Below are 55,677 nucleotides of genomic sequence, written 5' to 3'. Positions count from 1 at the left end.
TGGCGTTCCGATGGAACCAGGCGGACATGATGGTGTCGCAATATCCATGGCTATATGAACGGACCGGGCCGCTGAGCTGGCGTCCGGTGCCGGGTACGGACTTTGGCGGTGCGTCTGACGCCAGGGCGGCGACCGACTAGCGGGTCCGCGGCGGCGGCTTATGTCCGCCGCCGACCGGGCCGCCAAGCCGGATCAGGCCGGCGGGCGGGTCCCGGGGACCGCGCCCGGACGGCGCCGAAACAAGAAGACGAGGGAAAGAGGAGACTTCGCATGAAGAGGCAATTGGTCACGACCGCCGTTGCGGCGTTGCTGGCCCTCGCGGCCACCGGCGCCCAGGCGGAAATCAAGATCGCCACCGCCGGTCCGATGACCGGCCAGTACGCGTCGTTCGGCGAGCAGATGCAGAAGGGCGCGCAGGCGGCGGTCCGCGACATCAACGCGGCCGGCGGCGTGCTCGGCCAGCAACTCGCGCTGACCATCGGCGACGACCGCTGCGACCCGAAGGAAGCGGTGGCGGTCGCCAACAAGTTCGTGAACGAGGGGATCCAGTTCGTGGCCGGGCACTTCTGCTCGGGCTCGTCGATCCCGGCTTCGGCGGTCTACAACGAGGAAGGCATCCTGATGATGTCGCCGGCCTCGACCAACCCGAAGTTCACCGAGCAGGGCTTCTCCAACGTGTTCCGCACCTGCGGCCGCGACGACCAGCAGGGCGACTATGCCGGCGCCTGGCTCGGCAAGCACTACAAGGGCAAGAAGGTCGCCTTCGCCCACGACAAGCAGGCCTATTCCAAGGGCCTGGCCGACCTGACCCTGGCGGCGTTCGAGAAGGCCGGCGGCAAGGCCGTCCTGTACGAGACCGTCAACCCGGGCGAGCGTGACTACTCGGCCTTCGTGACCAAGCTGAAGGCCGCTAACATCGACGCCCTGTACTACGGCGGCTACCACACCGAGCTCGGCCTGATCGCCCGGCAGATGCGCGAGCAGGGCCTGAACGCCCAGATCCTGTCCGGCGACGCCCTGAACACGCTGGAGTTCTGGTCGATCACCGGCGATGCCGGCGAGGGCCTGCTGTTCACCTTCGCGCCGGACCCGCGCGCCAAGCCGGAAGCCAAGAAGATCGTCGACCGGTTCAAGGCCGAGGGCTACGACCCGGAGGGCTACACCCTCTACACCTACGCCGCGATCCAGATCTGGGCCGAGGCGGTGAAGAAGGCCGGCTCGCTTGACGCCAAGAAGGTCGAGGCGGCGCTGCACAGCGGCGAGTTCTCGTCGGTGATCGGCCCGCTGTCGTTCGACAAGAACGGCGACCGGACGACGGCCGACTACACCTGGTACGAGTGGACCAAGGGCAACTACATGGAAGTCGGCAACGTCGCGCCGAAGTCCTGACACCCGGACGGATGGGATGCGGGGAGGCCCGGCGCAAGCCGGGCCTCTTTCGTTGGGCGGTGCCGGCTTGCTTCGGCCGCCGGGTCGGCTAGCGTGCCGGGAACCGACAGGAGATCGCAGGATGACCGACGGCATGGGCGTGGAGCGCGGCGGCAAGGCGGTGTTCGGGGCCGCCGTCGGCATCCTGATGCTGGAGGCGCGGTTCCCGCGGGTGCCGGGCGACATGGGCAACGCGCTGACCTGGCCGTTCCCGGTGCACTACCGGGTGGTGCGCGGCGCCTCGCCGGACAGGGTTGTGCGCGGCGGCGCGGTCGGGCTGCTTGAGCCATTCGTGGAGGCCGCGAAGGACCTTGTCGCGACCGGGGCCGACGGCATCACCACCAACTGCGGGTTCCTGTCGCTGTTCCAGCGCGAGATCGCCGACGCTGTCGGGGTGCCGGTGGCGACCTCGTCCTTGATGCAGATCCCGATGGTCCAGGCGCTGCTGCCGGCTGGCCGACGGGTCGGGGTGCTGACGGTCTCGAAGGAGACCCTGACGCCGGCGCATCTGGAGGCGGTCGGGGTGCCGCTCGACACCCCGGTGGCCGGCACCGAGGGCGGGCGCGAGTTCACCCGGGCGATCCTCGGCAACGAGCCCGAGCTCGACGTCGGGAAGTCGCTGCTCGACCTGCTGGATGCCGGCCGGGCGCTGCTCGACGGCCATCCGGAGGTCGGGGCGATCGTGCTGGAATGCACCAACATGGTGCCCTACGCGGCCGAGCTGCGCCGCGCGCTGGGCGTGCCGGTGTTCAGCATCCAGTCCTTCGTGACCTGGTTCCAGTCCGGCCTGATGCCGCGCGTCTACGACACCCGGCTGATGGACCCTCGGCCGTAGGCGGGCGTTGCCCGTCGCTCCGTGGGTTCCGGCTCCGTTCCGCCTGCGGCGGTCCGGTCCGGAATGACGTCGGGAAAGGGGCGGCGGTGGGCGTTCGGGTGGTTGCCGCGGCTGCTGCCCTTTTACGACGTCATTCCGGACGGGCGCGCCGCTTCCGGCGCGGGCGAGCCGGAACCCACCCGCCGCGAGGTCATTCGGCGGATTCCGCCGGCCGGTCGAACTGCGGGTAGTGCTCCGCGATGTAGCGGTCGGAAAACTTCTGCGTGCTGCGGTCCTCGGCGATGGCGGCCGGGCTGCGCTGCTCCGGCGGTCCGTAGCCGCCGGCGCCGGGGGTCTCGATGACGGCGATCGTGTCCGGCGAGAGCCTGAGGCCGGTGGCCTTCGGCGGCAGCGGCGTGCGGGTGCCGTCGTCGCGCAGCAGCGCGAACCGCCCATGCTCGCCCGGCTGTCCGCCGAAGATGCCCCAGGGCCGGTTGCGGAAGCGCTCGCCGACGCCGTTGAACTCGCAGACATGGCCGACCGGGCGGATGCTCCGGCGGATCCCCATGCCGCCCCGGAACCTGCCGGCGCCGCCGGAGTCCTCGACCAGGGCGTATTCCTCGACCCGCAGCGGATATTCCTGCTCGATCGCCTCGACCGGCAGGTTCGAGGTGTTGGTGATGTGCACCTGCACCCCGTCCTTGCCGTCCTTCGTGGCGCGCCCGCCCATGCCGCCGCCCAGGGTCTCCAGATAGACGTAGGGCCCGCCGGTCCTGGGGTCGATGCCGGCGAACACGGCACTGGTGTTGGCGCCGTTGGCCGCCCCGATCGTCCGGTCCGGCAGCGCCTCGGCGAGGGCGCCCAGCACGATGTCGACGACGCGCTGGCAGGTGTTGGCGCGCAGCGCCACCGCACCCGGCGAGACGCAGTTGACGAAGGATCCCGAGGGGGCGTGGATGTCGATCGCGTCGAAGATGCCCTGGTTGTTCGGAACCTCCGGGTCCAGCAGCGCCTTCAGCGAGTAGCACACCGCCGACTGGGTGGCGTTGAAGGTCAGGTTGATGTTGCCGGGCACCTGGGGGTCGGTGCCCTCGAAGTCGAACGCGATCCGGTCGCCCTGCTTGACGATGGTCAGGTTTATCCGGATGTCGCGGACGCCGGTGCCATCGTCGTCCATGACGTCGCTGAAGCCGTAGCGGCCGTCCGGCAGCCCGGAGATCGCCTTGCGCATGCGCTGGTTGGTGCGCACGACGATCTCGTCGAAGACCCGGAGCAGGGTGTCGGTTCCGATGCGCTCGACGATCTCCTCGACGCGCCGGCGTCCCAGCCGGGCGGCGGCGATCTGCGCGTTCAGGTCGCCCTTGCGCTCGTCGGACAGCCGCATGTTCAGCAGCAGAATCCGCATGATGTCGTCCTGCAGCTCGCCGCCGGCGTAGAGCCGCACGATCGGGATGCGCAGCCCCTCCTTGTAGATCTCGTCGAGGCCGCCGGACATCGACCCGGCCGAGGCACCGCCGACGTCGGCGTGGTGGACGATGTTGGCGACGAAGGCGATCAGCCGGTCGCCGTCGAACACCGGGGTGGCGAGGTTGATGTCGGGAAGGTGGGTGCCGCCGGCGACATGCGGGTCGTTGCCGATGAAGATGTCGCCCGGGGCGATGCTGTCGCCGTATTGCGCGAGGATGTGCTTCATCAGCCCGGCCATCGAGGCGAGATGGATGGGGAGCGCCTGTTCGGCCTGGACGATCAGCCGCCCCTCGGCGTCGGCGATCGCGGTGGAGTGGTCGTGGCGCTCCTTGATATTGGTCGAGAAGGCGCTGCGCATCAGGGTCAGGAAGCACTCGTCGGCGACCGACTTCAGGCCGTTCCACCTGATCTCGAGTTCGATGGGGTCGAGCGTGCGGTCGTCAGCCATGGTCCGACTCCAGGAGCAGGTTGAGGGCGTCGTCCACCGTGACCCGCGTCCCCGGCGGCACGACGGTGGTGGCGTCGAGCTGGGTGACGATGGCGGGCCCGGCCAGGGTCGTGCCGGCGGCGAGCGCGGACCGCTCGTAGACGGCGGTCCTGACCGGGGCCTCGGCGTCGAACCAGACGTCGTGGTGGGAGGCCGGGCCGGGACGTCCGCCGCCGACGGCGGGCGCGCCGTCGGCCCGGGTCAGGTCGGCGACCGCCTTCAGGCGCACGTTCATGATCTCGATGCGGGCGTCCCGGTCGACATGGCCGTAGCTGCGCAGGTGCTCCTCGAAGAAGCGCTCCTTCAGGTCCTCGATTTCCGGCAGGACCGGCGCGCCCGCGGCCTCGCCGATGGTGACCGGCAGCTCGTAGTTCTGGCCGATGTACCGCATGTCGAGGGTGACGATCTTGCGCGGATTGCCGGCGTCCGCCGCCTCGTCCGCGATCCAGCGGTCGGCCAGCCGCGAGATCTCCGCCAGCGCGTCGCGGATCTCTCCCAGCGGGCCGTCCAGGGCGGCCCGGCGGGTGATCACGAAATCTTCCTGGAGTTCCGCCTCGATCAGCCCCTCGGCACACAGGATCCCCGGTGCGGTCGGCACGATGATCCGTCGGATGCCGAGGGAGGCGGCGACCTCGACGGCGTGCAGGCCGCCGGCGCCGCCGAAGGGCATCAGCGTGAAGTCGCGGGGATCGTGTCCCTTCTCGGTGGAGACGGCGCGGATCGCCCGGGTCATGTTGGAATTGACGATCCCGACGATCCCGAGGGCCGCCCGGATCGTGGAGATCCCCAGGCGCTCGGCGATCCGCGCGACGGCGGCCTCGGCCCGGCCGCGGTCGAGGGTCAGCCCGCCGCCGGCGAGCGAGGTCGGCAGGCGGCCGAGCACGACGTTGGCGTCCGACACGGTGGCCTCCGTGCCGCCTTGGCCGTAGCAGGCGGGCCCCGGCACCGCGCCGGCGCTCTCCGGGCCGACCTTCATCAGCCCGTCCGGCGCGATCCGGGCGATCGAGCCGCCGCCGGCGCCGACCGTGTGGATGTCCACCATCGGCAGCCGGATCCGGAAGCCGGCGATCTCGCGGACGTTGACCCGCGCCGTCCGGCCGTTGCGGATCAGGCAGACGTCGGTGCTGGTGCCGCCCATGTCGAGGGTGACGATGTCGCCGATGCCGGACTTCGCCCCGGCTGCGGCGGCGCCGACCGCGCCGGCGGCGGGTCCGGAGAGGGCGGTGCGGACCGGGAAGCCGGCCGCGCGCTCGACGCTCATCAGGCCGCCGCTCGACTGGAAGATGCCGAGCTTCGCCCGTGGCGCGATCCGCCCGATGGCGGCGCGCAGCCGGTCCATGTAGCGGCTCACTTCGGGCTGCAGGAAGGCGTTGATCAGCGTGGTCGAGAACCGCTCGTATTCGCGGAACTCCGGCTGCACGGCGCTGGAGGCGGATACGAACAGGTCGGGCAGCGCCTCGCGGATGCGGGCCGCGATCCGCGCCTCGTGCTCCGGATTGACGAACGAGAACAGCAGGCAGACCGCGAGGCTGCGGATCGCGCCGGTCGCCTTCAGGTCGTCGATCAGGCTCTCGATGTCCGAGTCGGCGAGCGGTTCGACGACCTCGCCGCTCGGGCCGATGCGCTCGCGGATCTCGAAGCGATGCTCGCGCCTGACCAGCGGCGGCGGGGCGTCGGCCTGGAGGTCGTAGATCAGCGGGCGGACCTGCCGGCCGATCTCGACCAGGTCGCGGAAGCCCCTGGTCGTCACCAGGCCGACCTCGGGGCCCTTGCGCTGGAGGAGCGCATTGGTGGCGACCGTTGTGCCGTGCGCCAGGCGCTCGATCCGGTCGCCCTCGATGCCGGCGATGGCCTGCAGCTCGACCAGGCCGTCGAGGATGGCGCGCGACGGATCGTCGGGTGTCGACGGGCGCTTGTGGACGAATCTCTCACCGCTCTCGGCGTTGCGCGCGGCGAAATCCGTGAAGGTTCCGCCGACGTCCACGCCGATGATCCAGCCGCTCATGTCGTCTCCGTCCGCACCGGTTCGCTGTCCTGCCGGCTCATGCTCGGGAACCGGGGGACGAGTGGATCATGCCGTGTCCGCCGCCGGGTGGGTAGCCGCCCGCCCGCAGGGGTGCCGTGACCGTTCGCCGTCACTCCGGTTTCGTCACTCCGCCGCCGCCACCAGCAGTTGGGCGTTGCCGCCGGCCGCGGTGGTGTCGATGCACAAGGCCCGCTCGACCAGGCAGCGATGCGGTTCCAGATGTCCGACTACCAGCGACACCAGGGCGCCGTCGCGGGCCGCCAGCGCCCTGCGGACCTCGGCCAGGGCGGCTGGCGGTCCCTCGGCGAGCACCGCGTCGACGGGGCGGCAGCCGCGCAGGAGGTCGGCCGGAACACGGCCGTCCAGTTCCGCGACCGGGACTCCGGCGGCGCGCAGGGACGACACCGCCGCCACCGCGCCCGGTGCGGCGACCACCGCGCCGTTGCCGAGCGCCAGCGCCAGCATCGCCTGGCCGAGCGCCGCGTCGGGCCGGTCGTCGCCGAGATCGCCGAGGCACAGCAGGGTGCCGCGCGGATGCAGCGACAGCCGGTTGCTCTCGCCGGTCGGCCCCGGCAGGTCGACCGGCGCCATGTCGATCGCCTCGGCGGTCGCCAGCGACGCCTCGGCGACCGCGGCCGCCCAGCCGTCGAGCCCCTGCGCCACCCGGCGCAGCACCCGCATGCGGTCGCCCCGGGTCGCCCAGTCGCCGGCGACCGCCACCGCCAGCGCCCGGTCCAGGGCCGCCGGGTCGACCGCCGGCGCCGGCTTCGACGCGGTGCCGGTCGCCGCACCATCCAGCGGCCGGCGGAACCGGTCCAGGTAATGCGGGCCGCCGGCCTTCGGGCCGGTTCCCGACAGGCCCTCGCCGCCGAAGGGCTGCGAGCCGACGACCGCGCCGATCTGGTTGCGGTTGACGTACAGGTTGCCGACCCGGGCGGCGTCGACCACCTGCTGGACCCGGCTGTCGACCCGGGTGTGCAGCCCGAGGGTCAGGCCGTAGCCGGTGGCATTGATCGCCTCAAGCACCCGTTCCAGGTCGGTCGCCTCGTAGGTCGCCACGTGCAGGACCGGCCCGAAGATCTCGCGCTCCAGGGCGGCGATGCCGTCGATTTTCAGGACGGTCGGGGCCACGAAGCTGCCCTGCGCCGTCTCCTTGCCCAGCCCGACCCGCCGCAGCAGCCGGCCGTCGGCCTCCAGGGCGGTGCAGTGCGCATCGATGTCGCGCCGGGCCTCGGCGTCGATCACCGGCCCCACGTCGGTCGCGAGGTCCCACGGGTCGCCGACCCGCAGCGCGTCCATGGCGCCGTACAGCATCTCCAGGATCCGGCCCTCGACGTCCTTCTGGACATACAGCACCCGCAGCGCCGAGCAGCGCTGGCCGGCGCTCTGGAAGGCCGAGGCGACGATGTCGCGCACCGCCTGCTCCGGCAGCGCGGTGGAGTCGACGATCATGGCGTTCAGCCCGCCGGTCTCGGCGATAAGCGGGGCGTCGGCCCCGGCACCGGCGGCCAGGGCGCGGTGGATGTGCCGGGCGGTGTCGGTCGAGCCGGTGAAGCACACCCCGCCGATCCGCGGGTCGCCGGTCAGCGCCGCGCCGACGGTCTCTCCCGGACCGGGCACCAGCTGGATCACCGCCTCCGGCACCCCGGCCTCGCGCATCAGCTCGACGGCGCGGGCGGCGATCAGCACCGACTGCTCGGCGGGCTTGGCCACCACGGCGTTGCCGGTCACCAGGGCGGCGGCGATCTGGCCGGTGAAGATCGCCAGCGGGAAGTTCCACGGCGACACGCAGGCGAACACCCCGCAGGGCGGTCGGGCGCCGTCGCCGGCGCGGCGGGCCTCGGCGGCGTAGTAGCGGCAGAAGTCGACGGCCTCTCGGACCTCCGCGACGCCGTCGGGCAGGGTCTTGCCGGCCTCGCGGCAGGCCAGGGCGAACAGCTCCGGCGCGTGCTCCTCGTACAGGTCGGCGACCCGCTCCAGGCAGGCGGCGCGCTCGCCGGCGGGCCGGGCGGCCCAGGCCGGCTGCACCGCGGCGGCAGCGCCGATCGCCGCGGCGGCATGGGCGGCGGTGCCGTCGGCGACGGTCCCGACCGGCTCGCCGGTCGCCGGGTTGCGGACCGGATGTGCGGTCGTCTCGGCGTCGACCGCCACGGCGATCATCGGGGCGGCGCTCCACTGCCGGGTCCGGAACGGCTCGCGCGCCGCGTCCAGCTCGGCGACCGTCACCGGGTCGGTCAGGTCCCAGCCCCTGGCCCCCCGGCGGTCCGCGCCGTAGATCGCGGCCGGCCGGGGTATCCGGTCGTTGACGACCTTGTCGCCCAGGCCCTCGACCGTGGCGAGCGGGTCGCGGGCGATTTCCTCCGGCGTCACCCGCTCGTCGACGATCTGGTTAACGAAGGACGAGTTGGCGCCGTTCTCCAGCAGGCGGCGCACCAGATAGGCCAGCAGGTCGCGGTGGGCGCCGACCGGGGCGTAGATCCGGCAGCGCACGCCTGACTCCTTGCGCACCGCCTCGTGCAGCGACTCGCCCATGCCGTGGAGGCGCTGGAACTCGTAGCCCTCGACCCCGCCGGCCATGCGCAGCACGGCGGCCACGGTGTGGGCGTTGTGGGTGGCGAACTGCGGATAGATCCGGTCGGTCATGCCCAGCAGCAGTCGCGCGCAGGCGATGTAGGAGAGGTCGGTGGAGACCTTGCGGGTGAACACCGGGAAGCCGTCCAGCCCCATGACCTGGGCGCGCTTGATCTCGCTGTCCCAGTAGGCGCCCTTGACCAGCCGCACCATGATGCGGCGGTCGAGCCGGGTCGCCAGCGCATGCAGCCACTCGAGGACGTGGCGGGCGCGCTTGCCGTAGGCCTGCACCACGACGCCGAAGCCGTCCCAGCCGGCCAGCGCCCGGTCCGACAGCACCGCCTCGATGACGTCGAGCGAGATGTCGAGGCGGTCGGCCTCCTCGGCGTCGATGTTGAAGCCCATGCCGGCGCTCTTGGCGATCAGCGCCAGCGACCGGGTGCGGGCCGCGATGTCGTCCAGCACGTGCGGCTTCTGGCCGTATTCGTAGCGCGGGTGCAGGGCCGACAGCTTGACCGAGATGCCGGGATTGGCGCGGATGTCGTCGTGGTCGCAGTGCGCGGCGATCGCCGAGATCGCCTGGCTGTAGGCGATGTGATATCGCCGGGCGTCGGCCTCGGTGCGGGCGGCCTCGCCCAGCATGTCGTAGGAGTAGGTGTAGCCCTTGGCCTCCATGCCCTTGGCGCGCTCGGCGGCCTCGTCGATGGTGCGGCCCAGCACGAACTGCCGGCCGAGCTCCTGCATGGCGCGCCGCACGGCGGTGCGGATTACCGGCTCGCCCAGCCGCTTGACCATGCCGTGCAGGGCGCCGGCCAGGTCGTCCTCGTCGCGCTCGCCGACCACCCTGCCGGTCAGCATCAGGGCCCAGGTCGAGGCGTTCACCAGCGGCGAGCTGGAATGCCCGAGATGCCGGCTCCAGTCGGCCGGCGCCACCTTGTCCTCGATCAGCTCGTCCATGGTCCAGCGGTCGGGGACCCGCAGCAGCGCCTCGGCCAAGCACATCAGCGCCACGCCCTCCTTGGTCGTCAGGCCGTACTCCGCCAGGAAGCTCTCCATCATCCCGGGCCGGGTGTTGCCGCGGACCGCCCGGACCAGCCGCGCCGCGTCCCTGGCGATCGCCGCCCGGTCGTCGGCGCCGAGCCCGGCGAGCGCGATCAGCGCGTCGAGCGTCGCCTTCTCGTCCGCGAGGGTTTGCCCGGCGATGACCGGCCGGAGGCCGGCGGGGCTGACGGGGGGGCTGACGGGGCCGTCGCGCATGGCGCACCTCGTGATCGCGTGGCGAGAGGACGGTATCCTAGCGCAACTCGCCGCGGGCGGACCGTTCGTTCCGCCCGGCTCGCCGGTCATTCGTCCCGAATTTTTGCCAACATCAGGGCGAAGTGATACGAGATTCGGGCCATGACGGACGAATTGGACAAGATCGACCGCAGGATCCTGGCGGAACTGCAGAAGGAGGGCCGTGTCACCATGACCGCGCTGGCGCAGCGCGTCGGGCTGTCGAAGAGCCCGTGCCAGCAGCGGGTGCGGCGGCTGGAGGAGCGGGGCTACATCCTCGGCTACGCCGCGCTGGTCGACCTGGCGCGGCTCGATGCCGGCCACATCGCCTTCGTGCAGGTCACGCTGAGCGACACCACCACGCCGGCGCTCGACGCCTTCAACCGGGCGGTCCGCAAGCTGCCGGAGGTCGAGCAGTGCCACATGATCGCCGGCGGCTTCGACTACCTGCTGAAGGTCCGCACCGCCGACATCCGGGCCTACCGGCGCAGCCTGGGCGAGAGCCTGTCGAGCCTGCCGCATGTCTCGCATACCAGCACCTACGTGGTGATGGAGAGCGTGAAGGACCGCGACGTCGCCGAGGACCGGCGAGGGGAGGGAAACTGACGATGAAGGTTCGGTTCCTGGGCAGCGGCGACGCCTTCGGCAGCGGCGGCCGGCTGAACACCTGCTTCCATGTCACGGCCGACGGCCGCAGCTTCCTGATCGACTGCGGGGCGACCGCGCTGCCGGCCATGAAGACGGCCGGGATCGACCGCAACGCCATCGACACCATCCTGGTCACCCACTTCCACGGTGATCATTTCGGCGGCGTGCCGTTCTTCGTCCTGGACGCCCAGTTCTTCGCGAAGCGCAGCGCCCCGCTGACCATCGCCGGCCCCGAGGGGCTGCGGGACTGGTACGTCCGGGCGCTCGAAACCGCATTCCCAGGTTCGTCCGCGACCCGCCAGAGATTCGAGCTGTCGCTGGTCGAACTGGAGGCCGGCACGCGATGGGAACATGCCGGCATGGCGGTCACCCCGCAGCGCGTCGTGCACGGCCCGCCGGGCGGCCCGTTCTTCGCGTTCCGGATCGAGGTCGGCGGCCGGGTGCTCGCCTATACTGGCGACACCGAATGGACCGAGGCGCTGGTCGACGCCGGGCGCGACGCCGACCTGCTGATCGCCGAGGCGTATTTCCGCGACAAGGCGGTGCCGTACCACCTCGACCTCGCCAGCCTGGAGCGCAACCTCGACCGGATCCGGCCGAAGCGGCTGATCCTGACCCATATGAGCGACGACATGCTGCGCTGGACCGGCGAGGTGGCCTACGAGACCGCACATGACGGCCTGGAGGTCGAGGTCGCCTGACGTCGATTGTCCGGTTACGGGGATAAGCTTGTGCATAGTGTGAATAAGTTACGCTAACTATCATAAATTATTGACGTTAACTGTCGTTCTCAGGGAGAACCGCAGACATCCCCGCGAACCCCGGAGACCGCGGCGCCGGTCCCGTGCACAATCGCCTCCAACCGGCGGTGGAAGCCGGGCCGATCGAGGGAGGCGCGACGTGGATCAGGACGGCAGCTACGACATCATCGTGGTCGGCGCGGGCTCGGCGGGATCGGCCCTGGCGGCGAGGCTGAGCGAGGATCCGAAGCTCAGGGTGCTGCTGCTGGAGGCCGGGGCCGCCAGCCACCCGATCTCGTCGGTGCCGATGAGCTTCGCCTTCCTGATGAACCACCCGACCGCCAACTGGAACTACCGCTCGACCCCGGAGGAGGGAACCGCCAACCGGGTGATCCCGGTGCCGCGCGGCCGGCTGGTCGGCGGCTCGTCCTCGATCAACGGCCTGGTCTACGTCCGCGGCCAGCCGATCGACTACGACAGCTGGGCGCAGTTCGGAAACCGCGGCTGGAGTTACGAGAGCGTGCTGCCGGTGTTCCGGCGCATGGAGAACTACGAGCACGGCGCCGACGGCTGGCGCAGCCAGGGCGGCCCGTTGCATGTCTGCGAGGCCTACGACCGCAGCCCGATCTACGACGCCCTGCAGGAAGCCGGCGACACTCTCGGGATCCCGCGCAACAGGGACTACAACGGCGCCGACCAGGAAGGCATCGTGCGCACCCAGACCACCATCCGCGACGGTCGCCGGATGAGCGCCGCCGTCGCCTACCTGAAGCCGGCGCGCAGCCGCCCGAACCTGCGGATCGTCTCCGACGCCCACGCCACCCGGCTGCTGCTGGAGGGCACGCGCTGCGTCGGCGTCGCCTATCGCCAGGGCGGCCGCGAGGTCGAGGCCCGGGCCGGCCGCGAGGTGGTGGTGTCGGCCGGCGCGGTCGCCACCCCGCAGCTGCTGGAGCTGTCCGGGATCGGGCGCCCGGAGGTCCTGGGGCAGCACGGCATCGCGGTGCGCCACGCGATGAGCGGGGTCGGCGAGCACCTGCGCGACCACATCAACGCCCGCATCATCTGGCGCCTGAAGGTCAGGGGGCTGTCCTACAACGACCGGATCGCCGGGCTCGGCAAGATCTGGGAGGGGCTGAAATACATCGTCGGCCGGCGCGGATTCCTGGCGATCCCGTCGGCCCCGCTGGTCGGCTTCCTGAAGACCCGGCCCGACCTGGACTGCCCGGACATCCAGATGCACGTGCTGCCCTACGTCATCAAGGACCCGACCCGGCGCACCCTGCAGGACTGGCCGGGGCTGACCCTGACCTGCTACCAGCTGCGGCCGGAGAGCCTGGGCTCGATCCACATCAGGTCGGCCGACCCCGAGGTCCACCCGGACATCCGGTTCAACTTCCTGTCCGACCCGCTGGACCGGCGGACCATGGTCGACGGCCTGAAGCTGATCCGCCGGCTGGCCAATGCCGGGCCGCTCGACCCGTATCTCGACGAGGAAGTCGACCCCGGCCCCGGCGCCGCCAGCGACGACGCCCTGCTGGACAGCGTCCGCAGGACAGCCAACACGGCGTTCCACCCGATCGGCACCTGCCGGATGGCGCCGGGGCCGAACGGCGTGGTCGACGACCGGTTGCGGGTGCACGGCCTGCAGGGCCTGCGGATCGCCGACGCCTCGATCATGCCGACCATGGTGTCCGGCAACACCAACGCCGCGTCGATCATGATCGGCGAGAAGGCGTCCGAGCTGATCCGCGAGGATCTGAAAGCGTGAGAGAGAAGAGGACGATCCGATGAAGAGCCTGCAAGTCCGTTTCGCCAAGCGCCCGACCGGGGAGCCGACGGCCGAGACCTTCGACATCGGCGAGGTCGAGCTGCCGGCGCTCGCCGACGGCCAGATCCTGGTCCGGATCATCTGGCTGACCCTCGACCCCTACATGCGCGGCCGCATGGACGACAAGCGTTCCTACGCCCAGCCTCAGGGTATCGGGGAGGTCATGCAGGGCGGCACCGTCGGCCAGGTGGTGGAAACCCGGAACCCGAAATTCGCCGAGGGCGACTTCGTGCTCGGCATGTTCGGCTGGCAGAGCCACGTGGTGTCCGACGGCACCGGGGTGCGCAGGCTCGATCCCGCCGTGGCGCCGCTGTCGACCTGGGTCGGCGTCATGGGCATGCCGGGGCTGACCGCCTATGTCGGGCTGCTCGACGTCGGCGAGATGAAGGCCGGCGACACGGTGGTGGTCTCGGCCGCCTCCGGCGCGGTCGGTTCGGTGGTCGGCCAGCTGGCCCGGATCAAGGGAGCGAAGCGGGTCGTCGGCGTCGCCGGGGCCGAGGAGAAGTGCCGCTTCGTGGTCGACGAGCTGGGCTTCGACGCCTGCGTCAGCCACCGCTCGCCGAGCCTGCGCGACGACCTCAAGAAGGCCTGCCCGGACGGCGTCGACATCTATTTCGAGAATGTCGGCGGCGCGACCCTGGAGGCCGCGCTGTCGCTGATGAACCCGTTCGGCCGGATTCCGGTCTGCGGCATGATCTCGATGTACAACACTGGGCCGTCGACCGAGGGGCCGGACCGGCTGCCGGGGCTGATGCGGCGGATCCTGACCGATCGCCTGAAGATCCAGGGCTTCATCGTCTCGGACCGCGCCGCCCAGCACCAGAAGGCGTTCATTGAGGAGGTCGGCGCCTATATCCGCGACGGCCGCATCAAGTACCGGGAAACCGTCACCGAGGGCCTGGAGAACGCGCCGCGCGCCTTCATCGGCCTGCTGCGCGGCGAGAATTTCGGCAAGCAGCTCGTGAAGGTCTCGGAGGATCCGACGCGGGGCTGAGAGCGCCGCGGCTCCGGGACCGGCGCGACAGGGCCGGTTCCCGGAGCCGCGTGGACCCGCGGGCGAGGCGCCGCTGCCACCGCCTCGGCGTCAGCGGCAGCAGTCGCTGGCGGTGCAGCCCCCGACCGGGCCGCCGGCATCCTGTGCCGCGCTTCCGCCCGCCACCGGACCGTAGCGATCGTGGTGGCGCACCCACTCCATCCTGTTTTCCACGTCGCGCTCGTCACGGCCCTTCGGAACCAGGTCGAGCATGCGGTATGTGCCCATCATCACCTCCACGCCGCGGCCGTAGGTCGAGTAGGTGTGGAAGACCTGTCCGTCATCGTTCTTGAAGAAGACGCTGACCCCGGGCAATTCCTCGTAGCAGTGGGGCGAGATGCCGTAGTTGTAGCCGATGTCGCCCCGGGCCACCTGTTCCGGCGTGAAGCTGACGCCGAAGTCGTGGTTGAAGTCGCTGCCGTGCGAGGACGCCCACCGGAACTCCCAGCCCATGCGACGGCGAAAGCGCTCGATCTCGTCCAGGGGCGCACGTGAGACGGCGACCAGCGAGACGTCCCGGTTCTCCAGGTGCACGGTCATGCCGTCGATGTGGTCGGCCATGAAGGAGCAGCTCGGGCAGCCCTGCTCCCAGCTCGGGCCGAGCATGAAGTGCTGGACCAGCAGCTGCCGGCGACCGTCGAACAGGTCGGCGAGGGTGCGCCGGCCCGAGGGGGTATCGAAGGCGTAGTCCTTGTCGACCGGCACCCAGGGCAGGGCGCGGCGTTCGCGGGCGACTTGATCGCTGAGGCGCGTCAGCTCCCTTTCGCGCGCGAGCAGCTGCTTCCGCTCCGCGAGCCATTCGGTCTTCGATGCGGTCCTGTGCGCATCGGCGGTAGCGAGTGGATTCCGCGTCATTGATCGACTCCGTTCTTTGGCTGTGCATCCGGTTCTGCAGGCAGTCGGGACGGGCTTCGAGGCCGCTCGTCAGCCGGTCGGCATCGTGTCGAAGGTCTGCAGCCCGGACGCCATCGCGTCCCAGGCGAGACCCCGACTGCCGTAGGTGACGACGGCCGGGCTGAAGCGGCCCGGGTCGTCCAGGCTTGCGGCGTGGACCGCGAACAGGTCCGGCATGGCGGCGAAGGTGTGGTAGACCGGCGTCCCGCAGGTCGGGCAGAACGAGTGCATCTTCTGGTTCCCGCTGTCCCCGGCGGCCCGCCAGTGCGACGCCGTGCCGGCGATCTTCACGTCGGCGCGCGACGGGAAGGTCAGGTAGGATCCGTGGCCGGTGCCGCTTCGCCTCTGGCAATCACGGCACTGGCAGTGGTTCTGGAAGATCGGCTCCGACGCCGCTTCGTAGCGGATCGCGCCGCATGCGCATCCGCCGGTATACGGGTTGCTCATATGCTCGGCTCCCTGCTCATGGTTGCTGATGACGACCAGGAGATAGGGCCGAACCTCGACACCGGGGGAGTGACAAGTGTGGCGCGAATTGACATGGACCCGCCGCCGCCCGGTGCTGTCCGCAGGCGATGCGACCGGGCGAATGCGGCTCTGGCCGGTTATCTTCCGGCCCGGTCACTTCTGCTTGTCGCGCGCCGGGCCGATGCGTGGCGCATCGTGGGGGGGGCAGCGCCGCACCCGGCTGGCGTCATCGCTGCTGCGCCGCCTGCCCGTCATACTCTCCTGACGTCATCCCGGAGCGGATCGCCGCAGGCGGCACGCATCCGGGTCCCACGTAGCGACGGGCGCTGAACGGCTACCCCTCCACCGTGGGCAGCACGTGGTCCTTGAAGCGCTCGCGCAGTTGCAGCTTCGACAGCTTGCCGGTGGCGGTGTGCGGCAGCTCTTCGACGAACAGCACGTCGTCGGGCAGCCACCACTTCGCGACCTTGTCGGCCAGGAAGCCGCGGATCTCGTCAGCCGTGGCGGTCTTGCCCTCCTTCAGCACCGCCACCAGCAGCGGCCGCTCGGCCCATTTCGGGTGCGCCGCCGCGATCACCGCGCATTCCTGGATCGCCGGGTGGCCCATGGCGGCGTTCTCCAGGTCGATCGAGCTGATCCATTCGCCGCCCGACTTGATGACGTCCTTGGTGCGGTCGACGATGTACAGGAAGCCGTCCGGGTCGATCCGCGCCACGTCGCCGGTGCGCATCCAGCCCTCGGCGTCATGCGCTGCGGCGCTGGCCGCCTCGTCGTTGAAATAGGCCGACATCACCGCCGCCCCGCGCACCAGCAGTTCGCCGAACGCCACGCCGTCATGGGGCAGCCGGTTGCCGTCGTCGTCGACGATCTTCAGGTCGCAGCCGAACAGCCGGCGGCCCTGGGAGTTCTTCCAGCCCAGCCGCTTCTCGGCAGGCGCCCGTTTCATGCCCTCGTCCAGCAGGGTGAGCGAGCCGACCGGGCTCATCTCGGTCATGCCCCAGCCGTGGGTGATGTCGAGGCCGAAGTCGGTCTCGAGTTCGCGGATCAGCGGCCCGGGCGCTGCCGAGCCGCCGGTCAGCACGATTTCCAGCCCGGCCGGCGCGCGGCCCTGCTTGCGCATCTCGGCGGCCAGGCCGAGCCAGACCGTCGGCACGCCCCAGGCGGCGGTGACCTTCTCCTGGTCCATCAGCGCGAACAGGCTGGGGCCGTCAAGCTTGGGGCCCGGGAACACCGGCCTGGTGCCGACCAGCGGCATCACGTAGGGCAGGCCCCAGGCGTTGACGTGGAACAGCGGCACCACCGGCAGGATCGACTGCCCGGGGCGCAGGCCGATGCCGTCGCCGGCTACCAGCATGCCCATCGAGTGCAGCAGGGTGGAGCGGTGCGAGTACAGCACGCCCTTGGGGTTGCCGGTGGTGCCGGAGGTGTAGCACAGCCCGCAGGCGGCGTTCTCGTCGAACTCCGGCCAGACGATCGTGTCGGACTGGTCGGCCAGCAGCTCCTCGTAGCACAGCGGGTCGGGCAGGCCGGTCTCGGGCATGTGCGCCCGATCGCACAGCAGCACCGGGCGCATGCCCTTTGGCATCCGGTCGGCCAGCTTCTCGATCAGCGGCGCGAAGGTGGTGTCGAGGAACAGCAGCCGGTCGTCGGCGTGGTTGACGATGTAGACCAGTTGCTCCGGGAACAGCCGCGGATTGATGGTGTGGCAGACCGCGCCGATGCCGGCGACCGCGAAATACAGCTCGAAATGTCGGTAGCCGTTCCAGGCCAGGGTCGCGACCCGGTCGCCGGGCCTGATCCCGTAGGCGCGCAGCCAGTTCGCCAGTCGGGCGATCCGGCGCCGCGAGTCGGCATAGGTGTATCGGTGGACGTCGCCCTCGACCCGGGCCGAGACCACTTCGGTGTCCGACCGGATCTCCGCCGCATAGTCGATGATGCTGGAGACCAGCAGCGGGCGATCCATCATCAGGCCGCGCAGCATCCCTATTCCTCCCTGCTGTCGGTCGGCGTTTCGGGCACGCCGTTGACGCAACGATACCAACGCGATGGCGGCGCGACGAGGGGCTGCGGCGGGTTACGCATTTTCGCTTGGCGGCGATTGCGGGCAAGCGCGTAATGCCTGCCAGAGCGCAACATTCCGGTCGCCGGTTTCCCGATGCAGTTGGGACGTCCCGTTTTCCTCAAGCGGCTGGGCGCGCCCGGGGCCGAGGCCTTCGCGGTGCTGTTCGCGCTGGAGTCCTTCGCCCGCGCCATCCTGGCCACCGTGATCCCGCTCGAGGCCCTGCGCTTCCTGGGCGACGCCGGCGGGGTCAGCGCGGCGTTCTTCTCGTCCAGCCTGTGCGCCCTGGCCGCCAGCCTCGGGATCCCCTGGCTGGTCCGCAAGACCGCCCGGCGCTGGGTCTACTCGCTCGGCTTCCTCGGCCTGGCGGCGGCGCCGGCGCTGTTCGTGCTGCCTGGCTTCGAGCCGTTCATGGCCGGCATGGTGGTGCGGGCGATCGGCACGGTCGCGGTCACCGTCTGCCTCAGCCTCTACATCCTGGACTTCATCGCCAAGAAGGACCTGTCGCGTTCCGAGCCGATGCGGCTGTTCTACTCGGCGGCGGCCTGGATGACCGGCCCGTTCCTCGGCGTCTGGCTGTCGGTGAACTTCGGCCGCGAGCTGCCGTTCCTGGTCTCGGCCGGGGTGTCGCTGGCGGCGCTGGGGTATTTCTGGTTCCTGCGCATCACCGAGAACCCGGCGGTCGTGCAGAAGGCGGTACCGGTGCCGACGCCGCTGGCCTATGTCCGGCGCTACTTCGCGCAGCCGCGCTTGCGGCTGGCCTGGGTGATGACCACCGGCCGCAACGTCTGGTGGGTGGTGTTCTTCATCTACGTGCCGGTCTACGCGGTGAAGACCGGCCTCGGCCCGGAGGTCGGCGGCGCCGTGGTCTCGGTCGGCACCGGCTTCCTTTTCCTGACGCCGCTGAGCGGCCGGCTGGTCCGGCGCGAGGGTATCCGGCGGGTGTTCGTCCTCGGCTTCCTGCTGGCGGCGGTGTCGACCATCCTGGTCGCGGTCACCATCAGCGAGCCCTGGCTCGGCATCAGCCTGATCGTGTGCGCCGCACTCGGCATGAGCGCGATCGACGCCGGCGGCAACATGCTGTTCCTGTTCGCGGTGCGGCGCCACGAGCGGGCCGAGATGACCACGGTGTACTCGACCTACCGCGACGTCGCCGACATCGTGCCGCCGGGCGTGTTCTCGATCCTGCTGCGGGTGTTCGAGCTGCCGGCGGTGTTCGTGGTCGGCGGCGCGGTCACCCTGGCGCTGGCGCTGCTGGCCCGGCGCATCCATCCGCGGCTCGGCCGGGAGCGGCCGCCGGCGGTGCGGTCCGACCCGCAGCCGCTCGGCGAGCCGGCCCAATAGCGCGCCGCCGGCCGCGAAGGATCGACAGGTCCCGGCGGCCTGCCTAATCTGCCCGTGAAACGAGAGTTCACAAGAATTCCGGGAAGGGGGGCGCAGATGGCTGCCGGACAGGACCGGATCGCCGGGAAGATCGCGCTGGTGACCGGCGGTGCGTCGGGCATCGGCCGGGCGATCGCGCGCATGTTCGCCGAGCAGGGGGCGACGGTGATGGTCGCCGACATCCAGGAGACCCTGGCGCTGGCGGTGGTCGCCGAGATCGCCGAGGCCGGCGGCAACGCCGAGGTGCTGGCGCTCGACGTCACCGAGGAGGACCAGTGGGCGGCGGCGGTCGACGGCGTGCTGGAGCGCCACGGCCGGCTCGACGTGCTGGTCAACAACGCCGGGGTCGGCGGCGGCGGCGACGGCACCATCGAGGACGTCACCCTGGACGGCTGGCGCCGCATCATGGGGGTCAACGCCGAGGGCGTGATGCTGGGTTGCAAGCACGGCGTGCGGGCCATGAAGCAGACCGGCGGCGGCTCGATCGTCAACATGTCGAGCATCGCCGGCATCGTCGGGGCGCCGCAGCTCAGCGCCTACTGCGCGTCCAAGGGCGCCGTGCGGATGCTGACCAAGTCGGTCGCCCTGCACTGCGCGCGCAAGGGCTACGGCATCCGCTGCAACTCGGTGCACCCGTCCTACACCGACACCCCGATGGTCGAGCGCATGATCCAGTCGCGCAGCGACCCCGAGCGCATGCGCGCCGCCCTGGCCAGCGCCAGCCCGTTCGGCCGCATGGGCGAGCCGGCCGACATCGCCGGCGCCGTGCTGTACCTGGCCAGCGACGACTCGGCCTTCGTCACCGGCACCGAGCTGGTGGTCGACGGCGGCGTGACCGCGATGTGAGGGGGCGGACCAATGCCCTGCTTTGATGTCGTCATTCCGGACCGGACCCCACCCGCCGCTCAATCGCCGGTCGTCGCCAACGCCCGTCGCTCCGTGGGTTCCGGATCGCCCGCGCGGTGGCGCGGCCGTCCGGAATGACGACGGGAAGATAGCGCCCGAAGGAAACCAAGAGGAAACCCCCGCATGTTCGAACTCACCGGCAAGGTCGCGCTCGTTACCGGCTCGTCGCGCGGCATCGGCAAGGCGATCGCCGAGACCATGGCGAAGCAGGGCGCCAAGGTCGTGGTGTCCAGCCGAAAGCAGGAGGCCTGCGACGAGGTTGTCGCCGGCATCCGCGCCGCCGGCGGCGAGGCCGCCGCCTTCGCCTGCAACATCGGCCGCAAGGAGGACCTGGAGGCTCTGGCCGCCGCCGCCATCCGGACCTACGGCCGGATCGACATCCTGGTGTGCAACGCCGCCACCAACCCGGTGTTCGGGCCGATGCACGAGGTCTCCGACGAGGCCTACGACAAGATCATGACCACCAACGTGAAGAGCGCGTTCTGGCTGTGCAACATGGTGGCGCCGGGCATGGCCGAGCGCGGCGAGGGCGGGGCGGTCATCCTGATCTCGTCGATCGCCTCGATGTACGGCAACCGCAAGCTCGGCATCTACGGCGTGTCCAAGGCGGCCGAGCAGCAGCTGGTGCGCAACCTGGCGGTCGAGTGGGGCGGCGCCAACATCCGGGTCAACGCCATCGCGCCGGGGCTGATCCGCACCGACTTCGCCCGCGCGCTGTGGGAGGACCCGAAGCGGCTGTCGATCATGGAGCGGATGACCCCGCTCGGTCGCATCGGCGAGCCGGTGGAGATCGCGGCGCTGGCCACCTTCCTGGCGTCCGACAGCGCGTCCTTCGTCACCGGCCAGACCATCGTCGCCGACGGCGGGCGCACGATCGGCGATCCGAGCTGAAGGGGCGGGAAGCATGGCGACGCTCGGGGCCGTCACCGAGGCCCACCGTTTCGACGAGGCGGCCTTGGACCGCTGGCTGGCCGACCAGGGCCTACCCGGCGCCGGGCATGGCCTGCGGGTCGCGCAGTTCCAGGGCGGCCAGTCGAACCCGACCTTCCGGGTCGACGCCGGCGACCGCGCCTATGTGCTGCGCAAGAAGCCGCCGGGCAAGCTGCTGCCGTCGGCCCACATGGTCGAGCGCGAGTACCGGGTGATGGCGGCGCTCGCCGACACCGACGTCCCGGTGCCGGTCATGCGGCTGCTGTGCGAGGACGCGCAAGTCATCGGCACCGCGTTCTACGTCATGGACTACCTGGAGGGCCGGATCCCGGGCGAGCCGTCCCTGGACGAGGGCTACTCGCCCGACGAGCGGGCGGCGATCTGGGACTCCATGAACGATGCGCTGGCGAAGCTGCACAACGTCGACCCGGCGGCCGTCGGGCTCTCCGACTACGGCAAGCCGGCGAACTACGTCGGCCGCCAGATCGACCGCTGGTCCCGGCAGTTCGAGGCCTCCAAGACCGACCCGATGCCGGACATGGACGCCCTGACCGCCTGGCTGAAGCAGCGCGACCCGCCGGCCGACGAGGTGTCGATCGTGCACGGCGACTTCCGGCTGCCGAACCTGATGCTGCACCCGACCGAGCCCCGGGTGATCGCCATCCTGGACTGGGAACTCGGCACGCTCGGCCACCCGCTCTCCGACCTCGCCTACAACTGCATGCCGTACCGCATGCCCTACGACGAGAAGGCGCTGAAGGGCATGACCGGCCTCGACCTCGCGGCGCTGGGCATCCCGGCCGAGGCCGACCACATCGCCGCCTACTGCCGGCGCACCGGCCGCGACGGCATCCCCGACATGGCGTTCTTCCAGGCGTTCTCGTTCTTCCGGCTGGCCGCCATCTGCCAGGGCGTCTACGCCCGCGGCCTGGCCGGCAACGCCAGCTCGCTCGACGCGCTGGAGGTCGGGGCCAAGGCGCCGCGGCTGGCGCAGATCGGCTGGGAGATCGCGAAGGCGGCGTGAGCCTGCCCTTCGCGGCCCCGAGCTGCGCTCCGGGCACCTCAGGGCGACAGGTTAAGGGCTTGGCGTGGAATAACTTTCCCTGTCGCCCTGAGGTGCGCGCCGCGCAGCGGCGGGCCACGAAGGGCCGGGGTCAGCCGCCTTGCCGTTCGGCCAGCCGTTCCTTCAGCAGGTCCAGCCTGTCCCCGCCCCAGAACAGCTCGCCGTCGAGGACGTACATCGGCACGCCGAACACCCCCATCGCCTCGGCCTCGTCGATGACCGCGGTCATCTCGGTCCGCCCGGCGCCCTCGGCGTAGGCCTTGAACGCCTCGGCGTCGCCGCCGCATTCGGCGACCACCGCCGCCACCTCCTCGGGCACGTCGATGTCGAGCTCGTGCTTCCAGAACCGCTCGAACACCGTCCAGTGGTAGCGCTCGAAGAAGTCGTGCTTCTGGGCGAACAGCATGCCGGCGTTGGCGTGGTAGCCGTCGTAGATCCGCTTCGGGCCCTTCAGGGTCAGGCCCTGCTTGTTGGCGTAGCGCCGGGCGTCCATGTAGGAGTAGCGCACCCGCCGCCAGGCGTGCGGGCCGCGGTCGTCGACGGAGCCGAGATACTCGGCGATCCTGAGCGTGTAGGGCCGCCACTCCAGCGCGAGGTCGAACGCCTCGGCGAGCGCCAGGGTCGGGCGGACGGCGACGAAGGCGTAGGGGCTCTTGTAGTCCGAGTACACGCGGACGACGGTTCGGCTCACGACGGTTTCCTCTCGGGGGTGGTTGGGTTTGGGGGCTGCTTGTCACCCCTCCCTCGACGTCATTCCGGACCGGACCGCGGGAGCGGGACGGAGCCGGAACCCAGGCAGCGACGGGCGACGGCGGCGGCCGGTGGGTTCCGGCTCGGCCGCGCTGGTGCGCGCCCGTCCGGAATGACGGCGGGAGGGAGAGGGGCGTCATCCCCGGTCGTGCGAGGGCGCGGGTTGGGCCTCGCGGTCCCAGACCGGCCCGTCCAGGCCCTGGGTGCGCAGGACGTGCTTCTCGACCTTGGCGGTCGGGGTCTTGGGCAGGTCGTCTACCACCCGGACGTAGCGCGGGATCATGAAACCGGCGAGGCGGGGCTCCAGGTGCCTGATGATCGCCGCCGGGTCGACCGTCCGGCCCGCGACCGGGCTGAGCACCGCCAGCACCTCGTCCTCGCTGTGCTCGCTCGGCACCGCCACCACCGCCGCCTCGCGCACGTCCGGGTGGCTGAGGATCTCGACCTCGACCTCCCAGGACGAGATGTTCTCGCCGCGCCGGCGGATCGCGTCCTTCAGGCGGTCGACGAAGAACCAGTCGCCGTCGGCGTCGCGCCGGAACAGGTCGCCGGTGTGGAACCAGCCGTTGCGCCAGGCCGCGGCGGTCGCCTCCGGCCGGCCGTCATAGCCGTGGGTCATGGTCCAGGGTGCGTCGGTGCGGATCACCAACTCGCCGGGCGTGCCGTCCGGCACCGGCAGGTCGTCGGCGTCGACCAGGCGCAGTTCGACGCCCTGGCGCGGCCGGCCGCAGGTGCCCGGCTTGGCCGGGTTCGGCCCGGACATCAGCGGGGTGCTGATCTCGGTCATGTTGAACAGGGTGTAAACGTCGACCCCGAAGCGCGCGCGGAAGGCCGGCCCGGCGGCGCCCAGCGGCACGATCATGACGTGGCGCAGCGGATGCTCGCGGTCGTCCGGCCGGGCCTGCGCCTTCAGCAGGAAGGTCGCCATGGCGCCCAGCAGGAAGGCCGAGGTCACCTCCATCCGCCGGACCGCGGGCCAGAACCCGTCGGTGCGGAACCGCTCAACCACCGCCACCGAGGCGCCGACGCACAGCGCCATCGAGGCGATGAAGGCGCCGCCGATGTGGAAGACCGGCATGTGCAGCAGGTGCCGGTCGTCGGCCCGGGTGCAGGTCCAGGTATCCGGGTTCATGGCGGTGTAGCTGTGCATGTAGCTCGACAGCACGCCCTTCGACCGCCCGGTGGTGCCGGAGGTGAAGATGATCGACTGGGTGTCCCAGGGCTCGATCGGCCGCTCCGGCGGGCTGGGCGCGCGGCCGGGGCGCAGCAGGATGTCCTGGCCGACCAGCTCGATGCCGGCCGGCGAGACAGGCGGCGCGTCGGTGCCGGCGACCACGATCCGCCTCAGCGCCGCCGTTTCGCCCCCGAGCACGCGCGACAGCAGGGCGGCGTCGACCACCGCCACCGCGGCCCGGGATTCGGCGATCACATGCGCCAGCAGGGCGCCGCGGTAGGCGGTGTTGACCGGCACCATGATCGCGCCCAGCCAGTTCGCGGCGAACATCGCCCGCAGAACCATGGCGCCGTTCGGCAGCATGATCAGTACCCGGTCGCCCTGGCGGACGCCGAGGTCCTGCAGCCCGGCGGCGGCGCTGCGGACCTGGGCCAGGGTGTCGGCGAAGCTCCAGCGCGAACCGTCCTCGAACACCGCGTAGGTATCGTGCGGGCGGGTCCGGGCGTGGCGCTCGAGGGCGCGCGCCAGCACGCAGGTCTCTGCCGGCAGCACCTGGCCCGGGCCGGCGCTCATCTCAGGCCTCACCCGCTGCGGCCGGCGCCAGCATCGCGACGAGACTGTCCCGCAGGGTGCGGCGGAACCGGTCGACCGCCTCGGCCTCGTGGTCGAGCGCCAGCATGCGCTGGATGGTGACGGTCGACGCCGCGAAATGGGTGATCGCCCCGGTGGCGTGGAAGGCGGTCATCTCCGGGTCGACCGGGCCGACGGTGCCGCGCTCCTGGCCGGCGCGGATGGCGGCGGCATAGGCCTCGATCAGCGGCAGCAGGTACCAGCGCTTGGCCTTCCGCGCCCGGTCCGGGTTCTCCATCAGCTCGCGCAGCAGCAGGGTAGCGTAGTGGCGGTGATCCAGCGCCCAGTCCAGGAAGCGCTCGATCAGTCCGGCGACCGACGCCGGGTCGGAAGGCATCGGCGGGGTGGGCGGCAGATAGGGGAGGATGCTGTCGGCGATCCGGGCCAGGACAGCGCCGTACAGCTTCTCCTTCGAGCCGAAGTGATAGGCGAGGGTGGCGCCGGTGACGCCGGCGCGCGCGGCGATGTCGCGCAGTCCGGTGCCGGCGAACCCGCCGGCGGCGAACAGCCGCTCGGCGACGTCGAGGCAGTTCCTGCGGGTCTCCGGCGCGCCAAGCGGCCTGCCCGCTCTTCGGGCCGGTTCGATATCGAACATGACGGCGAAGCCTCTATTTAATCTAACAATCGATTAAATAGAGGCTTCGATCCTGTCAAGCGGAGCGGCGGGAGGGCCGGCGGCCGGCCCTCCCGTTCGTTCAGGCGGCGCGGACCCGGGTCAGGAACTCCGAGACTTCGCGGCGCAGCCGGGCTGCGGAGCCGGACAGTTCCTGGGCGCTGGAGAGCACCTGCGTGGCTGCCGAGCCGCCTTCGGCCGCCGCCTGGCTCACCTGCGCTATCGCTTGGGAGACCTCGCCGGTCCCGGCCGATGCCTGCTGAACGTTGCGCGCGATCTCCTGGGTCGCCGCACCCTGCTCCTCTACGGCCGAGGCGATGGCGGAGGCGATCTCCCGGCTTTCGCCGATCACCTCGGCGATGCTCCTGATCGCACTCACCGTCCGTTGCGTGACGTCCTGCACGTCGCCGATCTGGGCAGTGATGCTCTCGGTGGCCTGCGCCGTCTGGCTGGCCAGCGACTTGACCTCCGAGGCGACCACCGCGAAGCCCTTGCCGGCCTCGCCGGCGCGGGCTGCCTCGATGGTCGCGTTCAGGGCGAGGAGGTTGGTCTGGGCCGCGATGTCCTGGATCAGCTTGACCACCTCGCCGATCTTCTGGGTCGTCGCGACAAGACCCTCGACCGTGGCCTGGGTCTCCTCGGCATTGCCGACCGCGCGGCTGGAGATCGTGGTCGACTGGCCCACCTGCTGCCCGATCTCCCGCACCGAGGCCGCCAGTTCCTCGCAGGCGACGGCGACGGTCTCGACATTGGCGCTGGCCTGCGTCGCGCCCGCCGCGACATTGCCGGCCTGCGCGTTGGTCTCCTCGAGCGTGAGGTTCAGGGTCTTCGCCGCCGATTCCAGCTCTGTGGCGGCCGACGACACGACCTCGACGATCGAGCCCACGCTCTGCTCGAACTGGTCGGCGAGTGCCGCCATGGCGCGCTTCTGCTGCTCCTCGGCACGCTTCTCCTGCTCGAGCTTGTCGGCCTCCAGCTGCTTCATCTCGATTGTCCGCGCCTTGAACGTCTGGAAGGCGATGGCGACCTGGCCCACTTCGTCCTGGCTGCGGACCGCGAGTTCGACGCTGGTGTCCCCGTCTGCCAGCCTGCCGAGGGCGTGCACGACCTCGGTTAGCGGCCGCGAGATCTGCGTTCGAATGATCGCGAAGGCTAGTCCGAACCCGAGGACGGTGGCGGCGAGCGTCAGGATCGCCGTCGCCTTCAGCGCCGTCTGCTCGTGCTGGTAGATCGCGGCGGTCGCCGAAGCGGTCAGGCCGCGGATCTCGTCGCCGAGCGCCACCAGGCTGTTGTGCAGTTCGTCCTCGATGCGCGAGACTTCGTCGATCCGCGCGAGGGCCCGGCCGGCCTGGCCCTCGGCGATCGCTGCCGTAACTTCTTCGACACGCCGGGAGAATGCGGAATAGTCCCGGCTGATCCCGTTCAGGTCGGCCAGCATGCCCTCCAGTTTGGCCTGAGCCTGCGGTGAGGCGGCGCCGCTCAAGGACTGCTGAGTCAGCCGGATCGCGTCGCCGAGTTCGCCGACGATCTTTGCCCCGAGGGTTTCGATCTCGCGGGTCGCCGTACGCAGCGCCTCGCCGCCGGCCTGGCCGGTTGTGCCCAGCCTGATGGCGCGCTCGAGCAGGACGGCCTGCTCCAGCTGATGGGTCGAGACCTGCTCGAGAGCCGCGGCGAGCGGCAGGTCCCGCTCGACGACACCGGCCACCTCCTGACCGATGTTCGACAGTTGCCAGGCGGCCGTACCACCGACCGCTCCGGTCAGGGCAATGCACACCGCCACGACACCCAGAAGCTTCTGCGTCACCGAGAGGCCACGGCCGAGCGCAGGGCGGCCCGGCGTCTGACTGTAAGCAACCGTATCCATTGGCTGACGTCCTTTGATGTTCTGTCGAGCGCTACAGAACCCGTCGTCGGGCAACGGGGAAGGGCGGCGAGACCGCCTGTGTGGCCCGGGACGGGTAGGTTGGCGGGATACGGCAGCGCCGTTCCCGTAGTCGGGAAGTAAGTACGTGCCCCGATCTGATCCAGATCAGTACAAGAACCAAAATTTCATCAGTGATTGGTTACGGTTAATGAAACTTAAGTAGTTTTGTTCAAGTATTCTTAATATATCACACGCAAAGGTAGTTGTTATTCTTGAAAAATAATGATGACCGGTAGAATTTCGTTCGAGAGGCCCGGGCGGCGGGACCCGCAAGTGTCGTTTATGCCGGGCATGGTGGATCTTGCCATCGCGGATAGCCCCCCCCATTCTCCCGGCATGACCGGATGCTGCGGAAGCGACGTGAAGTTCGACGGCCTCTCGACCGGCTATCGCCGGGCGCTGTGGGCGGTGATTGCCATCAACGCGGCGATGTTCGCGGTCGAGATCGGCGCCGGCGCACTGTCCGGGTCGGTGGCCCTGGCCGCCGACTCCCTGGACTTCCTGGCCGACAGCCTGACCTACGGCCTCAGCCTGTGGGTGATCGGCCGGCCGCTGGTCTGGCGGTCGCGCGCCGCGCTGTTCAAGGGGCTGTCGCTGGCGGTCATGGGGGTCGGCGTGTTCGTCGCCACGATCTGGCAGACCTTCGTGCTGGGCGTGCCGGAGGCGTTCGTGATGTCGGGCGTCGGGGCCCTGGCACTGGCCGCCAACGTGGTCAGCGTGGTGATCCTGTTCCGCTGGCGCGACGGTGACGCCAACGTGCGCTCGGTGTGGCTGTGCTCGCGCAACGACGCGATCGGCAACGTCGCGGTGGTCGGGGCGGGCGTGGCGGTCTGGCTGACCGCGTCAGGCTGGCCGGACGTGATCGTGGCGGGTGCGATGGCGCTGCTGTTCCTGAGGTCCGCGGCCGCGATCCTGCGGCAGTCCCTCGAGGAACTGCGCCAGGATCGCACGGGCGTCGTGCCGCTGGCGGGTGAGTGAGCGGCTTCACCGGTCTTCCGGCAGGCTGCTAGGGTCGGTCTCCAGTTTCCGGAGGGACCGCCGTGACCGACGCCATCGAACGTTTCGCCGACCATGTCGTCTCGACCCGGTTCGAGGACATCCCGGCCGACGCACTGACCGCCGCCAAGACCTTCATCCTGGACAGCCTGGGCGTCGGCCTCGCCGGCACCCGGGCGCCCTGGGTGCGCGAATGGATCGCGGTGTCGCAGGCCCCCGCCGGCGACCGGGCGGCCCGGGTCTGGGGAACCGGCGAGGCGTTGCCGACACCGGCGGCGGCGGCCCTGATCGGCTACCTGATCCACAACTCCGAATACGACTGCATCCACGAGAAGGCGGTGCTGCATCCGATGGCGGTGCCGTTCGCAGCGCTGATGGCTGAGGCCGAGGCGCGCGGTGGGGTCGACGGGAAGAGCCTGCTGCGGGCCGTCGTGCTGGGGGTCGACGTGGCCTGCTACATCGGCTGTGCGGTGCGCAACGGCCTGCGGTTCTTCCGGCCGGCGGTCGGCGGCGGCTTCGGCGCGGTCGCAGCGGTCGGGGCGGCCTTCGGGCTGGACCGGGAACGATTGCTGAACGCCTTCGGCCTGTACTACGCGCAGGCCGGCGGCACCATGCAGGCACATACCGAGGGTTCGCCGCTGCTGGCCATGCAGGTCGGCTTCAACGCCCGCAACGCGGTCACCGCCGTGCGGATGGCCGAGGCAGGGATGCCCGGGCTGCGCGGCACCCTGGAGGGCCGCTTCGGCTACCTGAACCTGATGGAGGGCGACTACGACCCGGTCGCCCTGACCCGCGATCTCGGCCGGGTGTGGCGGATCGAGGAAGTCGCCCACAAGCCGTTCCCGAGCGGACGCGCCACCCACGGCATCATGGACGCCCTGCGCGAGCTGAGGGCGGAGCATGGCTTGTCGGGGGGCGACGTCGCGTCGGTCTCGGCGTCGGTACCGCCGCTGATCCACCACCTGATCGGGCGGCCGCCGCAGTCCGGCATGACCCAGAACTATGCCCGGCTCTGCGGCGCCTATGCGGCCGCGCGCCTGCTGCTCGCGGGTGATCTCGGGGTCGGCGACTATACCGAAGCGGCGCTGAACGATCCGGCGACCCTCGACCTCGCCGGTCGGATCGCGATCGCGCCCGACGACAACCCGGACCCCAATGCGCTGACGCCGGTCACGGTGACCGTGCGGCTGCGCTCGGGCGCCGAGCTCGCGCGCGGGATCGAGGTCGTCTACGGCAACCCGGCCAAGCCGCTGACCCGCGAGGCGCATCTGGCGAAGTTCCGCGGCAACCTCGGCTTCGCCGCCGGACCGGTGCCATCCGCCAACGCCGATCGGCTGATCGCCATGGTCGACGACCTGGAGGGCCTGGACGACGCCCGCCGCCTGGTGGATCTGGTGGTGGCGGCTTGAACCTGGCGCTGCTGCTGGTCGTCTCGATCTTCTGGAAGGCGCTGGCGACCGCGGCGGTGATCGTCGCCGCCGGCCGGCTGGCGCAGCGCGCCGGGCCGGTGCTGACCAGCGTGCTGATCACACTGCCGGTCAACGCCGGCCCCGGGTTCTTCTTCATCGCCCTGGACCAGGACGCCGCTTTCGTCAGCGGCGGCGCGCTGACCGCCTTCGCGATCACCGGTGCCGTCCTGCTGTTCTGCACCGCCTGGGTGCATGCCGCCCGGTTCGGCGGCTTCCTGCTGTCGCTCTCCGCGGCGATCACGGCCTGGGCGGTCTGGGCGTTCGCGACCGAGGCGCTGCCGGACACCGTGCCCTGGGCATTCGCCGCCGCTGGCGGCGGCGCGCTGCTGGCCTGGCTGCTGCGCCGCCGGGGCCTGGTGCGTCCGGCCGGCGGCAAGGCGGCGGCCGGCTGGGGCTTCGTCATCGTGCGCGGCGTCGTCGCCGGCCTGGTGGTGGTCAGCGTGGCGACCGCCAGCCCGTGGCTCGGTCCGGTCTGGTCCGGGTTTCTGCTCGGCTTCCCGACCACGCTGACCGCCTCGGGCTGGATGCTGTACGGCCACTACGGCCGCGACTTCACCGCCGCCACGCTGAATGCGGCGCAGCCGTCGATGGTGGTGTATGCCAGCTTCTGCCTGGCGCTGCACCTGCTGGCCGGGCCACTGCCGGCGGTGACGGCGGTGGTGGTGGCGTTCGCCGGGGCAGGGGTGTTTGCCGCGACGCTGGCCCTGCTCCTGGCCCGCCGGCGCCGCTGATACCGCGCAGTTCCGGCCGACGGCGGCCGGCGGTGCCGTCAGGTGGGTTTCATCGTTGTGTACTTCGGCATACAATATGACAGTCGTGAAATCGGTCCGGCAGTGACCGAGGCGGTAAACAGGGTAGGACGGGAGGCACATAATGCGAAAATCAGTTCTGGCATTGGCTGCGGCAGTTCTTGTCGGCGGCATGATTCCGTGGTCGGCGAACGCCGAACTCGACCAGCTGAACCTCAAGGTCGTCGGGACCTGGGGCAACCTCTCCAACTGGAAGGTCAACGAAGGACCGTTCTGGCAGCAGACCATGCCGGCGGTGTCCGGCGGCAAGATCACCGCCGACGCGGTGCCGCAGACCGAGGTCGGCATCAAGGGCTTCGAGGTCATGCGGATGCTGAAGATCGGCGTGTTCGACGTCGCCCACGGCGTCGTCGGCTACATCGCCGGTGAGGATCCGATCGCCGAGGGCATCGACCTGGCCGGCGTGATCCAGAACTGGGACGACGCGCGCGCATCGATGAACGCCTACCGGCCGATCATCGCCGCGCAGTTCGAGAAGACCTATGGCTCCAAGCTGCTGGCCCTCTATCCGTTCCCGAGCCAGGTGCTGTTCTGCAAGCCGCCGGTCAACAACGTCGCGGATCTGGCGGGCAAGAAGGTGCGTGTCTACGCGGCCTCGATGGGCGACCTGGTCGAGGGCCTCGGCGGCGTCTCGGTCACCATCGCCTTCGCCGAGGTGCTGCCGGCCCTCGAGAAGGGCGTGGCTGACTGCGGCATCACCGGCACCATGCCGGCCTATCAGGCGAAGTGGTGGCAGGTCGCGACCCATGCCTATCTGTTCAAGGTCGGCTACACCGCGACTTTCGCGGCGATGAACCTGAAGACCTGGAACAAGCTCAGCCCGGAGACCAAGGCGTTCGTCGAGAAGCAGATGCAGGAGTTCGAGGACACGTCCTGGAAGAACACCATGGCCGAGGACGCCATGGGCATTACCTGCAACACCGGCGTGGGCGGCGAGTGCACCGAGGGCAAGCCCGGCAGCATGAAGAAGGTCGAGCCGTCGGCGGCGGACGACGCGGTGCGCAAGAAGGTGCTGGAGGACGTCGTCCTCAAGCGCTGGGCCGAGCGCTGCGGCGCCGAGTGCGTGAAGCAGTGGAACGAGACCATCGGGAAGATCGCCGGCGTCAAGGCGCCGGTCCCGCAGTAAGCCGATCTTCACCAGCGCGGTCGGCCGGCGACTTCCGGTGTCGCCGGCCGATCGTCTGTTCCGATGGGGCTGACTGACATGCTCGAGAAGTTTCTCGCCTGGGATTTCGTGGCGGCGCGGGTCCTGGTGTGGATCGGCGGTGCCGGCCTGATCTTCGCCGCCTTCATGGTGACCGTCGACATCATCATCCGCGACCTGTTCGACATGACGCTCGGGGGCGCGGACGAGGTCTCGGGGTACATCTTCGCGGTGTCGACCGCCTTCGCGTTTCCCTATGCCCTGCTGCATCGGACCAACGTCAGGATCGACGCCCTCTACATCCTGTTCCCGGCCCGGATACGCGCGCTGCTGGACGTCGTCTCGCTGGTCGCGCTGGCGATCTTCGTCTATCCGCTGACCTGGTGGGCCTATCTGATGCTGAGCGACTCGATCGCCATCGGTACCCGCTCGATCACGCCGATGCGCACGCCGGTGGCGATCCCCCAGAGCTTCTGGGTCGCCGGCCTCGTTCTGCTCTCGATTACCATTCTGCTGGTGTTCCTGGTGGCGGCGCGGCGTCTCGCCCGCGGCGACCTGGACGGCGTGCATCGGGTTGCCGGCGCGCTGACCCTCGACGACAGCGACGAGGATGACGGACCCACCGCCGGCCAGGCCGGCTGAGAGCGTGTGGATGTCCCGGCACACATTCTCACGCTCTGACGGAGATCGGCGATCATGATGCTGGGAACCACCCTGCTGATTCTGCTGGCGATGATCGCCCTGAGCATTCCGATCGCCGCGGTGCTCGGAACCCTCGGCCTGGCGCTCGACCAGCTGTTCTCGGGCGGCTACCTGTGGCGCGGGCTCGCCGAGAACGCCTGGCAGACCTCGATCGACTACCTGCTGTTCGCGATCCCGATGTTCGTGCTGCTCGGGGAGATCCTGCTGCGGGCCGGCATCGCGCAACGCATGTACACCGCCCTGGCGCAGTGGCTGTCATGGCTTCCCGGTGGCCTGATGCACTCGAATGTCGGCGCTTGCGCCCTGTTCGCCGCGACCTCCGGGTCGAGCGTGGCGACCGCGGCGACGATCGGGACCGTGGCCCTGCCGGAGGTCGACAAGCGCGGCTACAACGAGCGGCTGTTCTTGGGCACGCTGGCGGCCGGCGGCACGCTCGGCATCCTGATCCCGCCGTCGATCAACCTGATCGTCTACGGGATGCTGACCGACACCTCGGTGCCCGAGCTCTATCTCGCCGGCTTCATTCCCGGCTTCATGCTGGCGGCGCTGTTCATGGTCATGGTGGTGGTCTTCTGCCTGATCCGGCCGAGCCTGGACGGCAGCCATGTCCGGACCAGCTGGGCCGACCGGTTCCGCGTGCTACCGGACCTGCTGCCCCCGCTGGCGATCTTCCTGGTGGTGGTCGGCTCGATCTACGCCGGTATCGCCACGCCGACGGAGGCCGCCTCGCTGGGGGTGATCGCCGCCCTCGTGCTCGCCGCCCGGAACCGCAGCCTCACCCTGGACATGCTGCGGCAGGCGATCGAGGGGACCATGCGCACCACCGCGATGGTCATGCTGATCATCGTGGCGGCGATCTTCCTGAACTTCGTGCTCGGGATGATCGGACTGACCCAGGCACTCGCCCAGTTCATCACCTCGCTCGGGCTCGACCCGTTCGAGACCCTGCTGATCATCATCGCCTTCTACCTGATCCTCGGCTGTTTCATGGAGACGCTCTCCATGCTGATCACAACGGCCCCGATCATCACCCCGATCGTGGTCGCTCTCGGCTACGATCCGGTGTGGTTCGGGATCCTGCTGATGGTGATGCTGGAGACCGCGCTGATCACCCCGCCGATCGGCGTCAATCTCTACGTGGTGCAGGGGGTGCGCGGACGCGGGTCGATGAACGACGTGATGATCGGCATCATTCCGTTCGTGCTGAGCATGTTCGTGATGATCGGCCTGCTCGTCGCGTTCCCGGCCATTGCCCTGTGGTTGCCGCGCCTGTTCTACTGAACGCCCATCGATCAGCGCCTGGAGGGCCGCACCATGCCGCACGTCACCACCGACGACGGTGTGAAGCTGTATTTCGAGGAGGTCGGCGAGGGTACGCCGATCGTCTTCGTCCATGAATATGCCGGCGACTGGCGGGCCTGGGAGCCGCAGATGCGGCATTTCGGGCGGCGCTATCGCTGCATCAGCTACTGCGCCCGCGGCTATCCGCCCTCGGACGTGCCGGAGAGCCACGAGTCCTACAGCCAGGACCGCGCCCGCGACGACATCCGCTCGGTGCTGGACGGCCTCGGGATCGACGCCGCCCATGTTGTCGGCCTGTCGATGGGCGGGTTCGCCACCCTGCATTTCGGCTTCCGCTACCCCGACCGGGCGCTGTCGCTGACCGTCGCCGGCTGCGGCTACGGTGCCGAGGCCGACAAGCGCGAGCAGTTCCGCCTGGAGACCGAGGCGACGGCCGCCCGGATCGCCGCGGAGGGCATGGATGTGGTCGGCAAGTCCTATGCGATCGGCCCGACCCGGGTGCAGTTCCAGGCCAAGGACCCGCGCGGCTGGAAGGAGTTCGAGACCCAGCTCCGCGAGCATTCGACCCTGGGTTCGGCCAACACCATGCGGGGCGTGCAGGCGCGCCGGCCGTCGCTTTACGACCTGGTCGAGGAGATGCGGGCGCTGACGGTGCCGACCCTGATCGTCAACGGCGACGAGGACGAGCCCTGCCTCGATCCCGGCAACTTCATGAAGCGCAACATCCCGTCGGCAGCGCTGTCGGTGCTGCCGAAGACCGGCCACACCATGAACCTCGAGGAACCGGCACTGTTCAACGCCGTGGTCGAGGACTTCCTGCACACCGTCGAGAGCGGGCGCTGGACCCTGCGGGATCCGCGCTCGTTGTCCGGCGGTATCGTCACCCCGGCCGAGGAGAAATAGCCATGTCCGGAGCGGAGCGCGGCCGGCTGGCCGACAAGGCGGCGATCGTGACCGGGGCCGCGCGCGGCATCGGCAAGGCGATCGTCGAGGCGTTCGCGGCCGAGGGCGGGGCGGTGTGGTGCGCCGACCTGCACGGCGCCGAGGCGGAGGCGGTGGCCGCGGCCATCCGGGCCGCCGGCGGCAAGGCCGAGGGCGGCTACTGCGACGTGCGCTCGACCGACTCCGTGCTCGACGCGGTGGACGCCGCGGTCGAGGCGTTCGGTGGCCTGAACGTGCTGGTGGCCAACGCCGCGACCCTGACCCCGGCCGCCACCGTCGAGGACCTGGACGACGCCGACTGGGCGCAGGCGCTGGCGGTCAACCTGACCGGCGCCTTCCACCTGTGCAAGCACGGCATCCCGCATCTCAAGCGGGCCGGCGGCGGCTCGGTGATCCTGACCGCCTCGCAGATGGCCCGGGTCGGCAATCCCGGCAGTGCGGCCTACTGCACCACCAAGGGCGGGCTGGTGCAGCTGGCCAAGGTGATGGCGCTCGACCACGCCGCCGACGGGATCCGGGTGAACACCCTGTCGCCGGGCGGCACCGCCACCGACCGGCTGTTCTCGCGCCATGGCAGTCCGGAGCGGGCGGAGGAGGAGTGGGGCAAGCCGATGCACCCGCTCGGCCGGCTCGGCCGCCCGGAAGAGATGGCCAAGGGCGCGGTCTACCTGGCGTCCGACGAGAGCAGCTTCATGACCGGCGCGGACCTTCTGCTCGACGGAGGGTACAGCGCCCGCTGAAGACCGAACGGCACGCTTTGCGTCGCCGGATGTTCCTTGTATGTTCTCGTCGCAACCGTGACGGAGCCTCGCCGTGAAACTGTACTCGGGACCGCTCAGCCTGTTCGCCCGCAAGGTCGAGATCGCCCTCGCCGAGAAGGGCCTCGCCTGCGAGCGCGAGATGGTGGCGTTCTCGCAGACCGAGGGATATTCGCCGAAGCATCCGGCGGTGCTGGCCGCCAACCCAAAGGGCCAGGTGCCGGTGCTGGTCGACGGCGACCTGACGCTGTTCGATTCCACGGTGATCCTCGAGTACCTGGACGATGCCTACCCGGAGCCGCGACTTCTGCCGCGCGAACCGAAGGCGCGGGCCCGATGCCGGATGCTGGAGCTGATGGCCGACGAGGTCCTGCTGCGCCCGCTTCAGCGCCTGATGTACCGCACCGAGCCGGAGAACCCGGACCCGGTGCGGCGGCGCCAGCTGGCCGATGACGCGGCCAAGGCCGAGGGCGAGCTCGCGGCCCTGTACGGGCTGGTGGCGGCCAGGCTGGAGGGCCCGTATCTGTGCGGCGGCTACTCGATCGCCGATATCGCCATGTATATGAGCGTCATGTATGCGCAGCGCCTCGGCGGCCCCGGCACGGATGCGGTCCCCGACCTGGAGGCGTGGTACGACCGGGTGGCGGCGCGACCGGCGGTGGCGGCGGTGACGGCCGAGGTGGCGGCGGCCGACCGCCTGCTGTCGCGGCCGGTGACGCAGGAGGAACGGACATGAGCGAGCAACTGCCGATCCTGGAGCAGCGGCGGATCGAGGCCCGGGTCATCAAGCCGATCTACGACGAGATGGTCGCGCGCCTCGGGGTCGAGGCCGCCCAGGCGATCCTGGGGGCCGCCATCGAGAAGGCGGCGATCGCCCAGGGCCGGAGCTTCGCCGAGGCATCGGGCGGACAGTTGGGCATCGACGGCTTCGCCGCCATCCAGAAGCACTGGACGGCGAACGGTGCGCTGGAGATCGAGGAGGTGGGTCGGGCGCATGACCGCCTCGACTTCAACGTCACCCGCTGCCGCTACTCCGAGATGTACCGCGAGATGGGGCTCGGCGACATCGGCCACCTGCTGTCCTGCGGCCGCGACGGCACCTTCTGCCAGGGCTTCGACCCGCGGATCACCCTGGAGCGCACCCAGACCATCATGGGTGGCGCCCCGCATTGCGATTTCCGCTACAGCTTCGACCCGGAAGCCGGTGGCGCGAGCACGTAGGCGACAGGGCGGCTTGACAACCGAACGCCCGATACCCACGTCATCCCTCATGAAGCGCCGCGCTAAAATGCCCGTGATCAGAACGAGTTGTCTGCTCGCGGAAACCTGACCCTCGACCCGGACAGATGCGCCTCCGGGATCGGGGGAGCGTTTCGGCCGCGAGCCGCCGGGGACAACAGGGCGCATGGCCGCCAAGCGGCTTTCCATCACGACCCAGATCAACCGTAAGACAATCCGGTCGAGTGTCGTCGCGACGAAGTCCGTCGCCGCGCTCCCGGTAGCATCATGAGGAGTCTCCCGTGCAATCCACAGGCAATCCCGACGGTATGCCCGAGATCGTGGTCTCGGCCTCGGCCTATGACAGGCTCAGCGACATGGCGGACGCCGCAGCTGCGCGGTCCCCGCATGTCGCCCGCCAGCTACTTCGCGAGTTGGACCGTGCGACCATCGTCTCCGACGATGCCGTCCCGGCCGGCACCGTGCAGATCGGCTCGACCGTGCACTATCAGCTCGACGGTACCGAGCCCCGCGAAGTCAGGCTTACCCTGCCGATTGATGCCGACATCGCGAAGGGCACGGTATCCATCCTGACCCCGGTCGGCGCGGCGCTGCTCGGACTCTCGGAAGGCCAGGCGATCGAGTTCGCTTCGCCGCAGGGCGGCCGGCATTCGCTGCGGGTCCTGGCCGTGCGACCGCCGGCGTAGGGTAGCCGATCCGGGCGTTTCAGAAGCAGGCCGATGCCGTGGCGCGTGCCAGGGCATCGGCCATTCGGTCGGCCGTCGCCGGATCGGACAGCCGGTGCTCCTCGACCGGGTTCTTGATCACCCCCACCTCGACCAGCACGGCCGGCGCCGTCGCGGTGCGCAGGATCTTCAGGAAGTCGCCGGCGTAGATTCCGCGCGCCGGGTCGAGCAGGCGGCGGTTCTCGCCGGGGATCGGCTCGGCGTGATGCAGGCTGGGCCGTTCGCCCGCCACGGCCAGCGCGTCGGCGACCGCCTGCGCGGCGGCCAGGCTGCCGGCGGCGACCGGAGTGTCGGCGGGCACGAACAGCGAGAAGCCGGCAGCCGCGTCGGTCTGGGTCAACTCCATCCCGTCCACGGTCCGGCGGGTCAGGTAGCGCTCCTGGACCGAGTCGTGGTGGATCGACAGGATCAGGGACGGACGCTGCGCCGCGATGGCGGCGACCCGGCGGTCGAGCTTCTGGTCGGGGTCGCCGATCGAGACCGTCCGAACCGTGCCGTCCGCCGGTAGCCGTCGTCGCAGGGCCGTGGTCAGCCGTTCCGCGAAACTACGGTTGAAGGTCAACTCCGGCACACCGGCGGCGCTCACGGTGCCGGGGGCGTCCGGGGTGTGGCCGATGTCGACGACGATCCGCGGCGGCGCGCAGGTCCCGGGCGGCGCGGCGCAGGCCGAGAGCGCCAGCGCACCCGCCAGCGCCAGCGGTCGAAGCCCCCCGGTCACGCCACCCGCTCGCCGGCGACCCAGACGCCGCGCACCACCGGCCGGCCGTCGACCAGCCGCGCCCGGACCAGGTCGGCGCGCAGGCCCGGTGCCAGCCGCCCGCGGTCGGCGAGACCGGCGGCATCGGCCGGAGCCGCGGTAACGGTCCGCACGGCGCGCGAAAGGTCCCAGCCCGCGACCGAGTCGGCCAGGGTGAAGGCGGCGTGCAGCATGCTGGCCGGCACGTAGTCCGAGGACACGATGTCGAGCAGGCCGTCGGCCGCGAGATCGCGGGCCGTGACGTTGCCGTAGGAGGACCGGCCGCGCACCAGGTTCGGGCCGCCCATCATCACCGCCAGGCCATGCCGGCGACAGGCGGCGGCGGCTTCGACGGTGGTCGGGAACTCGGCGATCGTGCAGCCGATCTCGGCCGATTCCGCCACGTGCTCGCCGGTCTGGTCGTCATGGCTGGCGAGTCCGAGGCGGCGGTCGCGCGCCCAGGCCGCCACCGCCCGGCGCTGGCGCGGACCGAGCTCGCGCGAGGCCACGGTCAGCCGCTCGAAGTCGGCCCGTATCTCCTCCTCGGTCAGGCCGTCGTTCTCGCGCCGCAACCGGTACCAGATGTCGAGGTCGGCGGTCTGGCGCTGCCCCGGGGCGTGATCCATGACCGACACCAGCCCGACCAGCGGGTCGTCGTCGAAGGTCGCGAGCTGGTCCAGCACCTTCGGGCCGATCACCTCGCAGCGCAGATGGACGCGGTGGTCGGCGCGCAGCATGCCGGCGGCCTTGGCGCCGGCGATGCCGCCGATCAGCGGTCGCAGGTGGCTGGCCCTGAGCTCGCCCTTCTCGGTCAGGCCGAGGCACAGCGCGTCGAAGATCGTGGTGATGCCGGACACCGCGACCTCGCCGTCGTGGTTCACCGCTGCCGCTACCGGATCCCAGTAGACCTGCGGGCGCGGCTGGTAGTGGTTCTCGACGTTGTCGCTGTGCAGGTCGACCAGGCCGGGCATCAGGTAGTCGCCCTGCAGGTCGAGCGCACCGGCCGGGGCGGCCGGGCCGTCGTCGACGGCGGCGATCCGGCCGTCGGCGACCGCGAGGGTCCCGTCGATTACGCGGTCGGGCAGGACGAGGCGGGCGTTGCGGAAGACTGTGGTCATGGGGCGGAGCCGTCGGGTCGCGGAAGGAGGAACAGATTGCCACGTCTGTACGGAGAACACGTGACGGTCGTGTGACCGCGGTGCGCGCTCTTCAGATCCGGACCGTGACCCGGCAGCCTTCGCCGTTGCGGCTCTCGATGTCCAGGCGACCGCCATGCGCCTCGATCAGCCCGCGCGCAACCGCCAGGCCGAGGCCCGAGCCGCCGCCCGGCCGGGCCTTCAGGGGATCGCCGCGCTGGAACGGATCGCCGGAGGCGGCGATCTGCTCCGGGGTCATGCCGGGGCCGGTGTCGGCGACCATGACCAGGGTGCTGCCGTCGTGCTGCGTCGCCGAGATCCGGACGCTGCCGCCCGGTCGGTTGAAGCGAATCGCGTTGTCGACCAGGTTGCTCAGCGCCTGCAGGATCGCCCGCTGGTCGGCCTCGACGATGATCTGCGGGCATTCGAGCTGCAGGCGCACGCCGCGTTCGCCGGCCATCGGCTGGACGGCCGCCACGATCGCCTCGAGCACCTCGCAGATGTCGACGGGCCCGACATGCAGGTCCAGCTGGCCGGTCGTCAGCCTGGACAGGTCGAGGATGTCCGACACCAGGCCCAGCATCGCCCGGCTGGAAGACCGGATATTCTGGACGTAGTCGATCTGCCGCGCGTTGAGGGCGCCGAGATATCCCTCCGCGAGCATGTCCGCGAAGCCGCTGATGCCGTTCAGGGGCGTCCGCAATTCGTGGCTCATGTTGGCGAGGAAGTCGGTCTTGATCCGGTTCGCCTGTTCGGCCCGCTCGAACATCTCGAGCAGCTGCGCCTGGGACCGCTTGAGGGCCGAGATGTCGGACGAGACCGAGATCGTGCCGAACGCCTTGCCGTTCTCGTCGAGCAGGGCGGCCTTGCGGACCAGCAGCGTCACTTCCGCGCCGGACGAGCTGGCGTAGGTCGCTTCGTACTCCCGCGGCCCGGTCTCCGGCGCCCCAAGGAGCTGCCGGTCGATCTCCTCGCCCATCCGCGATTCCGCTCCGGGCGTCATTTCGGCGGACCGCAGGCCCACGATGTTCCCGATACCCGGCGACAACTGCTGCATCAGTCGGACGGCGTAGGGGTTGGCATTCACGATCCGCAGATCGGCGTTCTTCTGCAGGATCGATACTGGCGCCACGTTGAGAATCGCCTCCGAAACCGCCTTGGCCGCGCGGGTCTCTGTCAGCAGGGCGCCGAGCCGCTGCCATGCGTCATCGATGGCGACCAGCAGCAGGGCGATGCCGGTCAGGAAGTTGAGGAAGATCGACGCCGGCGCGATGTACGCCGGGACGTCGAGAAGGCCGGTCTGCCGTACGGACCACGCGAACAGCAGGCCGTTCCCGGCCCGCAGCAGAAGGATGGCGCCGGCCACCACATAGGCCGGGGAGCGTCGGCGAACCAACAGCAGGACCCCGGCGGCGATGGAGATGGCGCCGAAACCGGGAAGCACCAGGAAGACCAGTATCCTCGGATCGAGCCCGCCGGCGATGACCGCGATGCCGGCCAGCGCGACCGTCAGCAGGAGGCCCCTTCGGAAGCCGACGGTCTCGGTCTCGATGTCGAGGACGCCGAACAGCAGCGCGAGGCCAAAGACGAGCAGTCCGAAGATCGCGGACGACCAGAGCGGGTCGAGGCCGGGGGCGACGGCGGTGGGCTCGGCGTGGGCGACGATTCCGAAGGTGAGGGCGAGGGCGAGATGGCCCACCGCCCAGGTCAGCAGGTATCGCCCGCCAAGGCCCCGGCGGTAGGCGAAGACGCAGAGTGCCGCGACGACCAACGGGGCGCCGGTCGCGGCAATCTGCGCAACGTCGAGCGCACCGGCCATGCGGCTTCTGCCTCTGTTGTCGAGCGATCCCTCCGGAATTTCATGTAGCTCGGGGTCGGTTAACGGATGCTGAATGCCGTGGCCTCGCGCCAAGCTCGGATCGTGACGAGTGCGCTTGCATCCGTGGCCGTGAGTCCGTATAACGCGCGCTCCGTCGCGGCCGTGGCTGCGGCGACGCGTTTCTTGTGGAGTGCGAACGATGGCCGTTCCGAAGCGAAAGACCTCCCCGTCCAAGCGGAATATGCGCCGGGCGCACGATCGGCTCCAGTCCGACGCCTATGTCGAGAGCCCGGAGACCGGCGAGCTGCACCGACCGCACCACGTTGACCTGAAGACCGGCATGTACCGCGGTCGCCAGGTTCTGAAGGTCAAGGAGAAGTTCTGAGCGTCGTCCGCGACGCCCGGAAGGTTCGGCAAGCCCCCGCGCCCTCGGCGCGGGGGTTTTGCGTTTCAGCCTCTCAGTCGCCGCGACCGGTCCGCGGTGACTCCTGGAGATAGCGCAGCAGGGTCTCGCCGGCCTCGGCGATGTGCCGGCCCAGCAGGTCGACAGCCGTGGCCTCGTCGCGCCGCCGGCAGGCCGCCAGCAGCGCCCGGTGCTCGCGGTGCGAGCGGTCCCGGTAGTCGAGCGCGCCGGCGGTGAAGGTCAGGTACCGGTCCGCGACGTCGATCAGGCCGGCGATGTGCGCCAGCAGCCGGGGCCGGCCGCAGGGCGCGTACAGCGTCGTGTGGAACAGCCGGTTCAGCGCACCGAACCCGGCCATGCCCGCCGCCTCCGCGCGGTCCTGAATTCGCTCGGCCCGGTCGATCTGGGCGTTCGACAGCTCGGGGATGGTGCGGCGCAGGGCCAGGGTCTCGGCCGCCACCCGCATCTCGTAGACCTCCTTCAACTCGGCCGGATCCAGCGGGGCGACGGCGGCGCCCTTATGCGGCACCAGCACCACCAATCCCTCGCTCTCCAGTACACGCAGCGCCTCGCGGATCGGCATCCGACTGGTCGCGAACCGGTCGGCCAGCAGTTCCTGGCGCAACGGCTCGCCGGGGCGCAGTTCGCCGGAAATGATCTGTGCCCGCAGCTCCGCCGTCAGCGCCGCCACCTGGTCGCCGCTGCGGCGTGGGGTGGCGGAAGCGCGGTCCGCCGGTCCCTGGACTGTCATGTGCGTTCCCGTCGATCGAATCGTTGCCCGGAAGGGTAGGGTGTTGTATCCGAGTTCTCAAGATTGGATCCAATATGGAAAAACCGATGACAATTTCTCGGCTCGCTGAGATCCCCGGCATCGGCGTCGACCGGATGGGCAACGCTGCGGACGCCGCCGGCGACGGCCGGATGCTGCGCCTGGAGAACCTGGACACCGACATTCCGCCGCCGCGCGAGGCGATCGCCGCGACCCTGGCCGCAGTCACCCGCGACGACGCCAACAGCTACCTGCCGTTCCTGGGGATCGCGCCGCTGCGGCGGGCGGCCGCCGCCCGGCTGACGGCCACCACCGGGGTGAGCTACGACTGGGAGAGCCAGTGCGTGGTCTCGGCCGGCGGCCTGTCGGGGATTCTCAACGTGCTGCTGGCGATCCTGGAGCCGGGCGACGAGGTGGTGATCACCGACCCCGCCTATGCCGGGCTGCTGAACCGCATCCGGCTGGCCGGCGGGGTGCCGAAACTGGTGCCGCTGCGGGTCGTGGACGGCGGCTGGCGGCTCGACCTGGATCGCCTGCGCGAGGCCGAATCGGACCGCACCCGGGCGGTGCTGACCATGAGCCCGTCGATGCCGAGCGGCGTGGTGCACACCGCCGATGAGTGGCGGGCGATTGCCGACTTGGTCGATCGCACCGGCGCCTGGGTCGTGCACGACGCCGCCATGGAGCGGATTCTGTACACCGACCGCCCGGTGCTGCACCCGGCGAGCCTCGACGGTCTGGCCGAGCGCACGGTCACTGTCGGCAGCGTGTCGAAGGAGTACCGGATGATCGGCTGGCGGGTCGGCTGGATCGTCGGGCCGAAGGCCGTGATGAACGACGTCGGCCTGGTCAGCCTCAGCAACGTGGTCTGCCAGGTCGGCATCGCCATGCCCGGGGCGGCGGCGGCCCTGACGGCGGCCGACGACGGTGTCGCGGCGGCGACCGCCGAGTGGCGACGCCGGCGCGACGTGATCCTGGCCGAAATGGCCGACCTGCCGGTAGTCCGGCCCGACGGCGGATGGTCGCTGCTGATCGACACGGCCGCTCTCGGCATGGCGCCCGCAGACGCCTCGGCCCGACTGTTCGAGAAGGGCCGGATCGCCGCCACACCGATGACCGGCTGGGGCGCCGACGGCCATGCCGGCCGCTATCTGCGCTTCGTGTTCGCCAACGAGCCGGTCGACCGCCTGACGGGTATCCGCGAGCGGGTGCGCGCCGCCTGGGGCCTGTGATGGCCGCCGTGCCCGCCTGGCGGGCGGAGCGGCCGTGGCTCGCCGGGGCGACGATCTGCGACGGGCTGCTGCCCTGGACCCGGCCTTTCCTGCCGCCGGACGCCGACCTCGGGGCGTATCTCGGCCGGCAGGGGCGGTCCGGCTACGACCACGTGTCGCTGACGGTGGCGGCGGCCGGGGAGGATGCCCGCGAGGCGCTGTTAACCCTCGGCTGGCTGCGCGCCCAGCTGCAGGCGGCGGGCATCCCGGTCGCGCATGACCGCGACGGGATCGGGGCGGCACGGGCGGACGGCCGATTGTCGGTCTCGTTCCACTTCCAGACCGCGACGCCTTTTCTGGGCGACCTGGATCTGGTCGACGCGTTCTTCGCGGCCGGCATCCGGCGCGCCATCCTCGCCTACAACGCTGCCAACGCCTTCGCCGACGGCTGCCACGAACCGCGCAACGCCGGGCTGTCCGCCGCCGGTCGCCGGCTGGTCGAACGCATGGACGCGGTCGGCATGCGGGTCGACATCAGCCACTGCGGCGAGCGCACGAGCATGGACGTGCTGGCGATGGACCTGCGGCGGCCGCCGCTGTTCTCGCACTCCAACGCCCGCGCGCTGTTCGAGCACGAGCGCAACATCACCGACGGGCAGATCCGCGCGGCCGCCGACCGCGACGGTTATGTGGGCATCAACGGCGTCGGGTTCTTCCTCGGTGCCGAGGGCGACCGGATCCCGACCGAGATGGCCCGCCACATCGCGCATGTCGCCGGGATCGCGGGGGCCGGGCGGGTCGGGCTCGGGGTCGACTTCATGTATCTCGAGGGCAGCGACTTCGGCTTCTTCCACCGCAGCCGAGCGACCTGGCCCCGGGGCTATCCGCCGCCGCCCTGGAGCTTCCTGCAGCCCGAACAGCTCGGAGACCTGGTCTCGGCACTGGAAGCGGTCGGCTTCGTCGAGGCCGAGATCGTCGGCATCCTCGGAGGGAACTACCTGGCACGGGTCGCCGGCTGATAGCATCGCGCCGACCGCTGGAGGAGGCGATGCAGGCGCAGGACGACGGGACGATCCGGGTCGAGGACCACGGGGACGGCGTGTGGCGGATCGAGGAGCTGTACGCCCGCCCGTACTGCCGCGGAGCCATCTGGGTGGTCGACGGCGGCGACCGCCGGCTGGTGCTGGACGCCGGCTGGGGGCTCGTGCCGCTGCGGGAGCATGTCCCAGCGCTGTTCGACCGGCCGATCGTCGCGGTCGCCAGCCACACCCATTTCGACCATGTCGGCGGCCTGCACCAGTTCGCCGACCGTCTGGTGCATCCGCTGGAGGCGGCGATCCTGGCCGACCCGACGCCGGACGCCGTGCAGAGCTGGCCGTTCCTGCGCGACTACGACGCCCTGGCCTTCGACCCGGTGCCCGGCGGGTTCGACGCCGAGGGCTGGCGGCTGCCGCCGATGCCGGCCCGGGCGGTGGGTGAGGGCGGCCGCATCGAGCTCGGCGGCCGGTCGCTGACGGTGCTGCATACCCCCGGCCACTCGCCCGGCCATCTCTGCCTGTTCGAGGAGGCGACCGGCTTCCTGTTCGCCGCCGACGCGATCTACGAGGGCGAGCTGTTCGACGATGTGCCGGGGGCGTCGGTCCCGGACCTGCTGGCCACCCATGCCCGGCTCGCCGAACTGCCGGCGACCCGGGTGTTCCCGAGCCATTTCGGGGTGTTCGACCGGCCGCGGCTGGTGGAGCTGATCGCGGCCTACAGACGCGGGAAGCGGGCGTGAGCCGCCGGCTGCTGGTCCTGGCCGAGCGCGAGGCCGGCTGCGCCGCGCGTCTGGTCGCCGCCGGCTTCCAGGCGGATGTGGCGGGCGAGATCGCCGCCTATCTCAGCCAGGCGACCGACCTGGCCGCCTTCGAGGCGCCGGTCCGCGAGGCGATGGCGGCGGCCGGGTTCGAGGTCCGGTTCGGCGACCCGACCGGGCCGGAGGCCTGGCTGGACTGGCTGCGCGAGCGTCCGGCCGAGACGGTCGTCTGGGGTGTCACCGACGGCATCCGCTACTACCGCGGCAGCCATGCCTCGGCGCTCGCCCGGCTGCTTGGGGCGCGCCTGTTCGGGGCGTCGGCGGCGGTCCAGCACCTGGCCCAGGACAAGTTCAAATGCGGGGCCGCGGCGGCCGCGCTTGGGGTGCCGGTGCCGGTGACCGGCCTGCTGCGCGACGGCAGCTGGCTCGGCGACCCGCCGCCCGGCGACGGGCCATGGTTCGTGAAGCCCAATACCCTCGGGGCCAAGCTCGGCATCTGGGCCGACTCGCGGGTCGAGGACCTGGACCGGGCCGCCGACTTGTCGCGGCGTATCTATGCCCGCTATCGCGACGACGCGGTGGTCCAGCCCTATGTTCCCGGCTTCGACGTCCGGGTCTCCTATATCGCGGTGGAGCCGGACCCGGCCCTGCGGCGGCTGGGGATATACCGGCTGGAGACCGGCGGCGGCGAGGTCGGCGGCGCGTTCCTGACCATGGCCGACAACCGCACCCTGTCCGGGACCGCCGACACCGAGGGCGCTGCATCGGCGTCCCGGGCCGGGTCGGCGGCCTTCGTGCCGCGCATGGTCGACCTGACGGCGGAAGACCCGGCGCTGGCCGACCGCATCGCCGGGATGGCGCGGCGGCTCGCTAAGGGGATCGGGCTGCGCGACGTGTTCTCGCTCGATATCCGGGTCGCGACCGCCGGCGACCCGCTGCTCCTGGAGTTCGAGGTCTGCCCGGCGGTCACGATCTACGACTTCCGGCGCTACCTGGCCGACTGCTGGGGCTGCGACCTGCCGGAGGCCCTGGTGCGGGCGGTCGGGACGGCCTTCGCGCGGGCGCCGGACCTCTGAGCCGCCGCGACGCTGCGGAGATCCGGGTGTTCGCGCTAAGCTGCTGGAAAGCGGCGGCGAAGTCCGCCGGAACCGAGGAGACGACCCATGTCTACCCATGCGCCGAAGCTGCGCGCCCTGCTGACCCGGCCGGGCCTGACGGTGGTGCCCAGCTGCTTCGATGCCATGTCCGCCCGGCTGATCGAGCGCGCCGGCTTCGAGGTCGCGTTCATGAGCGGCTATGCGGTGTCGGCGACCCAGCTGGCCCTGCCGGATGCCGGGCTGATCTCGTTCGAGGAGATGGTCGCCCAGGGCCGCCGGATCTGCCAGGCCGTCCATATCCCGGTAATCGGCGACGGCGATACCGGCTTCGGCAACCCGGTGAACGTGAAGCGCACGGTCCACGGCTATAACCGGGCCGGCTTCGCCTGCACGATGATCGAGGATCAGGTCTATCCCAAGCGCTGCGGATACGCGCACGGACTCGCCGTGGTCTCGCGGGAGGAGTCGCTGACGCGGCTGCGGGCGGCGCTCGACGCGCGCGCGGAGATCCAGGCGACCGGCGGCGACATCCTGGTGATCGGCCGGACCGACAGCCGCGGGCCCGAGGGCTTCGAGGAGGCGCTGTGGCGGGCCGAGGCATTCGCGGATCTCGGCGCCGACATCGTGTATTTCGAGGGGCCGCAGTCCGAGGCCGAGATGGCCGAGCTGAACCGCCGGCTGACGGTGCCGACCATGCTGGCGCAGGTCGAGAAGCCGGACCGGCCGCTGCTGTCGCCCAGGCAGGCCGAGGATCTGGGCTACGACCTGGCGCTGTTCGGCCTGACTCTCCTGAACGCGTCGCTGCGCGCCATGCGCGACGCGCTCGCTCTGATGGCCGGCGGCGGCCATCCCGGGCCCGACCGGCTGATGCCGTTCGAGGAGCTCTACGAGACCGTCGGCTTCGAGGAATATTACGCCGAGGAGCGGCGTTACGTGCCGGGGACCGGCGACTGACCGGGCCTGCCTCCGATCCGTAGCACGGGCGGGCTGCCCTCGACCCAGCGATCGCCGGTCCACACCCGGGCATCCAGGCGCAGGGCGCCGTCGTCCGTGATCTCGATCAGGTTGTAGGCGTTGGCTTCGCCGCGCAGCCGTGTCGAGAACGAGGTTCCGCCGTGGACCACGAGCATCGGGGAGCCGCCGGCCTCGTCCGAGAGGTCGTGCACGAAGGCCCGGTGCAGGTGGCCGGCGAGGACCAGACGGACGCCGTGCCGGCGGAACGCCCGCAGGGCATCGTCCGAGCGCCTGAGCACCTTGTGCCGCAGCTTCGGGTCGGGGGCGAAAAACGGATGATGGCAGACCACCACCCGAGTGACGGCGTCGGGCAGGCCATCCAGCCGGTCCTCGATCCGGGCCAGGTGCCGGCGGCCGATCCGGCCATGCGACCAGTTCAGCCGCCACGACGCCCGCCGGACCGAGTTGACGCCGATCAGCGCCACCCGGTCGTCCACCATGGTCGGCTCCAGGTCCGGGCCGAAGTGCCGGCGCCAGCGCCGGAACGGATCGACCAGGCGTTCGACGACATGGCCGCCGGGGATGTCGTGGTTGCCGGGTACCAGGAAGCACGGGGCCTGCAGGGACCCGACGAACTCCGCGGCCGCAAGGAACTCACGCTCGCGGGCCCGCATGGTGAGGTCGCCGCTGATCACCACGACATCGGGGCGCGCCTCGGCCAGGGCCTCGCGCAGCGGCTCGACCAGCCGGCGGTCGACGCGGCCGAAATGCAGGTCGGTCAGATGGGCCAGGCGGATCATGCCGCAGCGGTGGGGACGTCGGTCTCGGTCTCGGCGGCGGCCCGCAGCACGCGCAGGCCGGCCGGTCGGATCGAGTAGGTAAGGGGCGGCTCGAGCAGCAGCAACTCGCCGTCGTTCATCACCCGCAGCTTCGATCGGCTGCTGCTCACCTCGACGGTGGCGGCCTTCGCAGTCTTCAGCTCCGGCGACCGGCGCCAGCGGCCGGCCAGTGCGCGCAGGAAGGTCAGCAGCAGTCCCGACGGGGTCGGGCGGGGCATGGCATACACCTCGAATGCCCCGGTATCGAGCCGCGACCTTGTGAACAGCCGGCCCGGCGCCTCGTCGTAGCCACCGACCGCGACCATCAGGTGCCGGCTGCGGAAGGGGGCCACCCCGGCATCCGGCAGCCGGATGGCCAGGCGCCCGTCCCGGGACAGGGTCGAGAGATTCTTGGCGATCACCCGGATCCAGCGGATCGGGTTCAGGCGGCCGCGCCAGTGCTCGCGTTGCCCACCGATGCGGGACGGGAAGCCGATCACCGAGCTGCACAGGAACAGGTGGCCGTCGACCTCGCCGACATCCACCCGGGCCGGCCGTCCATGGCGCATCGCCGCGACCGCCCCGTCGATGTCGGCCGGGATGCCGAGGTCGCGGGACAGGTGATTGAGCGTGCCGGCCGGGATCGGCATCAGGATCTTGTCGCTGCCGGCAAGCGCCGCGGCCGCGGTGTTGATGGTCCCGTCGCCGCCCGCGACCGCGACCAGTTCGGCCGGGCGGTCTAGGGCGGTCTCGATGAATCCGGGCAGACCGTCGGGCGGGCCGGTCAGCAACTCGACCTCGAAGCCGAGTGCCGCGATCCGGTCTGCGATACTCTCGGGCGTGATGCCGCTGTCCAGCAGGCTGCCGGCCGCCGGATTCACGATCAGGGTCACTGCGCGTGGTGTCATCGGTCCATCCCTCGCCGCCCGGGCAGGCCGGGCTCCGCCAGGGAAACCCGCGACGGTCGAGGGCGTTCCGATGAACCCCGGGCGGCGCGCCCCTACGGTTTGCCGCCGATCAGGCTCGCTATCTCGGCCTCCGGGATCGCGAGCCTGCGGGCGGTGTCGACGATGTCGGACCAGGCTTCCTCGGCCAGCGGCAGGCCACCGGCCGTGCGCTCGGCCAGGGTCGCGCGCTCCTTCTCGCCGGGCACCAGGACCTTGCCGTCGGCGGTGGCCGGCTTGGCCGACTTCACGAACTCGACATAGCTCTTCACCTCGTCGGCGAAGGCGTTGCCGGTGTCGAAGGCGGCCACGTCCACGTAGAACGAGAACATGCCGTTGCAGAACCGGCGGCGGTTTTCCTCGCCGAGCGCGCCGGCGGTGCCGGAGCCGCCGAGCGCCCCCGCCATCATCTCCATCAGGAAGTTCAGGCCGGAGCCCTTGTGGTCGCCGAACGCGCGCAGGGCGCCGGGACCGTTGTTCGGGTCGGGATAGCCGCCGGCCGGGACGTCGCCGTACAAGGGGTGCGGGTCGGCGGTCAGCTTGCCGTCGGCGTCGACCAGCGAGCCGGGCGGCAGCGGCTTGCCGCCCTTGAACGCCACCAGGGCCTTGCCCTCGGCAACCAGCGAGGTCGCGAAGTCGAGGATCACCGGCTCGCCCCCGGCCACCGGGATGCCGGCGCAGAACGGCGAGGTGCCCATGCGCCGCCCGACCGCGCCATAGGGGGCGACGATCAGCGAGCCACGGACGTTGACCATGTGGATCGATACGACGTTCTGGGCGGCGCAGCGTTCCGCCCAGTCGCCGATCCGGCCGAGATGGCCGGAATTGCGCAGGGCGGTGACGGCCACGCCGTGCTGCTTGGCCTTGGCGATTCCGACGTCGACGGTCTGCTCGCCGATCGACTGGCCGAAGCCGTAGTTGCCGTCGATGATCGCGAAGCTCGGCTGGTCCAGGATGATCGAGATCGTCTGGTTCGGGACCTGCCGGCCGGTCTGGGCCCATTCGACATAGCGCGGGATGCGGATCACGCCGTGGCTGTCGTGGCCGCGCAGGTTGGCACCGGTCAGCCGCCGGGAGATCCGGTCGGCCTCCTCGGGCGAGCAACCGGCCCGGGCGAAGATCGCGCGGCCGAGCGCCTCCATTGCCGCCGGCGGCACGAAGGCCTCGCCGCCCTCATGCCGGATGCCGGTCATCGACCGGCCTCGAGGTCGCGGTACGCCTTGACGTCGCCCGACGCGGACGAGACGAACATCCGGACGTCCGAGCTGAGGGTGACGAAGTCGAAACCCTTCTCGACCATCTTGCGCAGATAGCTCGGCGCCATGCAGTGGATGCCGGCCTTGATGCCGGCCTTCTTGGCGGCGGCCAGGGCCTTGTCGATGTTCGCCACCACCGCGGGATCGGTAGAATCCATGCCGGGGCTCTTGCCCATGGACACCGCGAGGTCGCTCGGGCCGACATAGATGCCGCTCAGGCCGGGGGTGGCGCAGATCGCGTCGGCGTTCTCGATGGCCTGGACGGTCTCGATCATCGCCATGCTGACGATGGTCTTGTTGGCGTTCGGGAAGTAGTCCGGATACAGCAGCCCGGCCCGGGTCGGCCCGGTCGAGCGGTAGCCGGCCGGATGGTACAGGCAGGCGCCGACGAAGCGCTTGGCGTCCTCGGCGGTATTGATCATCGGGCAGATGATGCCGAGCGCGCCGGCGTCCAGCAGCTTCATGATGATGCCGGGCTCGTTCCAAGGCACCCGGGCCATCGGGGTGCGGCCCCAGCCCTGGACCGCCTGGAACAGGGTGAGCGCGGTCTGGTAGTCCACCAGGCCGTGCTGCAGGTCGACGGTCAGGCTGTCGAAGTCCTGCATGGCCATGAACTCGGCGGTCACGGTCGACGGGATCGAGAGCCAGCCGTTCAATGCGCCCTTGCCCTCGTTCCAGACCTTGTGCAGTCGGCTGTCCATGAGCGTTTCCTCTCAGCTCGCTTCGGTCCGTTGCAGGACCGCTTTGTTGACGACGACGGCGGGATCCAGGGTGCCGTCGAAGGTGGCCAGGATGTTCTCGACGGTCTGCACCGCCGCCCGCTTCAGGGATTCCAGACTGGCGCCGGCGGAATGCGGCGTCATCAGGATCCGGGGCTCCTGGAAGAACGGATGGTCGGCCGCCGGCGGCTCGACGTCGAACACGTCCACCCCGGCGCCGGCGATGTGGCCGGACCGGATCGCCGCGACCAGGGCGGCCTCGTCGACCAGGCCGCCGCGGGCGCAGTTCACCACCAGGGCGCCCGGCCGCAGGGCCGCCAGCTCGGCGGCGCCGATCATGCCGAGCGTCTCGTCGTTGCGCGGGCAGTGCACCGTCAGTGCGTCGACGTCGCCGAGCACCGCCCGGTAGTCGGCGACCGGCTCGGCGCCCATGGCCCGGATCGCATCGGGCGCGACGTAGGGGTCGTAGCCGAGCACCCGCATGTCGAACGCCCGGGCGCGACGGACCACCCGGGAGCCGATGCGGCCGAGCCCGACGACCAGCAGCGTCCGCCCGTCCAGGTCGATCGCCTGGGTCCGGAAGCGCTTGTCCCAGTCGCCGCGCCGGACCAGCGGGTCGTAGACCGCGACCTGCTTGGCCAGCGCCAGCAGGAACATCATCGCCTGCTCGGCGACCGACGGGGCGTTGGACCGGGGGGCGATCGCCAGCCGGACGCCGTTGTCGGTGCAGGCGGCGACGTCGACCGAGTCGTAGCCGACGCCGTGCCGCGAGACGACCTCCAGGCAGCCGGCCGCCTCGATGATCGAACGCGTGATCCGGGCGACCCGGACGGCAATGCCGTGGGTGCCGGGCGCGTGCCGCAGCAGATTCTCCTCGGAGATGTCCTCGATCACCTCGAACTCTACGTCGTCCCGGCCCTCGAGCAGGGCCATGCCGTCGGGATGCAGCGTTCCGAGGACCAGGACCTTCTTCCTGTTGCTCGCCATGGTGCGGGCCCGCGCGCGGTCAGTGGATTTCGGCCGACTTGCCCATGGCCGCCTTCAGCTTGTCGATGTTGAAGTCGGGTGCACGGGCGGCATCCAGGATCACCGCCTCGCGGCGGGTCAGCAGGGCCACGGCGTCCGGCAGGCTCTTTACGGAGTCGCGCGGGACGACCACCGCGCCGTGCCGGTCGGCGTGCACGATGTCGCCGTCGTTCACGACCATGCCGTACAGGTTCACCTGGCCGCCGTGGTCGACCAGATGAACGTGGGCATGGCTCGGGCCGATCCTGCCGGCCACCAGCTGGAAGCCAGGGGCACAGGCGTCGAGGTCGCGGATCGAGCCGTTGGTGACCACGCCGAGCGCGCCCAGACCCTTGTGGATCGCGGTGTTGACCTCGCCCCAGAAGGCACCGAAGCCGGGCTCCGGGTCGAGGTCCTGGATCACCACCACGGTCGGGCCGGGCCTGGCGGCGACGTATTCGTAGTAGGCCTGCCGGGTGGCCAGGTTCTGGGCGGCGCTGCGCACCGCCGGCGCCACGGCGCGGATGGTGGCGGTGCGGGCGAAGCCGCAGATCGGCTTCAGCTCCGGGAAGGCGCAGACCATCTGGCCGGTGGTGAAGCCGGTCGCCCGCCGCTCGGGGTTGGTGAGTTCGAGCGCGTTGCAGATGGTCGGGGTGTCCCAGGCGGTGAGGCGGTCGAGGTCCGCCGCCGAGATCTCGGTCATCGTTTCCGTCCCTTGTTTTCGGTACCCATGTCCCTGCGGTTCGCAGTGGGGGGTCGCAGTAGGGGTTCGCTGGCCGGTCGGCCGAAGAGGTATGATCATCACACTAGCAGGGGCAGTGGCCCGGGCAACAGTCCCTGCCGACGGCCAGGCGGCGTTCCCGCTTGCCGGTTTCCGTCGGGTCGTTCACCTTCCGGCCATGACCACACGCGACATCGACCTCGCCTGTTTCGGCGAACCGCTCATGGAGTTGACCCGGGTCGAACGCGACGGCGAGCCGCCGTCCTACCGGCCGGGCTATGGCGGCGACACTTCTAACTGCGCCATCGCCGCCGCCCGCCAGGGCGCGCGGACGGCCTATATCTCGGCGGTCGGCGACGACAGCTTCGGCCGCGAGCTGCGGGCCCTGTGGCGGGCCGAGAGGGTCGACGATTCCGCGGTCCGGACCGACGCCGGCGCCCCGACCGGCCTGTACATCATCACGCCGAGCCCGGCCGGCCGCGACTTCGCCTACTACCGTACCGGCTCGGCCGCCAGCCGCTACACGCCGGCGGACCTGCCGCTCGACCTGCTGCCGCGGATCCGGATCGTGCAACTGTCGGGAATCAGCCAGGCGGTGGGCGAGGGGCCGTGCGATGCCGGATTCCGACTGATCGAGGCGGCCCGCGAGGCCGGCTGCGAGGTCGCCTACGACACCAACCTCCGGCTCAAGCTGTGGTCGCTGGAGCGGGCCCGCGCGGTGATGCACGGGGCGATCGAGCGCTGCACCGTCGCGCTGCCGTCGGTCGACGACTCGCGGATCCTGACCGGGCTGGACGATCCGGACGCCATCGCCGATGCCTATCTGCGGCGCGGACCGCGGATCGTGGCCCTGAAGCTGGGGGCCGAGGGAGTGCTGGTGGCGACCGCGAAGGAGCGCCGGCGGCTGGCGCCCAACCGGGTCGACGCGATCGACGCGACCGGTGCCGGCGACACCTTCGACGGTGCGTTCCTGGCCCGGCTGGCCGCCGGCGACGACCCGGTCGAGGCCGCGCGCTACGCCAACGCGGCCGCGGCGTTGACCACCACCGGCTATGGCGCCGTGGCCCCGATCCCGCGGGCCGACGCGGTGCGGGCGTTGCTGGCCGGGAACTAGCGCGCTGCCGGAGCCGGCCATGACAGCCGGGATGCCCCGGCGTATGGTGCGGCCGACAGAATTTGCCAGGGAGCTCGCCATGCGCGCGCGCGTCGCCGACCGGGAACGCCCGGCCTCCACCCATCCGCTGTCGCCGCTGGAGATCGTCGAGGTGGCGATCCCCGACGACGAGCGGGTCTGGGTCCCGCAGGCGCCGAACGTCTGGTTCCGGCCGCTGATGCTGAACACCCTGAACGGTGGCTGGTGCAACCTGCTGCGGGTCCGCAAGTCGGGCGTGCTGAGCCGACACCTGCATCCCGCACCGGTCCACGGCTTCGTGCTGAAGGGCCAGTGGCGCTACCTTGAGCACGACTGGATCGCGACCGAGGGCTCCTACGTGTTCGAGCCGCCGGGCGAGACCCACACCCTGGTGGTCGACGAGGATTGCGAGGAGATGATCACCTTCTTCAACATCTCCGGCTGCATGTACTACGTTGACGAGCAGGGGCGCTGCACCGGCTTCGAGGACGTGTTCGCCAAGCTCGACATGTGCCGCAGGCACTACACCGAGAACGGGCTGGGCGCCGACTTCGTCGACCGCTTCATCCGCTGAGCCGGGAGCGCCGCTTCATGCGTCGGCGCAAGCGTATCGGCCTGGTGGCCCACGACGCCAAGAAGGCCGAACTGCTGGACTGGGTCGCCACCCATCGCGACCGGCTGGCCGGGCACGAGCTGTGGGCGACCGGGACCACCGGCGCACTGGTCGCCGAGCGCACCGGCCTGCCGGTCACGCGCCTGAAGAGCGGGCCGCTCGGCGGTGACCAGCAGATGGGCGCGCTGATCGCCGACGGCGCGATCGACGTGCTGGTGTTCTTCGCCGACCCGATGTCGGCGATGCCGCACGACGTCGACGTGAAGGCACTGGTCCGGCTGTCGAGCGTCTACAACATCGTGCTGGCCTGCAATCGCAGCACCGCCGACTTCCTGATCACCAGCCCGCTGTTCGACGCCGACTACGCGCCGACGGAGACCGACTACGACGGTTACCTCCAGCGCGTCGTGCCGTTGGCGCCCGGCGACCGGTAGCCGGCACCGGGGTGCCTGACAGGCGAAGGGCCGCTCCATCCGGAGCGGCCCTTGCCGTTTCTTGGGTATCGGGCCGGACCGTCAGTCCAGAACCAGCTTCGGCAGCCAGAGGGTGATCTCCGGCCAGATCATGCAGGCCACCAGCCCCATCACCTGCAGGGCGACGAACGGGATGATGCCCCGGTAGATGTTCTGGATCTTCACCGAGTTCGGCGACACCCCCTTCAGATAGAACAGCGCGAAGCCGAAGGGCGGTGTGAGGAACGAGGTCTGCAGGTTGACCGCCACCAGGATGGCGAACCAGTAGACGATGTCCCGGCCCTCGACATGGCTGCCGAAGTCCATCAGCTCCACGATCGGGGTGAACACCGGCAGCACGATCAGGGTGATCTCGATCCAGTCGAAGAAGAACCCGAGAACGAAGATCGTCCCCATCAGCACGAACAGCAGCCCCCAGGCCTCGAGGCCGAGATGCTCGATCAGCTCGATGATGATGTCCTCGCCGCCGAGCGACCGGAACACGTAGGAGAACGCCGTCGCGCCCATGAAGATGAAGAAGATCATGCCGGTGGTCAGGGCGGTGCGCTCGCACACGTCCCTGACGACGTCCCACTTCAGCTTGCCGTTCACCAGGGCCAGGACCAGCGAGCCGAAGCCGCCGACGCCCGCCGCCTCGGTCGGGGTCGCCCAGCCGGCGAAGATGGATCCCAGCACCAGGGTGATCAGGAACACCGGCGGCAGGAAGCCCTTCAGCAGCATGAGCAGCAGGCCGACGGTGGAGTCCGGGCCGACGTCGTCGGACAGCGACGGCGCCCAGTGCGGCTTCAGCGACGACACCACCAGGATGTAGGCGAAGTACAGGCACGACAGCAGCAGGCCCGGCAGGATCGCGCCGAGGAACAGGTTGCCGACCGAGAT

At 70.5% G+C, this 55,677-nt stretch carries 52 protein-coding genes (1 of these 52 only partly in view); 31 read left to right on the top strand and 21 right to left on the bottom strand.

The genetic code is table 11. From position 1 onward, the window contains the following. From RIC31_RS26765 to RIC31_RS26755, 3 genes are all read left to right on the top strand, one after another. Nucleotides 1-140, top strand: the final stretch of a protein-coding gene (locus RIC31_RS26765; RefSeq protein WP_350115726.1) for a DUF6867 family protein. The gene continues 247 nt to the left of window position 1, outside the view; the window shows 140 of its 387 coding nt (coding positions 248-387); its start codon lies off the left edge, out of view; its stop codon occupies nt 138-140. A 130-nt stretch (nt 141-270) separates the two neighbouring features. Beyond that, on the top strand, nt 271-1,389 hold the full coding sequence (locus tag RIC31_RS26760; protein ID WP_350115723.1) for a branched-chain amino acid ABC transporter substrate-binding protein: 1,119 nt from the start codon (nt 271-273) through the stop codon (nt 1,387-1,389). A gap of 121 nt (nt 1,390-1,510) precedes the next feature. Then, nucleotides 1,511-2,263: an aspartate/glutamate racemase family protein gene (locus tag RIC31_RS26755; protein ID WP_350115720.1), complete on the top strand. Its 753-nt coding sequence runs from the start codon at nt 1,511-1,513 to the stop codon at nt 2,261-2,263. A 190-nt stretch (nt 2,264-2,453) separates the two neighbouring features. Here RIC31_RS26755 and RIC31_RS26750 read toward each other — a convergent pair whose 3' ends face one another. From RIC31_RS26750 to putA, 3 genes are all read right to left on the bottom strand, one after another. Continuing rightward, complete coding sequence (locus RIC31_RS26750; RefSeq protein ID WP_350115717.1) at nt 2,454-4,157, bottom strand: hydantoinase B/oxoprolinase family protein; 1,704 nt, start codon at nt 4,155-4,157, stop codon at nt 2,454-2,456. Next, nucleotides 4,150-6,201: a hydantoinase/oxoprolinase family protein gene (locus RIC31_RS26745; RefSeq protein WP_350115714.1), complete on the bottom strand. Its 2,052-nt coding sequence runs from the start codon at nt 6,199-6,201 to the stop codon at nt 4,150-4,152. The genes RIC31_RS26750 and RIC31_RS26745 overlap by 8 nt, the downstream gene beginning before the upstream one ends. Before the next feature lie 144 nt (nt 6,202-6,345). After that, nucleotides 6,346-10,050, bottom strand: coding sequence for a bifunctional proline dehydrogenase/L-glutamate gamma-semialdehyde dehydrogenase PutA (gene putA, locus RIC31_RS26740; protein ID WP_350115711.1), 3,705 nt, complete (start codon nt 10,048-10,050; stop codon nt 6,346-6,348). A gap of 141 nt (nt 10,051-10,191) precedes the next feature. Here putA and RIC31_RS26735 point away from each other — a divergent pair, with 141 nt between their 5' ends. The 4 genes from RIC31_RS26735 (at nt 10,192) to curA (ending at nt 14,278) form a co-directional block, all read left to right on the top strand. Then, nucleotides 10,192-10,674: an Lrp/AsnC ligand binding domain-containing protein gene (locus RIC31_RS26735; protein ID WP_350115708.1), complete on the top strand. Its 483-nt coding sequence runs from the start codon at nt 10,192-10,194 to the stop codon at nt 10,672-10,674. Between the two features lie 2 nt (nt 10,675-10,676). Further along, a complete protein-coding gene (locus RIC31_RS26730) occupies nt 10,677-11,417 on the top strand; it encodes an MBL fold metallo-hydrolase (RefSeq protein WP_350115705.1) in 741 nt (246 codons plus the stop codon). Between the two features lie 199 nt (nt 11,418-11,616). Beyond that, nucleotides 11,617-13,224, top strand: a complete 1,608-nt coding sequence (locus RIC31_RS26725; RefSeq protein ID WP_350115702.1) for a GMC family oxidoreductase — start codon at nt 11,617-11,619, stop codon at nt 13,222-13,224. Nucleotides 13,225-13,243: 19 nt separating this feature from the next. Further along, entirely contained in the window at nt 13,244-14,278 is a 1,035-nt protein-coding gene (gene curA, locus RIC31_RS26720; protein WP_350115699.1) for an NADPH-dependent curcumin/dihydrocurcumin reductase, read from the top strand. 90 nt (nt 14,279-14,368) lie between these two features. On the opposite strand, the gene RIC31_RS26715 is transcribed toward curA, so the two are convergent. The 3 genes from RIC31_RS26715 to RIC31_RS26705 all read right to left on the bottom strand — a co-directional run bounded on the left by RIC31_RS26715 (nt 14,369) and on the right by RIC31_RS26705 (nt 17,660). Beyond that, the gene (locus RIC31_RS26715) at nt 14,369-15,172 is read right to left on the bottom strand and encodes a DUF899 domain-containing protein (protein ID WP_350115696.1); all 804 of its coding nucleotides are present in this window, start codon (nt 15,170-15,172) and stop codon (nt 14,369-14,371) included. Nucleotides 15,173-15,241: 69 nt separating this feature from the next. Further along, nucleotides 15,242-15,658: a GFA family protein gene (locus RIC31_RS26710; protein WP_350115693.1), complete on the bottom strand. Its 417-nt coding sequence runs from the start codon at nt 15,656-15,658 to the stop codon at nt 15,242-15,244. A 355-nt stretch (nt 15,659-16,013) separates the two neighbouring features. Continuing rightward, on the bottom strand, nt 16,014-17,660 hold the full coding sequence (locus RIC31_RS26705; protein WP_350115690.1) for a long-chain-fatty-acid--CoA ligase: 1,647 nt from the start codon (nt 17,658-17,660) through the stop codon (nt 16,014-16,016). A gap of 180 nt (nt 17,661-17,840) precedes the next feature. Between RIC31_RS26705 and RIC31_RS26700 the strand changes: the two genes are divergently transcribed. From RIC31_RS26700 to RIC31_RS26685, 4 genes are all read left to right on the top strand, one after another. Beyond that, a complete protein-coding gene (locus tag RIC31_RS26700) occupies nt 17,841-19,082 on the top strand; it encodes an MFS transporter (protein ID WP_350115687.1) in 1,242 nt (413 codons plus the stop codon). 96 nt (nt 19,083-19,178) lie between these two features. Next, on the top strand, nt 19,179-19,967 hold the full coding sequence (locus RIC31_RS26695) for a glucose 1-dehydrogenase (RefSeq protein ID WP_350115684.1): 789 nt from the start codon (nt 19,179-19,181) through the stop codon (nt 19,965-19,967). A gap of 183 nt (nt 19,968-20,150) precedes the next feature. Then, nucleotides 20,151-20,918: an SDR family NAD(P)-dependent oxidoreductase gene (locus tag RIC31_RS26690; protein ID WP_350115681.1), complete on the top strand. Its 768-nt coding sequence runs from the start codon at nt 20,151-20,153 to the stop codon at nt 20,916-20,918. A 13-nt stretch (nt 20,919-20,931) separates the two neighbouring features. Next, entirely contained in the window at nt 20,932-21,981 is a 1,050-nt protein-coding gene (locus RIC31_RS26685; RefSeq protein ID WP_350115678.1) for a phosphotransferase, read from the top strand. A gap of 130 nt (nt 21,982-22,111) precedes the next feature. On the opposite strand, the gene RIC31_RS26680 is transcribed toward RIC31_RS26685, so the two are convergent. From RIC31_RS26680 to RIC31_RS26665, 4 genes are all read right to left on the bottom strand, one after another. Continuing rightward, a complete protein-coding gene (locus tag RIC31_RS26680) occupies nt 22,112-22,711 on the bottom strand; it encodes a 2-hydroxychromene-2-carboxylate isomerase (RefSeq protein WP_350115675.1) in 600 nt (199 codons plus the stop codon). A gap of 195 nt (nt 22,712-22,906) precedes the next feature. After that, entirely contained in the window at nt 22,907-24,517 is a 1,611-nt protein-coding gene (locus RIC31_RS26675; RefSeq protein ID WP_350115673.1) for an AMP-binding protein, read from the bottom strand. A 1-nt stretch (nt 24,518) separates the two neighbouring features. Then, nucleotides 24,519-25,169: a TetR/AcrR family transcriptional regulator gene (locus RIC31_RS26670; RefSeq protein WP_350115670.1), complete on the bottom strand. Its 651-nt coding sequence runs from the start codon at nt 25,167-25,169 to the stop codon at nt 24,519-24,521. A 100-nt stretch (nt 25,170-25,269) separates the two neighbouring features. Then, nucleotides 25,270-27,105: a methyl-accepting chemotaxis protein gene (locus tag RIC31_RS26665; protein WP_350115667.1), complete on the bottom strand. Its 1,836-nt coding sequence runs from the start codon at nt 27,103-27,105 to the stop codon at nt 25,270-25,272. Nucleotides 27,106-27,471: 366 nt separating this feature from the next. Between RIC31_RS26665 and RIC31_RS26660 the strand changes: the two genes are divergently transcribed. The 11 genes from RIC31_RS26660 (at nt 27,472) to rnk (ending at nt 37,158) form a co-directional block, all read left to right on the top strand. Continuing rightward, on the top strand, nt 27,472-28,089 hold the full coding sequence (locus RIC31_RS26660; protein WP_350115664.1) for a cation efflux transmembrane domain-containing protein: 618 nt from the start codon (nt 27,472-27,474) through the stop codon (nt 28,087-28,089). Nucleotides 28,090-28,151: 62 nt separating this feature from the next. Continuing rightward, nucleotides 28,152-29,516: an MmgE/PrpD family protein gene (locus tag RIC31_RS26655; protein WP_350115661.1), complete on the top strand. Its 1,365-nt coding sequence runs from the start codon at nt 28,152-28,154 to the stop codon at nt 29,514-29,516. After that, nucleotides 29,513-30,307: a hypothetical protein gene (locus RIC31_RS26650; RefSeq protein ID WP_350115658.1), complete on the top strand. Its 795-nt coding sequence runs from the start codon at nt 29,513-29,515 to the stop codon at nt 30,305-30,307. The genes RIC31_RS26655 and RIC31_RS26650 overlap by 4 nt, the downstream gene beginning before the upstream one ends. Nucleotides 30,308-30,449: 142 nt before the next feature. Next, a complete protein-coding gene (locus RIC31_RS26645) occupies nt 30,450-31,511 on the top strand; it encodes a TRAP transporter substrate-binding protein (RefSeq protein WP_350115655.1) in 1,062 nt (353 codons plus the stop codon). Nucleotides 31,512-31,589: 78 nt separating this feature from the next. Continuing rightward, a complete protein-coding gene (locus RIC31_RS26640; RefSeq protein ID WP_350115652.1) occupies nt 31,590-32,171 on the top strand; it encodes a TRAP transporter small permease subunit in 582 nt (193 codons plus the stop codon). Between the two features lie 54 nt (nt 32,172-32,225). Continuing rightward, nucleotides 32,226-33,512, top strand: coding sequence for a TRAP transporter large permease (locus RIC31_RS26635; RefSeq protein WP_350115649.1), 1,287 nt, complete (start codon nt 32,226-32,228; stop codon nt 33,510-33,512). A gap of 33 nt (nt 33,513-33,545) precedes the next feature. Then, nucleotides 33,546-34,436, top strand: coding sequence for an alpha/beta fold hydrolase (locus RIC31_RS26630; protein ID WP_350115646.1), 891 nt, complete (start codon nt 33,546-33,548; stop codon nt 34,434-34,436). A gap of 2 nt (nt 34,437-34,438) precedes the next feature. Further along, on the top strand, nt 34,439-35,215 hold the full coding sequence (locus RIC31_RS26625; RefSeq protein ID WP_350115643.1) for an SDR family NAD(P)-dependent oxidoreductase: 777 nt from the start codon (nt 34,439-34,441) through the stop codon (nt 35,213-35,215). 73 nt (nt 35,216-35,288) lie between these two features. Continuing rightward, nucleotides 35,289-35,969, top strand: coding sequence for a glutathione S-transferase family protein (locus RIC31_RS26620; protein WP_350115641.1), 681 nt, complete (start codon nt 35,289-35,291; stop codon nt 35,967-35,969). Then, nucleotides 35,966-36,454: an L-2-amino-thiazoline-4-carboxylic acid hydrolase gene (locus tag RIC31_RS26615; protein ID WP_350115638.1), complete on the top strand. Its 489-nt coding sequence runs from the start codon at nt 35,966-35,968 to the stop codon at nt 36,452-36,454. The genes RIC31_RS26620 and RIC31_RS26615 overlap by 4 nt, the downstream gene beginning before the upstream one ends. Before the next feature lie 326 nt (nt 36,455-36,780). Further along, entirely contained in the window at nt 36,781-37,158 is a 378-nt protein-coding gene (gene rnk / locus RIC31_RS26610; RefSeq protein WP_350115635.1) for a nucleoside diphosphate kinase regulator, read from the top strand. Between the two features lie 19 nt (nt 37,159-37,177). Here the strand turns inward: rnk and RIC31_RS26605 are convergent, their stop codons facing one another. The 3 genes from RIC31_RS26605 to RIC31_RS26595 all read right to left on the bottom strand — a co-directional run bounded on the left by RIC31_RS26605 (nt 37,178) and on the right by RIC31_RS26595 (nt 41,122). Continuing rightward, entirely contained in the window at nt 37,178-37,915 is a 738-nt protein-coding gene (locus RIC31_RS26605) for an N-acetylmuramoyl-L-alanine amidase (protein ID WP_350115632.1), read from the bottom strand. Beyond that, entirely contained in the window at nt 37,912-39,051 is a 1,140-nt protein-coding gene (locus RIC31_RS26600) for an alpha-D-ribose 1-methylphosphonate 5-triphosphate diphosphatase (protein WP_350115629.1), read from the bottom strand. The genes RIC31_RS26605 and RIC31_RS26600 overlap by 4 nt, the downstream gene beginning before the upstream one ends. Nucleotides 39,052-39,142: 91 nt before the next feature. After that, nucleotides 39,143-41,122 carry a sensor histidine kinase gene (locus RIC31_RS26595; protein ID WP_350115625.1) on the bottom strand — a complete coding sequence of 660 codons (1,980 nt, stop codon included), beginning with the start codon at nt 41,120-41,122 and terminating at the stop codon, nt 39,143-39,145. Between RIC31_RS26595 and rpmF the strand changes: the two genes are divergently transcribed. Then, on the top strand, nt 41,088-41,273 hold the full coding sequence (gene rpmF / locus RIC31_RS26590; protein WP_350115622.1) for a 50S ribosomal protein L32: 186 nt from the start codon (nt 41,088-41,090) through the stop codon (nt 41,271-41,273). The two genes, RIC31_RS26595 and rpmF, sit on opposite strands and share 35 nt — an antisense overlap. A 73-nt stretch (nt 41,274-41,346) precedes the next feature. Here rpmF and RIC31_RS26585 read toward each other — a convergent pair whose 3' ends face one another. Further along, the gene (locus RIC31_RS26585) at nt 41,347-42,042 is read right to left on the bottom strand and encodes a GntR family transcriptional regulator (protein ID WP_350115619.1); all 696 of its coding nucleotides are present in this window, start codon (nt 42,040-42,042) and stop codon (nt 41,347-41,349) included. Nucleotides 42,043-42,128: 86 nt separating this feature from the next. On the opposite strand from RIC31_RS26585, the gene RIC31_RS26580 reads away from it, so the two are divergent. From RIC31_RS26580 to RIC31_RS26560, 5 genes are all read left to right on the top strand, one after another. Beyond that, nucleotides 42,129-43,292, top strand: coding sequence for a pyridoxal phosphate-dependent aminotransferase (locus RIC31_RS26580; RefSeq protein WP_350115616.1), 1,164 nt, complete (start codon nt 42,129-42,131; stop codon nt 43,290-43,292). Next, nucleotides 43,292-44,290, top strand: a complete 999-nt coding sequence (locus tag RIC31_RS26575; RefSeq protein WP_350115613.1) for a dipeptidase — start codon at nt 43,292-43,294, stop codon at nt 44,288-44,290. The genes RIC31_RS26580 and RIC31_RS26575 overlap by 1 nt, the downstream gene beginning before the upstream one ends. Nucleotides 44,291-44,319: 29 nt before the next feature. After that, complete coding sequence (locus tag RIC31_RS26570) at nt 44,320-45,048, top strand: MBL fold metallo-hydrolase (RefSeq protein WP_350115610.1); 729 nt, start codon at nt 44,320-44,322, stop codon at nt 45,046-45,048. Further along, nucleotides 45,045-46,142 (top strand): hypothetical protein, encoded by a 1,098-nt coding sequence (locus RIC31_RS26565; RefSeq protein WP_350115607.1) that lies wholly within the window; start codon nt 45,045-45,047, stop codon nt 46,140-46,142. The genes RIC31_RS26570 and RIC31_RS26565 overlap by 4 nt, the downstream gene beginning before the upstream one ends. Nucleotides 46,143-46,229: 87 nt before the next feature. Continuing rightward, nucleotides 46,230-47,117, top strand: a complete 888-nt coding sequence (locus tag RIC31_RS26560) for an isocitrate lyase/PEP mutase family protein (protein ID WP_350115604.1) — start codon at nt 46,230-46,232, stop codon at nt 47,115-47,117. On the opposite strand, the gene RIC31_RS26555 is transcribed toward RIC31_RS26560, so the two are convergent. The 6 genes from RIC31_RS26555 to RIC31_RS26530 form a co-directional block, all read right to left on the bottom strand. Continuing rightward, complete coding sequence (locus RIC31_RS26555) at nt 47,093-47,917, bottom strand: metallophosphoesterase family protein (RefSeq protein ID WP_350115601.1); 825 nt, start codon at nt 47,915-47,917, stop codon at nt 47,093-47,095. The two genes, RIC31_RS26560 and RIC31_RS26555, sit on opposite strands and share 25 nt — an antisense overlap. Then, the gene (locus tag RIC31_RS26550) at nt 47,914-48,843 is read right to left on the bottom strand and encodes a diacylglycerol/lipid kinase family protein (RefSeq protein WP_350115598.1); all 930 of its coding nucleotides are present in this window, start codon (nt 48,841-48,843) and stop codon (nt 47,914-47,916) included. The genes RIC31_RS26555 and RIC31_RS26550 overlap by 4 nt, the downstream gene beginning before the upstream one ends. 92 nt (nt 48,844-48,935) lie before the next feature. Continuing rightward, entirely contained in the window at nt 48,936-50,072 is a 1,137-nt protein-coding gene (locus tag RIC31_RS26545) for a malate/lactate/ureidoglycolate dehydrogenase (protein ID WP_350115596.1), read from the bottom strand. After that, a complete protein-coding gene (locus tag RIC31_RS26540; protein ID WP_350115594.1) occupies nt 50,069-50,836 on the bottom strand; it encodes an HpcH/HpaI aldolase family protein in 768 nt (255 codons plus the stop codon). Before RIC31_RS26540 ends, RIC31_RS26545 begins: the two co-directional genes overlap by 4 nt. A gap of 12 nt (nt 50,837-50,848) precedes the next feature. Continuing rightward, entirely contained in the window at nt 50,849-51,841 is a 993-nt protein-coding gene (locus tag RIC31_RS26535) for a hydroxyacid dehydrogenase (protein ID WP_350115591.1), read from the bottom strand. A 19-nt stretch (nt 51,842-51,860) separates the two neighbouring features. Then, nucleotides 51,861-52,562 (bottom strand): RraA family protein, encoded by a 702-nt coding sequence (locus tag RIC31_RS26530; RefSeq protein ID WP_350115588.1) that lies wholly within the window; start codon nt 52,560-52,562, stop codon nt 51,861-51,863. Nucleotides 52,563-52,758: 196 nt separating this feature from the next. Between RIC31_RS26530 and RIC31_RS26525 the strand changes: the two genes are divergently transcribed. From RIC31_RS26525 to RIC31_RS26515, 3 genes are all read left to right on the top strand, one after another. After that, complete coding sequence (locus RIC31_RS26525; protein WP_350115586.1) at nt 52,759-53,694, top strand: sugar kinase; 936 nt, start codon at nt 52,759-52,761, stop codon at nt 53,692-53,694. 79 nt (nt 53,695-53,773) lie between these two features. Next, nucleotides 53,774-54,286: a 2,4'-dihydroxyacetophenone dioxygenase family protein gene (locus RIC31_RS26520; RefSeq protein ID WP_350115583.1), complete on the top strand. Its 513-nt coding sequence runs from the start codon at nt 53,774-53,776 to the stop codon at nt 54,284-54,286. A gap of 17 nt (nt 54,287-54,303) precedes the next feature. Continuing rightward, nucleotides 54,304-54,759 carry a methylglyoxal synthase gene (locus RIC31_RS26515; RefSeq protein WP_350115582.1) on the top strand — a complete coding sequence of 152 codons (456 nt, stop codon included), beginning with the start codon at nt 54,304-54,306 and terminating at the stop codon, nt 54,757-54,759. Nucleotides 54,760-54,840: 81 nt separating this feature from the next. Here RIC31_RS26515 and RIC31_RS26510 read toward each other — a convergent pair. Beyond that, a partial coding sequence (locus tag RIC31_RS26510; protein WP_350115579.1) for a TRAP transporter large permease occupies nt 54,841-55,677 on the bottom strand: 837 nt, incomplete at its 5' end.

It is taken from the genome of Thalassobaculum sp. (assembly GCF_040219615.1).
GTDB lineage: Bacteria > Pseudomonadota > Alphaproteobacteria > Thalassobaculales > Thalassobaculaceae > Thalassobaculum_A.
Note: the sequence above shows the minus strand (reverse complement) of the source record. Positions and strands in the feature narration are given on the sequence as shown.

What these genes read in the sequence shown, in the direction of transcription:
- RIC31_RS26760 (WP_350115723.1), top strand. Translation starts at nt 271, where the DNA reads ATGAAGAGGCAATTGGTCACGACCGCCGTTGCGGCGTTGCTGGCCCTC.
- RIC31_RS26755 (WP_350115720.1), top strand. Translation starts at nt 1,511, where the DNA reads ATGACCGACGGCATGGGCGTGGAGCGCGGCGGCAAGGCGGTGTTCGGG.
- RIC31_RS26750 (WP_350115717.1), bottom strand. Translation starts at nt 4,157, where the DNA reads ATGGCTGACGACCGCACGCTCGACCCCATCGAACTCGAGATCAGGTGG.
- RIC31_RS26745 (WP_350115714.1), bottom strand. Translation starts at nt 6,201, where the DNA reads ATGAGCGGCTGGATCATCGGCGTGGACGTCGGCGGAACCTTCACGGAT.
- putA (WP_350115711.1), bottom strand. Translation starts at nt 10,050, where the DNA reads ATGCGCGACGGCCCCGTCAGCCCCCCCGTCAGCCCCGCCGGCCTCCGG.
- RIC31_RS26735 (WP_350115708.1), top strand. Translation starts at nt 10,192, where the DNA reads ATGACGGACGAATTGGACAAGATCGACCGCAGGATCCTGGCGGAACTG.
- RIC31_RS26730 (WP_350115705.1), top strand. Translation starts at nt 10,677, where the DNA reads ATGAAGGTTCGGTTCCTGGGCAGCGGCGACGCCTTCGGCAGCGGCGGC.
- curA (WP_350115699.1), top strand. Translation starts at nt 13,244, where the DNA reads ATGAAGAGCCTGCAAGTCCGTTTCGCCAAGCGCCCGACCGGGGAGCCG.
- RIC31_RS26715 (WP_350115696.1), bottom strand. Translation starts at nt 15,172, where the DNA reads ATGACGCGGAATCCACTCGCTACCGCCGATGCGCACAGGACCGCATCG.
- RIC31_RS26710 (WP_350115693.1), bottom strand. Translation starts at nt 15,658, where the DNA reads ATGAGCAACCCGTATACCGGCGGATGCGCATGCGGCGCGATCCGCTAC.
- RIC31_RS26705 (WP_350115690.1), bottom strand. Translation starts at nt 17,660, where the DNA reads ATGCTGCGCGGCCTGATGATGGATCGCCCGCTGCTGGTCTCCAGCATC.
- RIC31_RS26695 (WP_350115684.1), top strand. Translation starts at nt 19,179, where the DNA reads ATGGCTGCCGGACAGGACCGGATCGCCGGGAAGATCGCGCTGGTGACC.
- RIC31_RS26690 (WP_350115681.1), top strand. Translation starts at nt 20,151, where the DNA reads ATGTTCGAACTCACCGGCAAGGTCGCGCTCGTTACCGGCTCGTCGCGC.
- RIC31_RS26685 (WP_350115678.1), top strand. Translation starts at nt 20,932, where the DNA reads ATGGCGACGCTCGGGGCCGTCACCGAGGCCCACCGTTTCGACGAGGCG.
- RIC31_RS26675 (WP_350115673.1), bottom strand. Translation starts at nt 24,517, where the DNA reads ATGAGCGCCGGCCCGGGCCAGGTGCTGCCGGCAGAGACCTGCGTGCTG.
- RIC31_RS26670 (WP_350115670.1), bottom strand. Translation starts at nt 25,169, where the DNA reads ATGTTCGATATCGAACCGGCCCGAAGAGCGGGCAGGCCGCTTGGCGCG.
- RIC31_RS26645 (WP_350115655.1), top strand. Translation starts at nt 30,450, where the DNA reads ATGCGAAAATCAGTTCTGGCATTGGCTGCGGCAGTTCTTGTCGGCGGC.
- RIC31_RS26640 (WP_350115652.1), top strand. Translation starts at nt 31,590, where the DNA reads ATGCTCGAGAAGTTTCTCGCCTGGGATTTCGTGGCGGCGCGGGTCCTG.
- RIC31_RS26635 (WP_350115649.1), top strand. Translation starts at nt 32,226, where the DNA reads ATGATGCTGGGAACCACCCTGCTGATTCTGCTGGCGATGATCGCCCTG.
- RIC31_RS26630 (WP_350115646.1), top strand. Translation starts at nt 33,546, where the DNA reads ATGCCGCACGTCACCACCGACGACGGTGTGAAGCTGTATTTCGAGGAG.
- RIC31_RS26625 (WP_350115643.1), top strand. Translation starts at nt 34,439, where the DNA reads ATGTCCGGAGCGGAGCGCGGCCGGCTGGCCGACAAGGCGGCGATCGTG.
- RIC31_RS26615 (WP_350115638.1), top strand. Translation starts at nt 35,966, where the DNA reads ATGAGCGAGCAACTGCCGATCCTGGAGCAGCGGCGGATCGAGGCCCGG.
- rnk (WP_350115635.1), top strand. Translation starts at nt 36,781, where the DNA reads ATGCCCGAGATCGTGGTCTCGGCCTCGGCCTATGACAGGCTCAGCGAC.
- RIC31_RS26600 (WP_350115629.1), bottom strand. Translation starts at nt 39,051, where the DNA reads ATGACCACAGTCTTCCGCAACGCCCGCCTCGTCCTGCCCGACCGCGTA.
- rpmF (WP_350115622.1), top strand. Translation starts at nt 41,088, where the DNA reads ATGGCCGTTCCGAAGCGAAAGACCTCCCCGTCCAAGCGGAATATGCGC.
- RIC31_RS26585 (WP_350115619.1), bottom strand. Translation starts at nt 42,042, where the DNA reads ATGACAGTCCAGGGACCGGCGGACCGCGCTTCCGCCACCCCACGCCGC.
- RIC31_RS26580 (WP_350115616.1), top strand. Translation starts at nt 42,129, where the DNA reads ATGACAATTTCTCGGCTCGCTGAGATCCCCGGCATCGGCGTCGACCGG.
- RIC31_RS26575 (WP_350115613.1), top strand. Translation starts at nt 43,292, where the DNA reads ATGGCCGCCGTGCCCGCCTGGCGGGCGGAGCGGCCGTGGCTCGCCGGG.
- RIC31_RS26570 (WP_350115610.1), top strand. Translation starts at nt 44,320, where the DNA reads ATGCAGGCGCAGGACGACGGGACGATCCGGGTCGAGGACCACGGGGAC.
- RIC31_RS26560 (WP_350115604.1), top strand. Translation starts at nt 46,230, where the DNA reads ATGTCTACCCATGCGCCGAAGCTGCGCGCCCTGCTGACCCGGCCGGGC.
- RIC31_RS26555 (WP_350115601.1), bottom strand. Translation starts at nt 47,917, where the DNA reads ATGATCCGCCTGGCCCATCTGACCGACCTGCATTTCGGCCGCGTCGAC.
- RIC31_RS26550 (WP_350115598.1), bottom strand. Translation starts at nt 48,843, where the DNA reads ATGACACCACGCGCAGTGACCCTGATCGTGAATCCGGCGGCCGGCAGC.
- RIC31_RS26545 (WP_350115596.1), bottom strand. Translation starts at nt 50,072, where the DNA reads ATGACCGGCATCCGGCATGAGGGCGGCGAGGCCTTCGTGCCGCCGGCG.
- RIC31_RS26540 (WP_350115594.1), bottom strand. Translation starts at nt 50,836, where the DNA reads ATGGACAGCCGACTGCACAAGGTCTGGAACGAGGGCAAGGGCGCATTG.
- RIC31_RS26535 (WP_350115591.1), bottom strand. Translation starts at nt 51,841, where the DNA reads ATGGCGAGCAACAGGAAGAAGGTCCTGGTCCTCGGAACGCTGCATCCC.
- RIC31_RS26530 (WP_350115588.1), bottom strand. Translation starts at nt 52,562, where the DNA reads ATGACCGAGATCTCGGCGGCGGACCTCGACCGCCTCACCGCCTGGGAC.
- RIC31_RS26525 (WP_350115586.1), top strand. Translation starts at nt 52,759, where the DNA reads ATGACCACACGCGACATCGACCTCGCCTGTTTCGGCGAACCGCTCATG.
- RIC31_RS26520 (WP_350115583.1), top strand. Translation starts at nt 53,774, where the DNA reads ATGCGCGCGCGCGTCGCCGACCGGGAACGCCCGGCCTCCACCCATCCG.
- RIC31_RS26515 (WP_350115582.1), top strand. Translation starts at nt 54,304, where the DNA reads ATGCGTCGGCGCAAGCGTATCGGCCTGGTGGCCCACGACGCCAAGAAG.